This is a genomic window from Listeria rocourtiae subsp. hofi (assembly GCF_963575615.1).
In the GTDB taxonomy this organism is placed as follows: Bacteria; Bacillota; Bacilli; order Lactobacillales; family Listeriaceae; genus Listeria_A; species Listeria_A hofi.
The window spans coordinates 1-50984 of record NZ_CAUYTL010000025.1; the positions used below are offsets into that span (position 1 = coordinate 1).

A 50984-nucleotide genomic window follows, 5' to 3' on the forward strand; every position below is an offset into this window, starting at 1 on the left:
ACGGAAGTTAAGCTTTTCAGCGCCGATGGTAGTAGGGGGCTTCCCCCTGTGAGAGTAGGTCGTCGCCGGGCAATGTACATATTTTGAAAACACTAAACGATATAAGGTTTAGTGTTTTCTTTGTTTGAGAGCTAATTCTTTGCAATTAGGCTCTTTTTTTTAGTATAATTAAAGTCAAAAATAGTCAAAGTCAGTGTGGTGAAAGGAGTGCATCCTTATGAAGAATATATCGGATATTATTGAGGCTTATTTGAAGCAGGTTCTTGAGGCTAGTGAGGCTGTTGAGATTAAGCGAAGTGAGATGGCGGATCAGTTTCAGTGTGTGCCTTCTCAGATTAATTATGTGATTAATACGCGCTTTACGATGGAGCGTGGCTATTTGGTTGAGAGTAAGCGTGGTGGTGGTGGCTATATTAGAATTATTAAGGTTAAAATGAATGATAAATTGCAGTTGTTAGACGCCATTATTGTGATGGTGCATGAGAAGAAGGTGTCGCAAAACTTTGCGGAGGATGTCTTGCTCAGATTGTTGGAGGAAGAGGTTGTTTCTAAGAGAGAGGCGCGTTTGATGCTGGCTGCGATGGATCGGAATGTGATTGCTTTGCCTTTACCTGAGCGTGATATTGTTCGAAGTCGGATGCTTGAGGCGATGCTTGAGGCATTGAAATACGAGTAGGAGGCGTTTTATGATTTGTCAGAGTTGTGGGGAGAATGAGGCGAATATTGAAATTAGGCATGAGTTTAATGGACAGACGTTCTCGGTATTTTTGTGTAAGGGGTGTGCGGAGGCGCAGAGTATGGCTTATATGGAGGAGCAGGTGGCTGAGAATAGTGTAGACTTCTTGAGTTTATTGCAGAAGACGCCGGAAAAAGATGTCGAGATGCTGGAGTGTGAGTATTGTGGGATGTCTTTGCAGGCGGTGATGGATTCGTCTAAACTAGGCTGTGAGCATTGTTATGATAAGTTTGCAGAGAATGTGATGCAGATGGTAGAGCGGGCTCAAAATGGGAATAAGGCCCATGTTGGGAAGGTTCCGCTTGCTGAGAAGGAAGTTTTGGCGGTGGAGGAACAGTTGCAGGTTTTGCAGGATCGGATTGTTTTGCTGATTGCTGAGGAGTCTTTCGAGGAGGCGGCGGTGGTTCGGGATCAGATTAAGGCTTTGAAAGAGGATGGAGCTGGTTTGGGTGGGGAATGAGCATTTGTTTGAACCGGTGCTTAGTTCTTGGTTGAAGTCGGATGGGCCGGAGAATGATGTTGTGATTAGTTCGCGGGTGAGGTTGGCTCGAAACTTTAAGGAATGGAACTTTTCTGGCGCTGGTTTGGAGCTGTTGGAGCGCATTCGTGAGGTGTTTGGTGACGGTGAATTTCCAATTTTGGAGATGGGGGATTTGTCGTTGTTACAGCGCGGAATGCTTGTGGAGCGGCACTTGATTAGTCCAGAGCTGATGCGTCGGCATGAGTTTGGTGCGGTGATGATTAGTAAGGATGAAAAGGCGAGTGTGATGTTTAATGAGGAGGATCATATTCGGATTCAGTGTATGGCGCCTGGGCTTCAGTTGGAGCATGTGTTGGATGCGGCATTTAAGTTGGATGATGCATTTGAGAGGAAAATGCCGTATGCTTTTGATAAGCGGTTAGGGTATTTGACGACATGTGTGACGAATGTTGGAACGGGTCTTAGGGCTTCTGTGATGGTTCATTTGCCGGGATTAGTTGCAACAAAACAGTTACAAAAAACGATAGAAGCGATTAGAAGGTACGGTTTTGTGGTAAGAGGAATGTATGGGGAAGGAAGTCGGCCTGCAAGCAATATTTTTCAGATTTCAAATCAAGTGACATTGGGGAAGACGGAGCTTGAGATTGTGCAAAATTTGTCTGATGTGATGGAGCAGCTTATTATGCAGGAACGGGTTTGCCGAACCAAATTGAAACAAAAGTTCCATATTGTGATGGAGGACAGAATTTTCAGAGCATATGGGATGTTGAAACATAGTCGGATATTGGCACAGAAAGAAGCAGCGGACGCTATTTCTGACTTGCGATTAGGAGTGCAGATGGGATATATTGAGCATATACCTAGTCAAAAGGTCAATGAACTGATATTATTTTCGCAACCAGCTTTTTTACGAAAGTTTGCGCAGCGGGATATGAATGAATTGGAAGAAAAAGTGATTCGGGCTGCAGCTATCCGGGATATTTTGGATACATACTAGGCTTCGAAAATTGGAGGAGGAAACTACCATGATGTTTGGAAGATTTACACAGAGAGCGCAGAAAGTATTGGCTTTGTCACAGGAAGAAGCTATGAGATTAAAACATAGTAATTTGGGAACGGAACATATTTTGTTAGGGCTAGTTCGTGAGGGCGAGGGTATCGCTGCGAAGGCGTTATATGAGCTTGGAATTAGTTCAGACAAAGTGCAAAAGGAAGTAGAGAGTTTGATCGGTGAGGGTGAGACTGCCGTGCAAACGATTCAATATACGCCACGTGCGAAAAAAGTGATTGAGTTGTCGATGGATGAGGCGCGTAAACTTGGTCATACGTATGTCGGCACGGAGCATATTTTGCTCGGTCTGATTCGAGAAGGTGAGGGAATTGCGGCTCGTGTGCTTGGAAATCTTGGTGTTAGCTTGAACAAGGCGCGCCAACAAGTATTGCAATTGCTTGGTGGCGGGGATGGGGCGGCTTCTGGCCGTTCTACTAATACACAGGCGACACCGACATTGGATAGCTTAGCGCGGGACTTGACGGTGATTGCTCGGGAAGAGAATTTGGATCCTGTGATTGGCCGTTCGAAGGAAATTCAGCGTGTGATTGAAGTGCTTAGTCGCCGTACAAAGAATAATCCTGTCTTAATCGGAGAGCCTGGGGTTGGTAAAACCGCAATTGCAGAAGGTTTGGCGCAACAGATTGTGCATAATGAGGTTCCGGAGACGCTTCGGGGAAAACGCGTGATGACGCTCGATATGGGGACAGTTGTTGCGGGCACGAAATATCGTGGAGAATTTGAGGATCGCTTGAAAAAAGTGATGGACGAGATTCGCCAGGCTGGAAATGTGATTTTGTTTATCGATGAATTGCATACGTTGATTGGTGCTGGTGGCGCGGAAGGTGCAATTGATGCATCGAACATTTTGAAACCTTCGCTTGCTCGTGGTGAGTTGCAATGTATTGGTGCGACAACGCTTGATGAATACCGGAAATATATTGAAAAGGATGCAGCGCTTGAAAGACGTTTTCAACCGATTCGTGTAGAGGAACCGACTGTGGAGGAATCTATTCAAATCTTGCGGGGGCTTCGAGATCGTTATGAGGCGCATCACCGTGTTGCAATTACAGATGGCGCGCTTGATGCGGCTGTGAGGCTGTCGGATCGTTATATTTCGGATCGTTTTTTGCCAGATAAAGCAATCGATGTGATTGATGAGGCAGGATCTAAGGTTCGTTTGAAGGCTTATACGACGCCTGCGAATGTGAAGGAAATGGAATCCAACTTGGCCGAACTGAAAAAAGAGAAAGATGCTGCGGTACAAGGTCAAGAGTTTGAGAAAGCGGCTTCGTTGCGCGATAAGGAACAACGGTTAAGACGTGAACTTACGGAGAAGAAGAAGGATTGGCATGAGAAGCAAGGCCAGGATAATAGTGAGGTAACGGAGGAGGTTGTTGCAGAGGTTGTTGCAAGCTGGACTGGTATTCCGGTTACGAAGCTAGGAGAGACGGAAACGGATAAATTGCTAAATATGGAGTCGTTGCTTCATAAACGTGTGATTGGTCAAGATGAGGCAGTTAAGGCGGTTTCATTGGCAGTAAGACGTGCACGGGCAGGGCTTAAAGATCCGAAGCGTCCGATTGGGTCGTTTATCTTCTTAGGACCTACTGGTGTTGGTAAAACTGAATTGGCGCGAGCGGTTGCTGAATCGATGTTTGGCGATGAAGAAGCAATGATTCGCATTGATATGTCAGAGTATATGGAGAAATTCTCGACGGCGCGTCTTGTTGGGGCTCCTCCAGGTTATGTCGGTTATGAAGAAGGTGGGCAATTAACGGAAAAAATTCGCCAAAAACCTTATTCTGTTGTCCTATTAGATGAGATTGAAAAAGCGCATCCTGATGTATTTAATATGTTGTTGCAAGTGCTAGATGATGGACGTTTGACCGATTCTAAAGGTCGGGTTGTTGATTTCCGAAATACGGTTATTATCATGACGTCAAATATTGGAGCACAGGAGCTGAAGGATGATAAATCAGTTGGCTTCAATGTTTCTGATATGACGAAGGACCATAAGGCAATGCAACACCGGATGTTGCAGGAACTAAAAAAAGCGTTTCGGCCTGAGTTTATTAACCGGATTGATGAATCGATTGTTTTCCATTCATTGGATGATAAGGAATTGAAGCAAATCGTGACATTGCTTACAGAGCAGTTGACGAAGCGTCTGGGTGAGCGCAATATTCATGTTAGCTTGACAGAGAGTGCGAAGGCTAAAATTGCGAAAGATGGCTATGATCCAGAGTATGGAGCTCGTCCGCTGAAACGGGCGATTCAGAAAAATATCGAGGATCGTTTGTCGGAGGAGCTATTGCGTGGAACGGTCAAAGTTGGCGATACGGTTGTTATTGGGACTAAAGCTGGTGAGTTGACGGTTCAGGTGAAGGAGAAGAAGAAAGTCGCTCCTAAGAAGAAAACCACAACGACTGCTACGAAGACAAAAGCAAAGGCGAAACCGAAAACAAAGACGGCTAAGCCTAAGAAATCGGAATAAGTGATTTAAAAAGTGATGGGAATCTGAAATTGGATTTTCATCACTTTTTTGTTATCGCTTGTGTTGGAGTGGACTTCAAGGATTATACTACTGTGGAAGGCATAATTGTTAGGAGGATAAATAGATGGAATATATGAAATTTGGGAACACGGGCATGGATGTTTCGCGGATTTGTTTGGGAGCAATGGGATTTGGTGATGCAGAGAAGTGGACGCATAAGTGGGTTTTGGATGAGGAGCACAGTCGGCCGGTAATTAAGAGAGCGCTTGAATTAGGGATTAATTTTTTTGATACGGCAAATATTTATTCGTTGGGCGAGAGTGAGAAAATTCTTGGGAAAGCGCTGAAAGATTGGGGGAACAGGGAGGATATTGTTTTGGCAACGAAAGTACATCAGATTATGCGCCCCGGTAAGCCGAATGGTGGCGGGCTTTCGCGCAAGGCGATTTTAAGTGAGATTAACCATAGTTTGGAACGGTTAGGAACAGACTATGTAGATTTGTATATTATTCATCGATGGGATTATGAGACCCCCATTGAAGAGACGATGGAGGCGTTGCATGATGTGGTGAAGTCTGGGAAAGCGCGTTATATTGGAGCGAGTGCGATGTATGCGTGGCAGTTCCAGAAGGCTCAGCGTGTGGCAGAGCGCAATGGTTGGACGAAATTTATTTCGATGCAAAATCATTATAATATGATTTATCGGGAGGAAGAGCGTGAGATGGTGCCATTTTGCCGGGATGAAAAAATTGCTTTGATGCCGTACAGTCCGCTTGCTTCTGGTCGCTTAACGCGTGATTGGTCGGAAACTAGTTTGCGTTCAGAGACGGATCATGTGCAACACTCGAAATATGATGGAATGATGGAATCGGATCGCGGGATTGTGGAGCGAATAGCGGAAGTTGCGACAAATCGTGGCGTGACGCGTGATAAGATTGCGCTTGCTTGGTTGCTAAATAAGGATCAAGTGGTTTCTCCGATTGTGGGTGCACAAAAAGAAAGCCATCTCGAGAGTGCGGTGGCTGCGCTTGATATTAAGTTGACCGCGGATGAGATGAGCTATTTGGAGGAATTGTATGTACCACATCCATTAGTTGGACTGATTCCAGATCCTCGTAATGCATAATGTGGAGCTCTCCCTACTCTAACTATACCATTTAAAATTGCTAAAATATAGACTTTTATTATTTTTTGTAACTGGTAAAATGGGGTAGTATATGAATAGTTGGGAGAGATGTTGAATGAGCTCATTTGTTCTAGATTTTCAGGAAATGACGGATAGGGAACTGCTACTTGTTGGCGGGAAAGGACTAAACCTTGGCAAATTGTCAAAAATTCAAGGGGTTCGTGTGCCAACAGGTTTTTGCGTGACGACAGAAGGATTTCGATTGGCAGTGGAAAAGAACGATTCGTATCAAGCTTTGTTGGCCGAACTTGCCGATTTGAGTGTCGAGGATTTAGAGCGAGTTGCCGAAATTAGTAGTAAAATCCGGGAGCTTATTGAAGGGATAGTAATGCCTTCTGAGATTGGGCGTGAGGTGGCGCGTTACCTTTCTCGATTTGGTGAAGAGGACGCTTATGCAGTTCGTTCTAGTGCAACCGCAGAGGATTTACCACAGGCGTCTTTTGCTGGGCAGCAGGATACGTATTTGAATGTCATTGGGGTAGAGTCGATTTTGCAACATATTAGCAAGTGTTGGGCATCATTGTTTACTAATCGTGCGGTGATTTACAGGATGCAAAATGGATTCGATCATCGCCAAGTTTATTTAGCGGTTGTGATTCAAAAAATGGTTTTTCCAGATGCTTCGGGGATTTTGTTTACGGCTGACCCGGTGACGGCAAACCGAAAAATGGTGTCGATTGACGCGAGTTTTGGACTGGGTGAGGCGCTCGTTTCGGGGATTGTTTCGGCGGATTCATACAGGATTCGGGATGGCGTAATTGTGGATACAATGGTTGCTACTAAAAAATTGGCGATTTATGGAGATCAAACTGGGGGAACATTGACGCGGGAGCTCGATGTGACGCAGCAAACAGAACAGGTTTTGACGGCGGAGCAGATTTTAGAGTTGGCGCGGATTGGTAGGCTACTTGAAGGATATTTTGGTGGGCCTCAAGATGTGGAGTGGTGTTTAGCAGAGGGGCTTTTTTATATTGTGCAAAGCCGGGCGATTACAACGCTTTATCCGATTCCAGTGGCGGATGATGATGCGAACCGGGTGTATGTGTCTGTGGGGCATCAGCAAATGATGACGGATGCGATGAAGCCGTTAGGATCTGATTTTTATTTGATGACAACACCGGCTCCGATGCGAGTCGCTGGTAGTCGGCTGTTTGTTGATATTACGGGGATGTTGGCGAGTTCGGCTGGGCGAGATAACTTAGTGAATAATTTGGGGCAGTCGGATCCTTTGATGAAAGACGCTTTTGAGACGATTATTGCACGGGAGTTTGTGAAGGCTGTGCCAAATGATGAGAAAGTGCTAAACGTTGCGCCGACGGAGGAGAACTCAGATATTTTTCGGGCGCGGATTGAAAATGATCCAGAGATTCCAGTGGCATTGATAAGTGATAGCCAGGCTTCACTTGAGGTGTCGAAGCTTGAAATGGAGCGGAAGTCTGGGACGGATGTTTTTGATTTTATTGTGGAGGATTTTCAAGTTTTGAAGAAGTATTTGATGAATCCACAGAGTAGTGCGGTATTTTTGACGGCTATGGAGGCGTCTACGTGGTTGAATAATAAGATAGAGGTTTGGCTGGGGGAGAAGAATGTCGCGGATGTTCTGTCTCAGTCGGTGCCGAACAATATTACATCGGAAATGGGGTTGGCATTGCTGGATGTAGCGGATAGGATTCGGCCGTATCCTGAAATTGTGTCGTATTTGGAGCATGCGAATGAGGAAGATTTTTTGTCCGAGCTGAGCCGGTTTGATGGGGGTGAGGCGTCTGCGCATGCGATTCGGGATTATCTTGCCAAATATGGTATGCGTTGTGCAGGGGAGATTGATGTTACGAAGGCGCGTTGGGTGGAGAACCCCGCGATTCTAATTCCGATGATACTAAGCAATATTAAGAATTTTGATGCTGGTGCCAGTGCGATGAAATTTGAGCAAGGACGACATGAGGCTTTGGAAAAAGAGCAGGAAATTTTGGCACGATTGAAGTTGTTGCCGGGCGGTGAGTCGAAAGCGCTGGAGGCGGAGCGTGTGATTCGCTTGATTCGAAATTTTATGGGGTACCGGGAATATCCGAAATATGCGATGATTAGTCGCTATTTTATCTATAAGGAAGCTTTGATGCGCGAGGCTAGGAAGCTAGTTGAACTGGGTATTATTCATGAAAGTGGGGATGTACATTATCTTCATTTTACGGAATTTCGCGATGTGGTTGAGACCGGAGAAGTGGATTATCGGGTTATTGATGCGCGCAAACAGGCATACGAATTGGATAAGAAATTGACGCCGCCGCGTATTATCACTTCGGATGGAGAAGTTATTTCTGGGAGCTATGTTCGAGAGGAGATTCCAGATGGCGCACTGGTTGGTTTGCCGGTTTCAGCTGGAACAATCGAGGGACGTGCGCGAGTTATCTTGAAAATGGAAGATGCCGATTTGGAACCAGGGGATATTTTGGTTACGGCTTTTACGGATCCGAGCTGGACACCGCTTTTTGTATCAATCAAGGGTTTGGTTACAGAAGTTGGTGGTGTCATGACGCACGGTGCGGTGATTGCTCGCGAGTACGGATTGCCAGCAGTGGTAGGCGTTGAAGGGGCCACGAAGCTGATTTCAGATGGGCAACGGATTCGAGTGCATGGAACGGAAGGGTATATTGAATTACTGTAAGAAGAGAGGGCGTGATTGCCTTCTTTTTTTACGTGAAAAAGTGAGAATCTGGTTTGAAAATGGAATTTTGATGTTGGGTGATTTTTAGTGTGAAAAGTGTGGTAGAATAGGGACAGATATGAAATTTGGAAGGTGATTTAAAAATGGCGAAAGCTAAGCGCAGTGTGAAATTTATGTGTCAGGAATGTGGTTATGAGTCACCGAAATGGATGGGTAAATGTCCGAATTGTGGGGCTTGGAATCAGATGGTAGAAATGCTTGAGCCAACGAAAAAAGGGCGGTCATCGTTTACGCATACGGATGAAGTATCTGCTGCTGTGCCTATTACGAAAATTACGAGTGATAATGAGCCACGTTTTTTGACGCAGATGCCGGAGCTTAACCGGGTACTTGGCGGCGGGGTTGTGCAAGGCTCGATGGTGCTCGTTGGTGGGGATCCAGGAATCGGAAAATCAACGTTGCTGTTGCAGGTTTCAGCGCAGCTTACGACAACTGGGAAACGGGTGCTTTATATTTCTGGTGAGGAATCGGTGAAACAGACGAAGCTACGAGCAGAGCGATTGGCTGTGACGGGGGACAATTTGTATGTATATGCGGAGACGAACTTGGAGGCGATTCAGCAGACGATTCAGCACGTGAAGCCTGATTTCGTGATTATTGATTCAATTCAGACGATATATCATCCGGATGTGACGAGCGCAGCGGGTAGTGTATCGCAAGTTCGGGAATGTACAGCGGAGTTGATGCGGATTGCCAAAGGTGGAAATATTGCGGTGTTTATCGTAGGGCATGTGACGAAGGAAGGCGCGATTGCTGGACCGAGGTTACTGGAACATATGGTAGATACGGTACTTTATTTTGAAGGGGAGCGACATCATGCTTACCGAATATTGCGGGCAGTGAAGAATCGGTTTGGATCGACGAATGAAATTGGAATTTTTGAGATGCGCGATATTGGGCTGGTGGAAGTCGCGAACCCGTCTGAGGTATTCTTGGAAGAAAGGTTAGACGGTGCTTCGGGTTCAACGGTTGTTGTTTCGATGGAGGGAACGCGGCCGATTTTGGTAGAAATCCAGGCGCTTATTTCGCCGACGATGTTTGGGAATGCGAAACGGATGGCGACCGGGATGGATCACAACAAGGTATCACTAATTATGGCGGTGCTTGAGAAGCGAGTTGGACTATTATTGCAAAATCAGGACGCTTATTTGAAGGCGGCTGGTGGTGTGAAACTGGATGAGCCTGCGATTGATTTGGCAGTGGCAGTGAGTATCGCGTCAAGCTACAATGATAAGCCTACAAAAAATACGGATTGTTTTATCGGCGAAATTGGTTTGACAGGTGAAATTAGAAGGGTTTCGAGGATTGAGCAGCGTGTACAAGAGGCTGCAAAACTGGGCTTTAAGCGAATTTTCATTCCAGCAAATAATCAAGGGGAGTGGAAGCTTCCGAAAGATGTTAGTATTATTGGGGTTACGACGCTTGGTGATGCGTTAAGTAAGGCGTTACCGAAATAATCTATATGCGGGGCTGTTATTTAGTTGAAACAGTCTCGTTTTAATTGCGATATAGGCTTTTTATAGTGTAGAATGAAGAAGTGTAGACATATTTAAAAAGTAGAGAAGGGAGGAGAAATAATGCTGAAATGGGTAATTAGAATTTGTTTTATGATTCTTGGTGGTACGATTGGCGTGATTAATTTGCCGGGGCTTTGGGAAGCTTTTGGCGTTGATCATATTTTTGTCATTAATAATCCCTATACAGACGCTTTGGTTGGTGCACTTATATTTTATCTTATTACTTTTTGGGCGGTGAAGTATGTTGTAGCTGCTCTGAACTGGTTGGAAAATGGGCTTACGAGCACTTCTAACACAGTGATTATTTATGGCGGTCTGGGGCTTATGATTGGCTTAGTGCTTGCTTTTTTTGCAGGAAATGCATTAACGCAGACGAAAATTCCAATTTTGAATTCAGTTGTGCCGATTATTCTGACTTTGGTGCTTGGTTATTTAGGCTTCCGGGTTGGGATTAGTAGACGCGCAGAATGGGGTAATTTATTTGCGAACCGTGGCGTTAAAAAGAAGACTCCTGAGGAAGTGAAGGAGGAGGCTACAGCGGCACGTGAGTACAAGATTCTGGATACGAGTGTTATTATTGATGGCCGGATTGCGGATATTTTGGCGACGGGATTCCTTGATGGTACGATTGTGATTCCTTTATTTGTATTGGCAGAGTTGCAACATATTGCAGATTCGTCGGACACGCTTAAGCGAACACGTGGTCGGCGTGGTTTGGATATTTTGAACCGACTGCAAAAAGAGGAGTCAATTAAGGTCGAGATGTACGAGGGAGATTTTGAGGAAATTTCAGAAGTAGATAGTAAACTTGTGAAACTGGCAAAAGTGATGCAGGGGAAAGTTGTGACGAATGATTATAACTTGAACAAGGTTTGTGAGTTTCAAAATGTCGCGGTTTTGAATATTAATGACTTGGCAAATGCGGTAAAACCTGTTGTGTTGCCAGGTGAGAAGATGACAGTCCTTGTTGTGAAGGATGGTAAGGAGCACAATCAAGGTGTGGCGTATCTAGACGATGGGACGATGATTGTTGTTGAGGATGGTCGCAAGTTTATTAATGAGACGATTCAGGTAGAGGTAACGAGCGTTTTACAAACTTCTGCTGGTCGGATGATTTTTGCGAAACCGGCTTAATTTGTACTTATAGGAGTAATTCTTGATGAAATATGAATTGATTCTTTTGGCCGCGGGTCAGGGAAAACGGATGGAATTAGGACGGAATAAAATGTGGCTGGAGCTTTCGGGTAATGTTTTATTTTTGCATACGATTCGGACGTTTTTAGAAGATGATGCTTGTTGTCGGATTGTGGTTGTGGTCAAGGAAGATGAGTTGGAGTATGTGCGAGCGATGGTTGATGCGCTTCATGTGCAAAAGGAAATTTTGATTGTGATGGGAGGTTCGGAGCGACAGTATAGTGTGGCAAAGGGGCTAGCAGAATGTGGTCAAATCGCGGATGTTGTGTTAGTGCATGACGGGGCGCGACCTTTTGTAGATCAGGCAATGATTGATCGGTTGTTATCGGGAGTTGCTACGCATGGCGCAACAATTTGTGGGATGCCGGTGAAGGATACGATGAAGCGAGTGCATGATGGCATGGTAGAAGAGACGATTGATCGCTCGGTGTTATGGCAAGTGCAGACGCCACAGGCTTTCCGAACGGAGATTTTGAAGCAAGCGCATGAAATTGCAGCAGCTGCAGAATTTTTAGGAACGGATGAGGCGAGTTTAGTGGAGCGGCTTGGCATGACGGTTCATATGGTTGAGGGCAGTTACAATAATATAAAGGTGACAACGCCAGAGGATATTGCTTTTGCGGAAGCGATTTTGCAGGAGAAATGGAGGAATCGGGTATGATTCGAGTGGGGCAAGGATATGACGTGCACCAGTTAGTTGCAGGAAGAAAGTTGATTATTGGTGGGATTGAGATTCCGTATGAGTTAGGTTTACTTGGACATAGTGATGCGGATGTGCTACTGCATACGGTGACTGATGCGGTGATTGGAGCGGTTGGCAAGCGTGATATTGGTCATTTTTTTCCTGATACGGATATGACTTATAAGGATGCCGATTCGGCGGAGTTGCTGACGAAGGTTTGGACGGAAATCGAGGCGGATGGTTATAAGTTGGGCAATATTGATTGTACGATTATAGCGGAGAAACCGAAGATGGCACCTTATGTGGACGCGATGAAAGTTCGGATTGCTGAGCTTTTGCATGCAACGCCAGAACAAGTAAATGTGAAGGCAACGACATCTGAAAAATTAGGATTTACAGGTCGTGGCGAGGGAATTGCAAGCCTTGCTGTTGTACTTTTAGAAAAATAAAGGAGTGGAAAATATGGGTGAAACTAAAAAAGTTCGTGTTCGTTATGCGCCGAGTCCAACTGGGCATTTGCATATTGGCAATGCGCGTACGGCATTATTTAATTATTTGTTTGCAAGACATAATGGTGGGGATTTTGTGATTCGTATTGAGGATACGGATTTGAAAAGAAACATCGAGAATGGTGAGTCGAGTCAGTTGGAGAACTTGGCGTGGCTTGGTATGGATTGGGATGAGGGCGTGGATAAGGGTGGTGAGTACGGACCTTATCGTCAAAGTGAGCGTCAAGAGTTGTACAATCCGCTGATTGAGCAAATTTTAGAAGAAGGTAAGGCGTATAAGTGCTATTGTACGGCTGAGGAGCTGGAAGCAGAACGTGAGGAACAAAAAGCGAACAGCATGATGCCACGTTATAGTGGGAAATGTCGCCATTTGACAGCGGAACAACGTGCGGAAAAAGAAGCGCAAGGCTTAGAGCCAAGTATTCGTTATGCGGTACAGCCGGGCAAGACGTATACGTTCAATGACATGGTAAAAGGTGATGTGTCGTTTGAATCGGACGGTATTGGTGATTTTGTTATCGTGAAAAAAGACGGTATTCCGACGTATAATTTTGCTGTGGCAATTGATGATTATTTAATGGATATGACGCATGTCTTACGTGGCGATGATCATATTTCGAATACACCGAAGCAGTTGATGATTTATGAAGCATTTGGCTGGGAACCGCCTGTTTTTGGTCATATGACGTTGATTGTGAACGAAAGTAAGCGTAAATTGAGTAAGCGTGATGAGTCGATTATTCAGTTTATCGAGCAGTATAAAGATTTGGGTTATTTACCGGACGCGTTGTTTAACTTTGTGGCGATGCTTGGTTGGTCTCCTGAGGGCGAAGAGGAGATTTTCACGAAAGACGAGTTTATCAAAATTTTCGATCCGAAGCGACTGTCAAAATCACCGGCATTGTTTGATACGCATAAATTGACGTGGGTTAACAATCAATATGTGAAGAAATTGGATCTGGATCAAGTTGTGAATTTGAGTTTGCCACATTTGGTGAAGGCGGGGGTTGTTTCGGCGACTGCTGATGCGGATGAGTTGGCTTGGGTTCGTAAACTTGTATCGCTTTACCATGAACAAATGAGTTATGGTGCCGAGATTGTGGAGCTTTCGGCGATGTTCTTTACGGATGACGTGACGTTTGACTTAGAAGAGAAGGAAGTTCTTTCGGGAGAGCAGGTTCCTGATGTTTTGGCTGCTTTTAAAGATGAGATGGCAACGATTGAGCCGTTTGTTGCAGATGAAGTGAAGGCAGCGATTAAACGTGTGCAAAAAGCGACTGGCGCGAAAGGGAAAGGTTTATTCATGCCAATTCGAATCGCAGTTACAGGCGAAATGCACGGACCGGAGTTACCACAGTCAATTGAGGTTTTAGGACGTGAAAAAGTGGTAAATCGCTTGGAAAATCGTTTGAATGAAGCGAAATAATATTTTTGAAGGAGACTTATCTATTTTTATGGATAGGTCTTTTTTTAGGATTTGCTGAAAATAGTGTATAATCAGATTGTTAGGAAATCAGCTTTGGGGGTATGGCAAATGACAGAGAAATCATTAGAATTTAGATATGCGGTGGAGCAGGACGTGCCGCTTATTTTGGAGTTTATTCGAGAGTTAGCAGATTATGAGAAGATGTTGGACCAGGTTGTAGCGACTGAGGAAATGCTCATGGAATGGCTTTTTGTTAAGGAGAAGGCGGAAGTGATTATCGGAGAATATGATGGGGAAACGGTTGGATTTGCGCTTTTTTTCCATAATTTTTCGACGTTTCTTGGGAGAGCAGGGATTTATTTGGAAGACTTGTATGTTCGCCCGACTGCGCGTGGGAAGGGTTTTGGGAAAGCATTTTTGAAGCAGCTGGCGAAGATTGCAGTGGAGCGTGGCTGTGGCAGATTAGAATGGTGGTGCTTGGACTGGAATCAGCCGAGTATTAATTTTTATTTGACGATGGGTGCGGAGCCGATGGAGGATTGGACGGTTTATCGGATTGCTGGAGATACGTTAGTGGACTTGGCACAGTGATACTCGTTTTTAAAAGTAATTTTTGGTGACGGTGTGTATGCTTCTATGGTACAATGATTTTTAATAAGTTAAAATGTTGATGAGAAGAAGTAGGAAATATGGCGGCTTAATAGAGAGAGCTACGATGGCTGGAAGTGGCTTAGCGCGCGTATTCTGAAATGCATCTCGGAATCTTTGCGGGAAAATTGGAGTATCGCAAAGCGGTGACTGACCGTTATTCAATTGAGATAGGTTTAGGGTATAAATTCTTAGTGTGGGACATGGATGGTGCGCGAAACTTCTTTAAAAGGAAGGGAGCACTGAACGGTGTTTTACGCAAATCGAGCGAAAGCGTTTGTAGTTCACCGAATTTGTGGAAGCCGGAAGCGGAGCATACTTTGGTATGTGAGCACTGGAAGTTCACAAGTTCGGTGAAATGCGAACGCTTGCCGCCGATCACTAAGAATGGACCGCTAAACTTGAATCAGAGTGGGACCGCGGATGCCTCTGTATCTAGGGGTCTTTTTTGCGTTTTAATTCGGGGTAGATAAGGAGGGATTACGATGGCTAGTCGCATGAAAGAGGATATGAAATCGGTGCTGGAAAATGATCCGGCGGCGCGCGGGTATGTGGATGCTTTTTTGAATTATCCGGGGTTGCACGCGATTTGGTGGCATAGGTTTGCGAACTTTTTTTATAGACGCGGAATGGTAGTGTTTTCAAAGTGGTTGTCGCAGGTTGCACGCTTTTTGACAAATGTGGAGATTCACCCAGGAGCAACAATTGGAAGGCGGTTATTTATCGATCATGGGGCTGGGATTGTAATCGGTGAAACGGCGGAGATTGGTGATGATGTGATACTTTTCCATGGCGTGACGCTGGGTGGTACGGGAAAACATCAGGGGAAACGCCACCCTACGGTGAAAAATGGAGTGTTAATTTCGGCGGGGGCTAAAATTCTTGGGCCAATCACGATATGTGAGAATGCTAAAGTGGGAGCTGGTGCGGTGGTTATCAAGGATGTACCGCTTGGTGCGACGGTTGTTGGGGTTCCGGCTAAAGTGGTGAGGCTAAATGGACGCGTGACGCAACATACGGAGCCGCAAGTCGCGGAATTGAAGCGCAGGCTTTCTGAAATAGAAGTGGCGTTTGAGGAATTGAAAAATAATACGCAAAAAGGAGAAGATGAACAATGACTTTGCAAATTTTTAATACATTGTCTCGTGAGAAGGAGGCGTTTGTGCCACTGGAGGATGGTAAGGTCAAGATGTATGTTTGTGGGCCGACTGTTTATAATTATATTCATATTGGGAATGCGCGACCGATTATTGTGTTTGATACAGTGCGCCGTTATTTGACGTATCGCGGTTTTGATGTGAATTTTGTGTCAAATTTTACGGATGTGGATGATAAATTAATTCGCGCAGCGCATGAGTTGGAACTTACAGTGCCTGAGGTTGCGGAGCGTTTTATTGGAGCTTACTTTGAGGATGTACATCAGCTGAATGTGCGCGATGCGAATGTACATCCGCGTGTGACACAGGATATGGATGATATTATTGCTTTTATTAATGCGTTGATTGAGAAGGGATATGCATATGAATCGGCGGGTGATGTGTATTTTCGGACGAAGCAATTTAAGGAATATGGCAAATTGTCGCAGCAACCATTAGATGAGTTACAGCACGGTGCTCGTGTGGAGGCTAATGATCGTAAGGAGGATCAGCTTGATTTTACGTTGTGGAAGGCAGCAAAACCTGGTGAGATTTCATGGGAAAGTCCTTGGGGTGATGGGCGTCCAGGATGGCATATTGAATGCTCGGCGATGGCTCGGAAATATCTCGGGGACACGATTGATATTCATGCAGGTGGACAAGATTTGATTTTCCCACATCATGAGGATGAGATTGCGCAGTCGGAGGCGTTGACGGGGAAACAGTTCGCAAAATACTGGATGCATAATGGTTACATGAACATTGATGGAGAAAAAATGTCGAAGTCGCTGGGGAATTTTATTACGTTGCATGAGGTTTTGGAAAAGCATAATGCAAATGTGGTGCGATTTTTCATGCTGTCTGTGCATTATCGGCGACCAATTTCTTACAGTGAGGCATTGCTTGCAGATGCGGAAAACGGATTGGATCGTTTGCGGACGGCGTATCAGAATGTGGACCATCGGATTCAGGTGGCGGATGAGGATTATTCTGGGACACCAGAAGAGGATGACTGGTTGGAGCAGTTGACGGAGTTGATGCATCAATTTGAAGATGAGATGGATGATGATTTTAATACGGCAAATGCGATTTCGGTCTTTTTCGAATTGGCGAAACGGGCCAATATTTATTTGACGAATGAGCGGATTTCGATTACGGTTTTGCGTGAATTTTTAGGGATGATGACATTGTTTGCGGATGTGCTTGGATTTAAGCTGGACGTGGATGCCGGGGAACATGATTTGAGTGATGCGGAGATTGAGGATTTAATTGAAGAGAGGATTCAGGCGCGGAATGAGCGTGATTTCGCGAGATCGGATGAGATTCGTGATATGTTGAAAGAAAAGCAGATTATTTTGGAAGATACGGCTCAAGGTACGCGCTGGAAAAGGGGTTAATGAATGGCGATTGTGAAGGATTATAAACAATTAAATGGTTTGGCGCTGGCTTATATGGGTGACTCGATATATGAACGTCATATTCGTGAATTATTGTTAGCGGAAGGAAAAACAAAACCAAATCATTTGCATAAAACGGCGACGCAATACGTTTCGGCGAAGGCTCAGGCTTATATTTTACAGACGATGTATGCTGCTGGATTTTTGACGGAGGAAGAAGATCGAATTGCAAAACGTGGGCGTAATGCGAAGTCGAATAGTGTGCCGAAAAACACGGATTTGCAGACGTACAATTTGTCATCGGCTTTTGAAGCGGTGATTGGGTATTTATATTTAGGTGGCGAATCGGAGCGCTTAGACGAGTGGTTAGATTTGGCAACGGAAATTATAAAGGCGAAATAAGGAGGCAATGGCAAAATGGAGCAAGGTCAAGAGTGGATTGCTGGGCGGAATCCGGTAAGTGAAGTTTTAAAATCAGAGCGTGATATCCATAAAATTCTCATTGCGGAAGGCTCGCAAAAGGGAAGCATGCAACAGATTATTGGCGCGGCAAAGGAGCGCAAAATTCAAGTACAAATCGTGCCAAAATCGAAAATCGATAAATTAGTGGACGGTTCGCATCAAGGTGTGGTGGCACAAGTGGCGGCTTATCAGTATGCAGAATTAGACGATCTTTTTGCAAAGGCGGAAGAACGAGGAGAAATGCCGTTTTTCATGATTTTGGATGAGTTGGAGGATCCGCATAACTTGGGATCGATTATGCGGACGGCGGATGCTGTTGGTGCGCACGGGATTATTATTCCGAAGCGCCGATCAGTTGGCTTGACTCAAACGGTTGCCAAGGCTTCAACGGGAGCAATTGAGCATATTCCAGTGGTGCGTGTGACGAATATTAGCCGTACAATGGAAGATTTGCAGAAGCGAGGCTTGTGGATTTTTGGTACGGATGCAAGTGGGAGCAGTGATTACCGGACGATGGATGCGAATATGCCACTGGCGCTTGTGATTGGTAGCGAGGGCTTTGGAATGAGTCGCCTTGTTCGAGAAAAATGTGATTTCCTTGTACATTTACCGATGCGTGGTGCGGTGACCTCATTGAATGCCTCGGTTGCTGCGAGTATTTTGATGTATGAGATATATCGTAAGCGTCTACCGCTCGGTGAATAAAGATGAATCGCGTTATGCTGGTGGATGGCTATAATGTTATTGGAGCATGGCCTGAATTAGCGCGCTTGAAAGCCGGAGATTTAGAGTCGGCACGCAATCAACTAGTGGAGTGGATGGCGGAATACCAGAGTTACACTGGCTACCGAGTGATTGTTGTGTTTGACGCTCAATACGTTCGTGCTAGAGAGCGGAAATATAAGAAAAATAAAGTTGAAATTGTATTTACAAAAGAAGATGAGACGGCAGATGAATACATTGAACAAAAAGCAATCGAATATAAAAATGTTAAAACGCAAGTCATGGTTGCAACGAGTGATTATACGGAACAGTGGGCGATTTTTGGTCAAGGAGCATTGCGGGTCTCTGCACGTGAATTAGTCTTTGAAATTAAGGAAATGGCGCATCAAATCAGTCGTAAAGTAAAGAAAATACAGGAAAATCAGCCTAAAACGGGCTTAAATATCGATTTTGAAACAATTCAGGCTTTGGAAAAGTTACGAAGAGGACGAAAATAGTCATTGACGAGTGCTGGAAAACCCTTGTATAATGAGGTTTACAAAGAAAATACGGAGCGCGATAAAAGGAGGCTTTCTGAAGGTTCCATTGAAAACAAATGACAGTAAACAAGCAGAGATGAGAATGTTGCAGCTCGCGAGATCAGGCGATACATTGGCTATGGAGCATTTTTTCAAGGCATATCAGTCTATCATTTATTGGAAAGCCACACAGTATTTTTTACAAGGTGCGGAGCGCGATGATTTGATTCAAGAAGGTATGATTGGATTGTTCAAAGCGATTCGAGATTACAAGGAAGACAGAGAGGCATCGTTTCGGTCATTTGCGGAGATTTGTATCAATCGGCAAATATTATCGGCTGTCAAGCGTTCAATGCGTCAGAAGAATTATGCGCTGAATAGTTCGGTTTCGATAGATACACCAGTAGAAGATGGCGATGAGATCGACTGGACGCTACTCGATGTGATTTCAGAAAAAGAAGCGATGACCCCTGAAGATTTTCTTATTCAAAATGAGAAATTAGAAGGCATCGCGCAGAAATTAAAAGAAGTGACAAGTGATTTTGAGCGCGAAGTCCTATATCAATATTTAGAAGGAAAAAGCTATCAAGAAATGGCGACATATTTCAATAAAAAAGAAAAAGCGATTGATAATGCGATTCAGCGGGTAAAGAAAAAGATGATGAAACAAGTCGATGAATCGCTCTAATGAATTATTTAGGGGTGCTGCATTTCTAGTTGTCTAGTTCCGCGCGCCAGCTTTTCGGAATTTGTTGTGGGTCTTAGGAAGCGTTCTGAGATTCCTTACCCTAACAAATTCTGTCAAAGCTAACGGGCACGCTCCGCATTTCTATCTTGACTCAAAAGACCATCTAATGGTATATTATTATAGATGTAAAGTGTTGAATGGAGATTTCGACGCTAAAAGCATAGAAATAAGCGGAGTTGATTGTGATTATGAAGAAGAAAACATCACTTGCCTGTTCAGAGTGTGGATCACGAAACTATTCCATCGGTGTCGGCGGTACAGCGCGAACAGAACGGTTAGAAGTGAAGAAATTTTGCAGACACTGTAATAAGCATACACTTCATCGTGAAACAAAATAGTGGATTTGGAGGGGTATAACATGTCAGCAGTTTCAAAATTTTTCCGTAATGTGAAGTCTGAAATGGGCAAGGTTACTTGGCCGACTGGGAAAGAGCTAAGAACTTATACGATTACTGTAATCATTGCCGTAGCTTGTATGGCTGTGTTCTTTATGGTTGTGGACTTTTTAATCGAGATGCTTATTCAGTTTATGCTATAATACTAGGCTTTTTTTACAAAGAATGTTATAATACAATTATTGAGATAGAACCCGGGACGCTTTTCGGGTTTTTTATTTTGGGTTGTTTTTGAACCTGAAATTAAATATCAAAAGGAGGATGACCCCAATTTGGTGGCGGTCAAATGAGACTAATGGAAAAAAGTTGGTATGTTGTACACACCTATTCTGGCTATGAAAATAAAGTCAAAGCAAACCTTGAAAAACGTGTGGAATCAATGGGTATGTCGGATAAAATTTTCCGTGTCATGGTTCCCGAAGAAGAAGAAACAGAAGTGAAAAATGGTAAAACAAAGACGTTGAAGCGTAAAGTGTTCCCAGGTTATGTACTTGTTGAGATTATTATGACCGATGATTCGTGGTATGTCGTCCGTAATACACCTGGCGTAACGGGCTTCGTTGGCTCAGCAGGTGCAGGTTCGAAACCTACTGCGTTACTACCAGAAGAAGCGGATCGCATTCTGAAGAGCATGGGCATGAATGAACGCCGTCAAGAAGCGGATTTCGAGCTTGGTGAGACAGTGATGGTCAAAGAAGGGCCGTTTGCTGAGTTCTCTGGTAAAGTAGAAGAAATCGACAATGACAAGGCAAAAGCGAAAGTTATGGTAAACATGTTTGGTCGCGAAACACCAGTTGAAGTGGATTTCGATCAAATCGAAAGACTGTAAGACGCATGAGTTTTGGTCTAACTGCAGCCATCGTCTCAGCCTTAATAGTAGTCATAGGAGTTATTGCGATGTTTATCTGCGGCTCGATAATATGGCGCGCACTAAAAAAATAAGAGAGGCTTGGATGCGTGTGTATCCGGTTTTCAGCGTGTCGACAAACACTCATTTTCGTCGTTAAAAACTCCATTCCAGTGCTCACGTACTCCAGTACGCTCCGCGCCGGTACTCGCTTTTGCCTAGAAACTAAGCATTTGTCAACACGCTGAAGTTTGGCGACAAATTTATATGAGTTAGTTTTTCTACAGTCTGAGGCTTGGATGCGTGTGTATCCGAGTCTTTCTTTATTCTAAAGGAGGTATTTTGTGAATGGTGTCTAGTGGAGAATACGCCAAGTCGATTTATCTGCAACTAAAAAGTATTGCATCGCTTTATGACATTGACTTTCATCTCTATTTCAAAAACTCTGGCGGATTTGGTGAGCTCTGCATGGATTGGAATGAGGAGGAGGGGTATCTTTTATACGGTGATGAACGTGGCGAAATGGTAAGCTTATTCAAAACACAGGATTTCAACATTTTCAAATATGAAGTTTTTCTCCACCTAGCTTTTCGAATGGGGCTAGAATACGAGCTGAAACATCGCGATCTTACTTAATATTCGCAAAAATGAGGATGATTTATACGGCGATACAAGAAAACGCGCTTTTGAAGAGACGATTAGACTCTTAAGGGCAATAGACGATGGTTGGGCCAAAAATGCAGCCACTCATTACACCGAATACCTCAATATGTGGCGAACTAAGAAAAATGTTCGATATGATTTTGACACCGCGACATTTATATGTAGATAAATTTTAAAACGTAAAAAAATCTTGCAATACAGCGAGCTTAATGTTATTCTATATGAGGTACAATTTGTGCTGTTTTAACGTGGGAGGGGAAATGATTAACCCCATTAAACCACATCACGGACTTAAGGAGGTGTGTCTCGTGGCTAAAAAAGTAATCAAAGAGGTAAAATTGCAAATTCCAGCAGGTAAAGCTAATCCAGCTCCACCAGTTGGTCCAGCACTAGGTCAAGCGGGTGTAAACATTATGGGATTCTGTAAGGAGTTCAATGCGCGCACAAGCGATCAAGCTGGTCTAATTATTCCTGTTGTGATTTCTGTGTATGAAGATCGTTCTTTCACATTCATCACTAAAACTCCGCCAGCAGCAGTCTTGCTTAAAAAAGCAGCTAAAGTTGAAAAAGGATCAGGTGAACCAAACCGTAATAAAGTTGCGGTTGTGAAACGTGCTCAAGTACAAGAAATCGCTGAATTAAAAATGCCGGATCTAAACGCTGCAAATGTTGAATCTGCAATGCGTATGGTTGAAGGTACTGCGCGCAGCATGGGTATTACAATCGAAGACTAATACCAATCATGTATTACGCGTATCAGGAATAAGAAAAAGAACAACTGAACGAAGCGGGTCGAACCGTTTATCATATTTAGAATAATACGTTCATCTTTTCTTATTTCAAATCAGGTCTCGCATCTGATTTACGTGGGAGGAAATTCCGATATAACCACAGAATAGGAGGAAAAAAGAATGGCTAAGAAAGGTAAAAAGTATCAAGACGCTGTCAAGCTAATCGATACTGACAAAGCTTATTCCGTTGAAGAAGCTGTCGAACTTGCTCAAAAAGCAGACTTCGCTAAATTCGATGCAACTGTTGAAGTAGCATTTCGTTTAGGCGTTGACCCTAAAAAAGCAGATCAACAAATCCGCGGCGCTGTTGTACTTCCGAATGGAACAGGTAAAACACAACGCGTATTAGTATTTGCAAAAGGCGAAAAAGCAAAAGAAGCTGAGGCTGCTGGCGCTGATTACGTTGGAGAAGGCGATTACGTAACTAAAATTAACCAAGGTTGGTTTGAATTTGACGTTATCGTAGCAACACCTGATATGATGGGTGAAGTTGGTAAATTAGGCCGTGTCTTAGGACCAAAAGGTTTAATGCCAAACCCTAAAACAGGAACAGTAACAATGGACGTAACAAAAGCAGTGAACGAAATCAAAGCTGGTAAAGTAGAATACCGCGTTGACAAGTCTGGTAATGTCCACACTGCGATTGGTAAAGTATCATTTGATGCTGCTAAGCTTGTTGAGAACTTCCGTACAATTAACGATGTTCTTCAAAAAGCAAAACCTGCTGCGGCTAAGGGAGTATATGTAAAAAACGTAACCGTTACAACTACATTTGGTCCTGGTGTTAAAGTAGATCCATCTTCATTCTAAGTTTTTCTTAGGATTGAGCTTGACGGCGTGATTCTATTTTGGTAGAATAGCAAAGTCGAAACAAAACAGAATATCCTAACCGTAGACAGCAGGCGCGTCTTGTACGCTTAATTTTGCCCGCCGAGGATTTTGAAAGTTAGATTCATTGTGAACTTAACTTGTGAACCCCTCACGTCTACGGTGTGAGGGGTTTCTTATATGCTTTAGGGTCGTTTTTACGGCTTTAGAACAATCACGATGGAGGTGGAAAACAAAGATGAGTAAAATTTTAGAATTGAAACAAGGTGCTGTTAATGAAATCACTACGAAATTCAAAGACAGTGCTTCTACAGTAATCGTTGACTATCGCGGTTTAACAGTTGCTGAAATCACCGAATTACGTAAACAATTACGTGAAGCTGGTATTGATTTTAAAGTATACAAGAACTCGTTAATGCGTCGTGCTGCTGAGGCTGCGGGCTTAGAAGGTTTAAACGAAGTATTGACAGGTCCTAGCGCGATCGCTTTCAGTAATGAAGACGTTGTTGCTCCTGCTAAAATTATTCATGAATTTGCGGAGAAACATGAAGCACTAGAAATTAAAGCTGGTATCATCGAAGGTAAAGTATCTTCAGTTGAAGATGTTAAAGCACTTGCTTCTCTACCATCACGCGAAGGTTTACTATCTATGCTGCTTAGCGTACTTCAAGCTCCAGTTCGTAACTTGGCACTTGCAACAAAAGCTGTTGCAACCCAAAAAGAAGAACAAGGCGCTTAATTTTCAAACCGGTGACTCTTCACCAACAACCAAATCGGCATAGACCGAAAATTATATTATAATGGAGGAATTTCAAAATGGCTTTAAACATTGAAGAAATCATTGCTTCCGTAAAAGAAGCAACTGTACTAGAATTAAACGATTTAGTAAAAGCAATCGAAGAAGAATTTGGCGTAACTGCTGCTGCTCCTGTAGCTGCTGGTGCTGCTGCTGGTGGCGCTGCTGCCGCTGAACAAACTGAATTTACAGTAGAACTAGCTTCTGCTGGAGATCAAAAAATCAAAGTTATCAAAGTGGTTCGTGAAATCACTGGTCTTGGCTTGAAAGAAGCTAAAGAAGTTGTAGATAACGCTCCTAAAGCTCTTAAAGAAGGCGTTTCTAAAGAAGAAGCAGACGAAATCGTTGCTAAACTTGAAGAAGTTGGCGCTAACGTAGCTGTTAAGTAATAAAAGTTGAACGTGCCCGTCAGCTTCGACAGAAATTGTTAGGGGCGAATGAATGTTCATTTCATTCACAACTCATATTGTGGTTCTAAGGAATCATAAAACGCTTCCTAAGAACCACAACAAATTTCCAAGAAGCTGGCACGCGAAACTAGAGATGAAGAGCACCAAATTAGCCTTACGCTGATCTGGCGCTCTTCTTTTTTTATACATAGAAAGGTGGCGAAAAAACATGAGCAATAAACATTACTATACGAAAAATAGCGATTTGGATCATAGCCGCAAAACATGGGCTTTCGAATTGCGTGGAAACTCGATTAAATTCATCAGTGACGCTGGTGTTTTCTCTAAAACGACGGTTGATTTCGGATCGCGCCTTTTGATTGAGAGTTTTGAAGCGAGTGATGCGGCAGGGAAGATGCTAGATGTCGGTTGTGGATATGGTCCGATTGGCTTAGCTTTTGCGAAAAGTTATCCTGATGCGCAAGTCGATATGATTGATGTGAACGACCGTGCGCTGGAATTATCTGCGGAAAACGCGGCGAATAATGGGCTGACGAATGTCCGTGTGTTCGAGAGTTCGGTATATGACGGTGTGAAAGATGCTGATTATACGGATATTATTAGTAATCCTCCAATTCGAGCGGGTAAAAAAATTGTGCATGAGATTTTGGCTGGGAGTTTTGAGCGACTAAAAACAGGTGGTAGCTTGTGGATCGTCATTCAGAAAAAACAAGGTGGGCCTTCTGCGATGGCGAAAATGGAAGAGGTTTTCGGAAATGTGGAAGTAGTTGCAAAGGATAAAGGTTATTTTATTTATCGGAGTATGAAAGAATGATTATCGCTTCTATAATAAATGAAAAGTTATTATCTAGCTCAATGGATAATAGCTTTTTAATTTTCTAAAAAATAATAGTGTAACAGAATTAACGGCTCAAAGCGGTGAAATCAAAAAAGGATATCTTGTGTTTCTGGTGTGTATAGATAAATATATAGCAGAATTTGATTATTTCAACAGGAAGATAAACGCAACTAGGCTCTAATCATTGACGCCATCTTTTCATTATGATATTATAGTAAGATGCCAAAAGAATCGATATCACCATATTTGTTGGTGCGTACGCGAGGAATTGCAGTTTTAGCCTGTTTGGTTCACATAGCAAGAAAATAGTGGTTTTCTTTGAGGAGCCCACTTTCTTTTTGTCTTTTTTAGGTATTTTTGCCAAGTTCCATTGTACTATTTTTGTTGCAATGTGCTTAATAAATTTAGTTTATTTGAGAGGGTGAATGAGTTGTCAGGTCAACTAGTTCAGTACGGAAGACATCGCCAACGTAGAAGTTTCGCTCGTATTAGTGAAGTGTTGGAGTTGCCAAACTTAATCGAGATTCAATCGAAGTCCTACCAGTGGTTTTTGGATGAGGGATTACGTGAAATGTTCCGCGATATTTCTCCAATTGAGGATTTTGCTGGGAATTTGTCACTAGAATTTATCGACTACAATTTGGGAGATCCGAAATATTCAGTAGAAGAGTCGAAAAATCGTGATGCGAATTATGCAGCGCCATTGCGTGTAAAGTTACGTCTTATCAATAAAGAGACGGGCGAAGTGAAAGATCAGGAAGTATTCATGGGCGATTTCCCGCTTATGACCGAGATGGGTACATTTGTTATTAATGGTGCCGAGCGTGTTATTGTATCGCAATTAGTACGTTCTCCGGGTGTTTATTTTAACGGGAAACTCGACAAAAATGGTAAAAAAGGTTTTGGTTCTACTGTCATCCCTAACCGTGGAGCGTGGCTTGAGTATGAAACAGACGCCAAAGATGTTGTTCATGTGAGAATCGATCGGACGCGTAAATTACCAGTTACTGTTCTTTTACGTGCGCTAGGATTCGGTTCCGATAGCGAAATTCTGGAATTAATCGGGGAGAATGACTACTTACGCAACACACTTGAGAAAGATAATACCGATAATGCGGACAAAGCATTGCTTGAAATTTACGAGCGCTTACGTCCTGGTGAACCACCAACAGTTGAAAATGCGAAGAGCTTGCTCGTATCCCGCTTTTTTGATCCAAAACGTTATGATTTAGCGAATGTTGGTCGTTACAAAATCAACAAAAAAGTGCATTTGAAGAATCGACTATTTAACCAAACGCTTGCTGAAACGTTAGTTGATCCAGAGACTGGTGAAATTATCGCGTCTAAAGGTGAAATTTTAGATCGTCGTAAATTAGATGCTATTATTGATAATCTTGAAAATGGCGTTGGGTTCCGTACACTTCGTCCAACTGGTGGTGTGATGGAAGATAGCGTGGTTGTTCAATCTATCAAAATTTATGCACCGAACAGTGAAGAAGAAAAAATTATCAATGTGATTGGTAATGCCTACATCGATGAGAGCGTAAAACACATTACGCCAGCCGATATTATTTCTTCTATCAGTTATTTCTTCAACTTACTTCACGGAGTAGGGGACACAGATGATATTGACCATCTTGGTAACCGTCGTTTGCGTTCAGTTGGGGAACTTTTACAAAATCAGTTCCGTATTGGTTTATCACGTATGGAACGTGTTGTTCGTGAGCGTATGTCGATTCAAGACATGAGTACGGTAACACCTCAACAATTAATTAATATTCGTCCAGTAGTGGCGTCCATTAAAGAATTCTTTGGTAGCTCGCAGTTATCACAATTCATGGACCAAACGAATCCATTGGCCGAATTGACGCATAAACGTCGTCTTTCAGCGCTTGGCCCCGGTGGTTTGACGCGTGAACGTGCTGGTTATGAAGTACGTGACGTGCATTATTCTCACTATGGTCGTATGTGTCCGATTGAAACGCCTGAGGGCCCGAATATTGGACTGATTAACTCCTTGTCATCATTTGCAAAAGTGAACAAGTTTGGTTTTATTGAAACACCATATCGTCGTGTTGATCCAGAAACGAACCGTGTAACAGATACGATTGACTATCTGACTGCAGACGAAGAAGATAACTACGTAGTGGCGCAAGCGAACTCCAAATTGGATGAGCTTGGTACTTTTACAGAAGAAGAAGTTATGGCACGTTTCCGTTCTGCCAATTTAGCTGTTGAAAAAGAGCGTATCGATTACATGGATGTATCGCCAAAACAAGTAGTTTCGGTTGCGACGGCATGTATTCCGTTCCTTGAAAATGATGACTCCAACCGTGCGCTAATGGGAGCCAACATGCAACGTCAAGCTGTACCGCTTCTTAATCCGGAAGCGCCAATCATCGGAACAGGTATGGAACACGTTTCTGCCCGCGATTCTGGTGCTGCTGTCGTTTGTAAACATGATGGTCTTGTAGAACACGTAGAAGCTAGAGAAATCTGGGTTCGTCGTATTTCCGAAGTGGATGGCAAAGAAGTTAGCGGGGGCATTGATAAATATACGCTGCGCAAATTTGTTCGTTCGAATCATGGTACGTGTTACAACCAATCTCCAAACGTTGCAGAAGGAGACCGCGTAACAAAAGGTGAAATCCTTGGTAACGGTCCTTCAATGGATTCCGGAGAGCTTGCTTTAGGTCGTAATGTTCTTGTAGCATTCATGACTTGGGATGGTTACAACTATGAGGATGCAATCATTATGAGTGAACGTCTTGTAAAAGATGATGTCTACACGTCGATTCATATTGAAGAATTTGAATCAGAAGCGCGTGATACAAAACTCGGACCTGAGGAAATGACGCGTGATATTCCAAACGTTGGGGAAGACGCATTGCGTGACCTTGATGAACGCGGTGTTATCCGTGTCGGAGCAGAAGTAAAAGACGGCGACTTGCTCGTTGGTAAAGTAACACCAAAAGGGGTTACAGAATTAACAGCAGAAGAACGTCTACTACACGCTATATTCGGTGAAAAAGCGCGTGAAGTTCGCGATACATCATTGCGCGTACCACATGGCGGTGACGGTATTGTCCTTGACGTGAAAATCTTTACACGTGAAGCAGGCGATGAGTTACCACCAGGTGTAAACCAACTCGTTCGTGTTTATATCGTTCAAAAACGTAAAATTCATGAAGGCGATAAAATGGCCGGACGTCATGGAAATAAAGGGGTTATCTCTCGTATTTTACCAGAAGAAGATATGCCATTTATGCCAGACGGAACGCCAGTAGATATCATGCTTAACCCGCTAGGTGTACCATCACGGATGAATATTGGACAAGTACTTGAGCTTCATTTAGGTATGGCAGCTCGTTACCTCGGCATTCACATCGCGACACCAGTATTTGACGGCGCGAATGATGAAGATGTATGGAGTACAGTTGCCGAATCCGGTATGGCACCAGATGCGAAAACAACGCTTTATGATGGACGTACAGGTGAACCATTCGATAATCGTATTTCTGTCGGTATTATGTACATGATTAAACTTGCCCACATGGTTGATGATAAATTACATGCTCGTTCAACTGGGCCTTACTCACTAGTAACACAACAACCACTAGGCGGTAAAGCACAGTTCGGTGGACAACGTTTCGGAGAGATGGAAGTTTGGGCACTAGAAGCATATGGTGCCGCTTATACACTTCAAGAAATCCTAACGATTAAATCTGATGACGTGGTTGGACGTGTGAAAACATACGAAGCCATTGTTAAAGGAGAAAGCATTCCAGAACCAGGCGTACCAGAATCCTTCAAGGTATTAATTAAAGAGCTTCAAAGTCTAGGAATGGACGTAAAAATCCTCTCCGCTGACAAAGAAGAAATTGAATTACGCGACCTAGAAGACGAAGAATTCGGCGCTCAAAACGACGCTTTCAACATCGTATCCGAGCCAGCAAAACCAGCAGGAATAATAGACTCGAATCAATAATAAAAAGCTGAAAGAGCCCGTTAGCCTCGACAGAAATTGTTAGAGGGCGGAGTTGAAACCCGCATTTGGTTTTTGCGGAGGCCACGAAATTTCCGAGAGGCTGGATCTTGAAGCTGGATTCAGAGATAAAAAGCTGAACGCACTGTTTTCTTATAGGAAACAGTGCCAGATGCTGAATATAGAACATGAATAACAAAAACGCTAGACGAGTAGAATGCCAAACCTGTTTTTGCACTTTCGGGTAAGATGTAGATTCTGCTTCACGCAAATCGAGCGAAAGCGGTTGTATTTCGTCAATTTTGTGGAAGCCGGAAGCGGAGTGTACTCGTGTACATGAGAACCGGAAGTCTGCAAAATTGGCGGAATGCGATCGCTTGCCGCCGATTTATTTGGAATAGGCTACTCGCTAGAATTTAGGAGGTAGACCAGTGTTAGATGTGAAAAATTTTGAGTATATGAAAATAGGTCTTGCGTCTCCAGATAAAATTCGTTCATGGTCACACGGAGAAGTTAAAAAACCAGAAACAATCAACTATCGTACGCTGAAACCTGAGCGCGATGGTTTGTTCTGTGAAAGAATCTTCGGACCAATGAAAGACTGGGAATGTTCTTGTGGGAAATACAAACGTGTTCGCTATAAAGGCGTTGTTTGTGACCGTTGTGGCGTTGAAGTTACGAAGTCCAAAGTTCGTCGTGAGCGTATGGGACACATCGAACTAGCTGCACCGGTAACACATATTTGGTACTTTAAAGGTATTCCGAGCCGTATGGGACTTGCGCTTGATATGTCACCGCGAGCATTGGAGGAAGTTATCTATTTTGCTTCCTATGTTGTAACAGAACCAGGCGATACACCGCTTGAAAAGAAACAATTGCTTTCTGAAAAAGAGTATCGCGTTTACCGTGAGAAATATAGCCAATCATTCCAAGCCGGAATGGGCGCAGAAGCAATCAAAAAACTTCTATCAGACATTCAGCTTGAAAAAGAAGTTGATGGCTTGAAAGAAGAATTGAAATCGGCACAAGGGCAACGTAGAACTCGCGCAATCCGCCGTTTAGAAGTTCTAGAAGCGTTTCGTCATTCTGGCAATGATCCAAGTTGGATGGTTCTTGACGTGCTTCCAGTTATCCCACCAGAAATCCGCCCAATGGTTCAACTTGAAGGTGGACGTTTTGCGACAAGTGATTTGAATGACCTTTATCGCCGCGTAATTAACCGGAATAATCGTCTGAAACGCTTACTTGATTTAGGTGCGCCTAACATCATCGTGCAGAATGAAAAACGGATGCTCCAAGAAGCAGTGGATGCTTTGATTGATAATGGTCGTCGTGGTCGTCCTGTAACAGGGCCGGGTAATCGTCCGTTGAAATCACTATCTCACATGCTTAAAGGGAAGCAAGGTCGTTTCCGTCAAAACTTGCTAGGTAAACGTGTCGATTATTCTGGTCGTTCCGTTATCGTCGTAGGTCCTAACCTGAAAATGTACCAATGTGGGCTTCCAAAAGAGATGGCTCTTGAACTATTCAAGCCTTTCGTTATGAAAGAATTGGTAGGTCGTGGTCTTGCTCATAACATTAAGAGTGCAAAACGCAAAATCGAACGCTCTTCTCCTGAAATTTGGGATGTATTAGAAGAAGTTATTCGTGAGCATCCAGTGTTACTTAACCGTGCCCCTACTTTGCATAGACTAGGTATCCAAGCTTTCGAACCAACACTTGTTGAAGGACGTGCAATTCGTCTGCATCCGCTAGTATGTACAGCTTATAACGCCGATTTTGATGGTGACCAAATGGCTGTCCATGTTCCACTATCTGCGGAAGCGCAAGCAGAAGCGCGTATTTTGATGCTCGCTGCTCAAAACATTTTGAACCCGAAAGATGGTAAACCAGTTGTAACGCCTTCTCAAGATATGGTACTAGGTAACTACTACTTGACGCTTGAACGTGAAGGTACGGTTGGTGAAGGTACAGTATTCACAGATATTAACGAAGCGCAATTAGCATACCAAAACGGCTATGTTCATTTGCACTCACGTATTGCGGTTGTTGCAGGCTCGATTGACAACGAAAGATTTACTGACGAACAACGTAAGCAATTACTAATCACAACAGTTGGTAAGCTGATTTTCAATACCATTTTGCCGACTACATTCCCATATATTAACGAACCTACAAATTATAATCTAGAAGTTGAAACACCTAAGAAATATTTCGTAGATACAGGCGTTGATGTGAAAAAACATATTCAAGAACAAGAAATTGTCGACCCGTTCAAGAAAAAAATCTTAGGAAACATCATCGCGGAAGTCTTCAAAAAGTTCCATATCACAGAAACATCTCGCATGCTTGACCGCATGAAAGATTTAGGTTTCAAAATCTCTACAAAAGCTGGTATGACAGTTGGTATTGCGGATATTTTGACGCTTGAAGAAAAGCATGACATTCTTGATGAAGCGCATGATAAAGTGGAGAAAATTACGAAAACATTCCGCCGTGGTCTGATTACAGATGACGAAAGATATGAACGTGTTATCGGTGTTTGGAATGAAGCGAAAGATGTTATTCAAGGAAAACTAATCTTGAGTTTGGATCGCTTAAATCCAATTTTCATGATGCAAGATTCCGGAGCTCGTGGTAATATTTCCAACTTTACACAGCTTGCGGGAATGCGTGGTCTGATGGCAGATCCATCTGGACGTATCGTAGAACTTCCAATCACATCGAATTTCCGTGAAGGATTGACAGTTTTGGAATACTTTATCTCGACGCATGGTGCGCGTAAAGGTCTTACTGATACAGCCCTTAAAACAGCCGATTCAGGTTATCTTACTCGTCGTCTCGTTGATGTGGCGCAAGATGTTATCATTCGTGAATACGATTGTGGCACTGACCGTGGTCTTGAAATCCAAGCTATCCGTGAAGGTACAGAAATCATCGAAGCATTGGAAGAACGTTTGGAAGGTCGCTATGCTCGTAAATCAATTAGACATCCAGAAACTGGCGAAGTGATTGTTGCTGAAAATGACTTGATAACAGAAGAGAAATCGCGTCGTGTTGTAGAAGCTGGAATTGAGCAAGTAACGATCCGTTCCGCGTTTACATGTAATACAAAACACGGAGTATGTAAAAAATGTTACGGTAAAAACTTGGCAACAGGAACAGAAGTCGAAGTTGGGGAAGCAGTTGGTATTATCGCTGCACAATCTATCGGGGAACCAGGTACACAGCTTACTATGCGTACGTTCCATACAGGTGGGGTAGCCGGAGATGATATCACGCAAGGTCTTCCACGTATCCAAGAGATTTTTGAAGCACGTAATCCTAAAGGTCAAGCGATTATTACCGAAGTTGAAGGTGAAGTTGTTTCTATTGAAGAAGCACGCGATCGTCAACAAGAAATCGTGATACAAGGTAAAGATGAAGACCGTCGTAGCTACAGTATTCCTTATACTGCACGCCTTCGTGTCAAAGTTGGAGACATTGTTGATCGTGGAGAAGCGTTGACAGAAGGTTCAATTGATCCGAAAGCATTGATTCGCGTTCGTGACGTTCTTTCCGTACAAGAATACCTACTTGCTGAGGTACAAAAAGTTTACCGGATGCAAGGGGTTGAAATCGGCGATAAACACGTTGAGGTTATGGTTCGTCAAATGCTACGTAAAATCCGTGTGATGGATACTGGTGATACAAACATCTTACCAGGTACATTAATGGATGTGCATACATTTACTGAGTCAAACCGTGACGCATTACTTGCCGGTAAACAACCAGCAACTGGACGCCCAGTATTGCTAGGTATTACAAAAGCATCCCTTGAAACAGACTCCTTCTTGTCTGCCGCATCATTCCAAGAAACAACACGAGTTCTTACAGATGCAGCGATCAAAGGTAAAACCGATGAACTACTCGGCTTGAAAGAAAATGTTATCCTAGGTAAACTGATTCCAGCCGGTACAGGTATTCACCACTACCGCAAACTGAAATCATCCGTACTAGGAAAAGAGCAAGAAGTTGCTGAACTAGAGGAATCGAAACACTTATAATTAGATGCTGACCGCGCCGGTTCAGACCTGAAAGAACTTGCAGCCGCCGAAATGAAAATCCGCTTTTGATTTTTGCGTAGGTGGAGAAAGTTCCGAAGGTTTGGCGCGAGAAGCTCGATAACCCAAGATGCTAAGTGTGCCCGTTAGGCCTGAAAAAGTTTGGAACCGCCGAAGTAAAAGTCCGCATTTGACTTTTGCGTAGGTGGAGAAAACTTCGAAGGGCTGGCACGAGAAGCTTGATAAAACGACAAAGAACCACCTCCGAATTATTGTTATTTCGCAGGTGGTTCTTTAATTTATGCTCCACATTTCATACTTAGCTTTTTCATTCTAGCTACATAGTGTACAATAGAAAACGATAGAAAAAAGAGGTGAAAGACGTTGAAAATAGGATTACGTACAATAAAGACTGCTTTTGGGGCCACGATTGCCATCTTAATCGCTGAATGGTTGGGCCTTGAATATGCCGTCTCAGCAGGCCTAATTACAGTTCTAAGTATTCAAAATACCAAAAAAGGCTCCATTCAACTCGCGCTACAGCGTATATACTCGACGGTGATCGCACTAACAATATCTGCAATTTTCTTCATGCTACTAGGTTTCAACGCGATTGCATTCGGCCTTTATTTACTCGTTTTCATCCCAATCGCAGCACGTCTTAAAGTAACGGATGGCATCGTTGTAAGTTCGGTACTTGTGACGCATATCTTAGTTGAGCAATCGCTCTCGCTATTCTGGTTTACAAATGAGATGCTACTCATGGCGGTCGGTGCTGGAATTGGCATATTGCTGAACTTATACATGCCTAAAATGGACGGCGAAATGAAGCAACAACGACAAAAAATTGAGTCCGTGATGCGGCAAATTTTCTTTTGTTTTGCACAGGATTTGAAACGGGAACCGCTTTATTTAGATGAAAAAAAGCTGATTAAGCAGTTGGCGCAGTACTTAACAGAAGCTAATGAACAGTCACGTCGCCATTTGGATAATCAGCTATTTGCGGATTCGCGATATTATATTAAATATATCGATATGCGAACAGTGCAATTGCGCGTGATGAGGCAGATGAGTCAGTCGGTACGTGAAATTAGTATTTTGACGGAGCATGCAGAAAAAATGGCTAGCTTGGTTGAGAAAACCGCACTATCACTCTCAGAGCAGAATCCGGCGGAGGATCTGGTTACAGATGTGAATCAGATGCTTACTGATTTTCGTGAAAGTGAGTTACCAAAGACGAGAGAAGAATTTGAAGGGCGCGCATTGTTGTTCCAATTTCTCAATGACTTGCGTTATTTATTAGAGTTGAAACGCGATTTTACGAAGCAATCGAGAGAAGAGAAAGAATTTTTAAAGATTAGTGCTGATTGAGCAATCCTTTGCTATAATAAAGAAGCAGTCAAAACAAGCTACAAATGGAGGGAACAAGGTGCGTAGACAAAAAAAGAGTAATAAGAAAGTAGTCTGGATAAGTCTCATCGTTGTTTTAGTGCTTGCTATTGGAGGGGCCGCGACTTACTATTTCATGAATAGCAGTGCGAAGAATGAGAAAATGGCAAACGAAGCCGCGGAGAATTTTACAACAAATATTAAAAAGCAGAATTTCACAAAACTCTCGGATGATGTGACGAAAGAATCACTGAAAAAGAGCGGTTTTACGGCGAAGGAAATGGAAGCGAAATATAAAACGGTTTACACAGGTATCGACGCGCGTGACATCAAGGTTTCTGACTTGAAAGTGGCACATGACGATGCAAAAAATAATTATAAATTGACATATAGTTTGAAAATGACAACGACGCTTGGTGAGATGGCGGAGCAGAAATATAGTGCTACGATTTCAAGTGAGGATGATAATTGGAAAGTAGATTGGCAACCGAATTTAATTTTTCCAGGAATGGTGAAATCGGATAAAGTACGCCTGACGACAGATGAGGCGAAACGTGGTCAGATCCAGGATGTGAATGGTAAAGGGCTCGCGATTAATAAAAATGTTAGCGAGGTTGGAATTGTTCCGAATGATCTTGGTGAAGGTGATGCCAAAGCGAAAAATTTGGAAGCGATTAGTAAAAAATTCGATATTCCTGTTGCTGATTTAGAAAAGAAGCTATCACAAAGCTGGGTACATCCGGATACGTTTGTGCCGATTAAGGTCCTAACAACCGGATCTCCTGTACAAATGACTGGTGTGAGCTACGCAACGATTGAATCGCGTTATTATCCGCTAAGCCAAGCAGCTGCACATTTGATTGGCTATGTTGGTGAAGTGAGCGCCGAAGATATCGAAAAGAATAAATTGCTAAACGCTGGCGATATAATCGGAAAAGCTGGCTTGGAGCGTTATTATGACAAGGCGTTGCGCGGTGTGAATGGCGGGCGCATCTTGATTGTAAATGATGACACAAAAGAGGAAACTGTTCTGCAACAAAATGAGAAAAAAGATGGCGATACGATTAAATTGACAATCGATAGTCAGATTCAGCAAAATGCTTTTAACGCGCTAAAAGGTGAGGTTGGTTCTGCGACAGTGATCAATCCTACAAACGGTAATCTCGCGGCGCTTGTGAGTTCTCCATCTTATGATACGAATCAGATGGTAGCAGGAATTTCAAGTGAAGACTACAAAAAATACACAGACGACAAAAAACTACCATTCCTAGCTCGTTATGCTACACGCTATGCACCAGGATCAACTTTTAAAACAATTACAGCAGCAGTAGGACTTGAAAATGGAACAACAAAACCCGACAAAGTGCGCGAAATTTCTGGTTTGCAGTGGCAAAAAGACAAATCGTGGGGTAAATATTTCGTGACGCGCGTCCATGATGTCCCGAAAGTGAACATGGTTGATGCACTAGTGAATTCAGATAATATTTATTTTGCACAAGAAGGTTTGGCAATGGGCGAAACTAAATTCCAAGATGGCCTGAAAAAATTCGATTTTGGTGAAGAATTTGATCTACCATTTAACATGGAGCCAGCGCAAATTTCCAACGATGGTATTAAATCAGATATTTTGCTAGCTGATACGGCTTATGGTCAAGGTGAATTATTGATGTCACCTATCCAACAAGCAGTAGCATACACACCATTCGCCAATAATGGGAAGATGGTCTATCCGAAGTTGAACACAACAGAGGAGACGAAAGCAGCAAAAGAACCGATGAGTGCAGAAACAGCGAACACTGTCAAAGCAGCTCTCGTTCAAGCTGTTTCCAAACCAGAAGGAACGGCGCATAAACTCCAAATCGCGGGGCACAACATTGCCGCGAAAACCGGAACTGCCGAACTAAAACAAAAACAAGGCGAAAGTGGTCTTGAAAATGGCTTCTTACTCGCGTTTGATAGTGATCAGCCAAACTACCTCATGTTAGCTATGATTGAGGATGTGAACGGTCGTGGCGGTAGTGGGCTCGTGATTGATAAGATGAAGCCGGTTATTGAATCGTTTTATAAGTAAATGGGAAAGCTTGAGAGGTCTGTATGACTTTTCAGGCTTTTTTGTGTAATCACTTTACTTTCTGTTTTAGGCAAGGTATAATAGAAAAAAATTAATTCCGAGTAAATGAATGCGAATTAAAAAGGAGGGCGAAGTTGATGACTGCAATCATTGGCATTTCGGCGGCACAGTTAACGGTTCAAGTTCCAAATACGATTTCACGCAATGGCACTTATGTTGGCGGAGATTATGTATCGGTTGTTGCAGACAATGGTGCGGCACCGCTAGTCATTCCTATCACAGATACACGCCTTGTGAAGACTTTTGTAGACCAACTTGATGGACTTATCCTGTCTGGTGGGCAAGATATCTCACCCAAATTTTATGGTGCAGAGGCAGAGGCAGAACTTGGTGTCACGTGCGAGATACGAGATGCCTTCGAACTGGCCCTCCTTAAAGAAACTTTAGCGCAAAAGAAACCAATACTCGCGATTTGCCGAGGTGCTCAATTACTAAATGTTGCGCTTGGTGGAACATTATATCAAGATACAAACAGTATTGAACACGCCAATTTGCCGCACATGCAACAAGAACAAGCTACTCAACCAACGCACCCTGTCAAATTTGAAAAGTTATCCCGACTTCATCGTATTTTTGGAAGCTCAGCACAGGTAAATTCATTCCATCACCAAGCTATAGAAACTCTTGGCACCGGCTTGAAAATAACTGCGATTGCCCCGGATGGAATTGTAGAAGCTATCGAAAAACAAGGCGTTCCATTTGTTGTAGGCGTCCAGTGGCATCCAGAACTAATCGCGAATGAGGATGCATCCATGAATCGGCTTTTTCAGGAATTCGTCATAAACGCCGAACTTGGCTCGCTAAAACAGCTATACAATCTGCCATCTAACTTAAAAAAGAGTGTTATAGCCCGCTGATTGTATTAAATAAATAATCGCGAAAGATGCTTGAAGGCGTTGATATAATCGGCAGCTTCTAAGTATCTTTTTTTGGTGGAAGAAACGTGGTCGAAATCCTTGACAATACCCTACTAAGAATGGTACTATATCCAAGGTGCCTCTTCCTTCGTGACGAGGTATAGAAAATAGAAGCTGTTGTTAGGGATTCCCTATCAGCAATTTTATTTTAAAGAAAAAATGAACCACCTGGATGTGTGGCTCTAGAAATATCGGAAGGAGGAAACCAAAAAATGCCTACAATTAATCAATTAGTTCGCAAACCGCGTCAATCTAAAACTCAGAAATCTGATTCTCCAGCACTTAACAAAGGCCTAAATACTTTCAGAAGATCATTAACAGACGTATCATCTCCACAGAAACGTGGTGTATGTACTCGTGTTGGTACAATGACTCCGAAGAAACCTAACTCGGCTCTTCGTAAGTATGCTCGTGTACGTTTGACTAACGGACTTGAAGTAACTGCTTATATCCCAGGTATCGGACACAACTTACAAGAACATAGTGTTGTACTTATTCGTGGTGGACGTGTTAAAGATTTACCAGGGGTACGTTATCATATCGTACGTGGTGCTCTAGATACAGCTGGTGTTGAAAATAGAGGACAAAGCCGTTCTAAATACGGAACGAAAAAACCTAAAAAATAAACTAAATTTATATGAAAGGAGGATATCCAATGCCTCGTAAAGGTCCTGTTGCTAAACGTGACGTATTACCAGATCCGATGTATAATTCGAAATTGGTAACACGTCTAATCAATAAACTTATGATTGATGGTAAGCGTGGAAAAGCGCAAACTATCATTTATTCTGCTTTTGATATCATCGCGCAAGAAAGTGGAAAAGATCCTATGGAAGTATTTGACGAAGCAATCAAAAACATCATGCCAGTTCTTGAAGTAAAAGCTCGCCGTGTTGGTGGTGCTAACTATCAAGTGCCGATTGAAGTTCGTGCTGATCGTCGTACAACACTAGGTCTACGTTGGTTAGTTAACTATTCACGTCTTCGTGGAGAGAAAACTATGGTAGAACGTCTTGCACACGAAATTCTTGATGCATCTAACAATGCTGGAGCTTCCGTTAAGAAACGTGAAGATACACATAAAATGGCAGATGCGAACAGAGCATTCGCTCACTATCGCTGGTAAGATTCGTCTTATCCGCGCGACTAGGTCAACACTTGTTGCCTAACTAAATCGTTAATAATGGAAGGAGAAATACCCATGGCTAGAGAGTTCTCCTTAGAAAAGACGCGTAATATTGGTATTATGGCTCATATCGATGCTGGTAAAACCACTACTACAGAGCGTATCCTTTTCTATACAGGGCGTATTCATAAAATTGGTGAAACACATGAAGGTGCATCCCAAATGGACTGGATGGAACAAGAACAAGAACGTGGTATTACGATCACATCCGCTGCGACAACTGCGCAATGGAAAGGTCACCGCGTAAACATTATCGATACTCCAGGACACGTAGATTTCACGGTTGAAGTTGAACGTTCCCTTCGTGTATTAGATGGTGCTGTTGCCGTTCTAGATGCACAATCAGGTGTTGAGCCACAAACCGAAACAGTTTGGCGCCAAGCAACTACTTACGGGGTTCCTCGTGTAGTATTTGTCAACAAAATGGATAAAATCGGTGCTGACTTCTTGTATTCAGTAGGTACATTACATGACCGTCTGGATGCAAACGCACACCCAATCCAATTACCAATCGGTGCGGAAGATACTTTTGAAGGTATTATTGACTTAGTTGAGATGAACGCTTTGTATTATCTTGATGATGTAGGAAATGATCCTGAAATTCGTGAAATCCCAGCTGATCTTAAAGAGCTTGCTGACGAATACCGTGGCAAACTTATCGAAGCTGTTGCTGATTTAGATGAAGAATTAATGATGAAATACCTTGAAGGTGAAGAGCCTACAAAAGAAGAATTGAAAGCTGCAATCCGTAAAGGTACGCTAGCTGTAGATTTCTACCCTGTTGTATGTGGTACAGCATTCAAAAACAAAGGTGTTCAACCGATGCTTGATGCAGTACTAGATTACCTTCCAGCACCAACTGATGTTGCTGCTATTAAAGGTGTTTTACCAGATTCAGAAGAAGAAGCAGAACGTCACCCAAGTGATGACGAGCCGTTCTCTTCTCTAGCGTTTAAAGTTATGACTGACCCGTATGTTGGTCGTCTTACTTTCTTCCGCGTTTACTCAGGTACTTTGAACTCAGGTTCTTACGTTCAAAACTCATCTAAAGGTAAACGTGAACGTGTTGGACGTATCCTTCAAATGCACGCAAATCACCGTGAAGAGATTTCAATCGTATATTGTGGTGATATCGCTGCTGCTGTTGGTTTGAAAGACACAACTACTGGGGACACTCTATGTGATGAAAAGAATCAAATTATCTTAGAATCTATGGAATTCCCAGAACCAGTTATCTCGGTTGCTATTGAGCCTAAATCAAAAGCTGATCAAGATAAAATGGGTCAAGCTCTTGCAAAACTTGCAGAAGAAGATCCAACATTCCGTACAGAGACTGATCAAGAAACTGGTCAAACAATTATCTCTGGTATGGGTGAGCTTCACCTAGACATCCTTGTAGACCGTATGAAACGTGAATTCAAGGTAGAAGCTAACGTAGGTGATCCACAAGTTTCTTATCGTGAAACATTCCGTACAACTGCCGAAGTCGAAGGTAAGTTTGTTCGTCAATCCGGTGGTCGTGGACAATATGGTCATGTTTGGATCGAATTCGGTCCTAACGAAGAAGGAAAAGGCTTTGAGTTCGAGAATGCTATCGTTGGTGGTGTTGTTCCACGTGAATACATCCCAGCAGTACAAGCAGGTCTTGAAGGCGCACTAGGAAATGGTGTACTTGCAGGATACCCGCTAATCGATATTAAAGCGAAATTATATGACGGTTCTTACCATGATGTCGATTCCAATGAGATGGCCTTTAAAGTGGCTGCTTCTATGGCTCTTCGTAACGCGGCTAAGAAATGTAATCCTGTCATCTTGGAACCAATGATGCAAGTTGAAGTAATCGTTCCTGAGGATTACCTTGGAGACATTATGGGTAACATTACATCTCGTCGTGGTCGTGTAGATGGTATGGAAGCGCGCGGTAACGCTCAAGTTGTCCGTGCATTCGTTCCACTTGCAAACATGTTTGGTTATGCTACGTACCTACGTTCAAGTACGCAAGGTCGCGGAGTTTATACTATGCAGTTTGACCACTATGAAGAAGTTCCAAAATCCGTTGGTGAAGAAATTATTAAAGCCAATGGCGGCAACAACAAAGAAGACTAGTCAGCGTGCCGACGAACGCTCATCTTTGTTGGAGCACTTTGAAGCGAAGCGAATTAGAGCTCCAATATGCAGAGGAACGAAGTGAGTCTGTAGTCCTTTCAAAAACTGTTGCCTAGAATCTGAGCATTTGTCGATCCGCTCTACAGGCAAGTTTTGCGTATGAAATGAACGGTTAGCGATTGGATTGATTGCAAACTTTTGTTGTATCCTGTATAACTAATAGTAACGAGATTCGCGCGGAGTTACTTTCCGCGTGTTATCAATAATTTTTTTAAACATTAAGGAGGAAATTATAAAATGGCTAAAGAAAAATTTGACCGCTCAAAACCCCATGTTAACGTTGGTACTATCGGACACGTCGATCATGGTAAAACTACTTTAACAGCTGCAATCACTACTGTATTATCTAAAAAAGGTTTTGCAGAAGCTTCTGCATATGACCAAATCGATGGTGCTCCAGAAGAAAGAGAACGTGGAATCACAATCTCTACTGCACACGTTGAGTACGAAACTGATACTCGTCACTACGCGCACGTAGATTGCCCAGGACATGCCGATTATGTTAAAAACATGATCACTGGTGCTGCGCAAATGGATGGTGGTATCTTAGTAGTATCTGCTGCTGATGGCCCAATGCCACAAACTCGTGAGCACATCTTACTTTCACGTCAAGTAGGTGTTCCTTACCTTGTTGTCTTCATGAACAAATGTGACATGGTTGATGACGAAGAATTGCTAGAATTAGTTGAAATGGAAATCCGTGATCTATTAACTGAATACGAATTCCCAGGCGACGACATTCCTGTAATTAAAGGTTCTGCTCTTAAAGCTCTTCAAGGTGAGCCAGAGTGGGAAGAAAAAGTTAACGAACTTATGGACGCTGTGGATAGCTATATCCCAACTCCAACTCGTGACACTGACAAACCATTCATGATGCCAGTTGAGGATGTATTCTCAATCACTGGTCGTGGAACAGTTGCTACAGGTCGTGTTGAGCGTGGCCAAGTTAAAGTTGGTGACGAAGTTGAAGTTATCGGTTTAGTTGAAGAAACTAAGAAAATCGTTGTAACTGGAGTAGAAATGTTCCGTAAGTTACTTGATTATGCTGAAGCTGGCGACAACATCGGTGCACTTTTACGTGGTGTTGCTCGTGAAGAAATCCAACGTGGCCAAGTATTAGCTAAGCCAGGTTCGATCACTCCTCATACAGTTTTCAAAGCTGAAACTTATGTTTTATCAAAAGAAGAGGGTGGACGTCACACTCCATTCTTCAATAACTACCGTCCGCAATTCTATTTCCGTACTACTGACGTAACAGGTGTTGTTACACTTCCAGAAGGTACTGAAATGGTTATGCCTGGCGATAACGTTGAAATTTCAGTAGAACTAATTGCACCAGTTGCGATTGAAGAAGGTACTAAATTCTCTATCCGTGAGGGTGGACGTACTGTAGGCGCTGGAGTAGTAGCGACTATCTCTAAATAATTTCAAATTAAAATCCGATTCCTCATTTTGGGGAGTCGGATTTTTTGTTTGTCGCTTTATTCTAGAAAAAAAGAAACACATAGTCAGCACGAGACTAAATGTTTCTTTTTAAAATAGAAGATGTTAGGTCGTACATTTGATCACGGTAAGCACCAGCTGGTAGTTTTGTGATCTCGCGCAGTGCCTTTTTAGTATATTTATCAGCTAACGTGAAAGCTTGTTCTACGCCTTTGTATTTTGCTATGAGGTCAAGAAGTTTTTCAAGATCAGCATCAGACATATCGAGTTGCTTTTCTAGTAGTGGTTGAAATTCAGGTTGGTGTTTTTGCATGGCATAAATGAGTGGGAGAGTGTAAACGCCTTGTTTGACATCGTTTAGAACTGGCTTTCCAAGGCCGTCATTGGAGCTCGTGTAGTCAAGCACGTCATCGATGATTTGGAAGGCCATCCCAAGATAGTGTCCGATATTCCAAGCGTTGCGGGTCTGCAAACGAGTTGCCTTACTCTGTGATGCTCCTGAAAAAGTGCTTAAAGCAAAGAGTTGGGCGGTTTTTCCTGATATGCGCGACAAATATTGGCGAACGCTCACGTTAATATCGTAGCGCATCCGCATCTGATCTAACTCTCCCATTAGAATTTTTTCGATGTTCTTGCTGTTAAATTCGATATTCTCAACAGAGCTAGCATGACTCGATAAGATTTTGAAGCAAATACAAAACAAATAATCGCCGGTGTAAACGGCATAGTTACGACCGTATTTTGAGTGAATCGTTGGAATGCCGCGCCTTGTTGGAGCGTCATCCACGACATCGTCATGAATTAGCGTTGCCATATGTAATACTTCTAGGGCTCCGGCAACAGCGATTGCGCGATCTCGATTCCATTCTGGTCCAATCTGTGCTGCGAGCATAGCGTAAGCGGGGCGCAATAATTTACCACCAGCATGAATCAAGTCTTTCACATTCTTCTCAACTTGCTTATCTCTGATTTGAATACTTTTTTCGATAGTCGTGAGTACGTCCTTCAAATCCGTTTGCAGATTTGGATAGGCATCCCACATCGGGTGAAGTTGCATAATTCATCCTCTTTTCGCTTAGTTTTGAATAGGTTCCTTGGTTTTATTAAAGGTACGTAGCGTTTGTACATTTTTAATTAAATAATTGGCTGCAATTCCAACTGCGATTCCTGATAATATTCCGATAAACGAAAGGACAGGTAGATACAGCATAACACTCCAACTGCCAGCAATCCAGCTTGCAATCACGAGTTGACCGACGTTATGAAGAATCCCGCCAGTTGTGCTGACGCCGATAATACTAACGCGTTTAGGTCCTAATTTTTTCACCAACCACATACCGCCAAAGCTTAAAATAGCCCCGGCTGCGCTATACATAAATGTCGAAATCGTTCCTCCGAGCAGTGTTGCGAGCACAAGTCTGATACAGACAATCATAAAAGCATCTTTTGTGGATAGCGTGTACAAGGAAATACACGTAATAATATTTGCTAAACCAAGCTTGGCACCAGGCGCAAAAGCGAACGGGAATGGTATCGCGCGTTCAAGCAAGCTAATGACAACAGCCTGAGCTGCCAGTAAAGCAATATAAACAAGGCGCTTATTTTTAGTCATGTACACACCTCCTTTTTTTCGAAATAATCTTATGAAGGAATAACGATCCCGTCGTCCGGCTCTGTTTCACCAGTGGATGATTGAACTTCGATTACGACCTTATGCGGCAAACAAACAATTGTTTGGCCGAGCTTCCCGATCGCGCCGACTCGGACACAAACCTGATCATTACAATTCGCAGCACTAATCCGGATTCGCTCATCCTTCACTTCAATCTCGTTATAATCCCCGTCATCAGCCATTACTTTAAACGTATCCACGCCCGTATGACCAGTCAAGTCCACACGCTTATACTCCTTACCATCGACTTTAATCACAGCAACTAGCTTCGACTCTGATCCAGCAGGTGAGGCAGGTTCTTGTGATTTCGCATAAGTAAAAATAGCTAGAGGCAAAAAAGAAAGCAGGGTCAAAAGTACAACAATAATAACATCCCAACGCTTGACCATATGTAAGTATTCCTTCACATTCTTTTCCCCCTCTAACTAGCTTTATGTTCATTGTAATATACTCCGGCAAAAATATATAGCGAAAGGCAGTTTGTTGGCAGCCTTTCGCTATGTTTAAATCGTATACAGTTACTTATCGCGATAAATGGAACTTTCCTTACCGTACCACCAACGCCCGAGATGTTTTTGGAACCAAGGCATAGCCCAATAATCTAAACCGAATGTACGTCCAGCACCATTTAGTAAAGCGATTGAAGCCGGTAATGCCCAGAATTTATCCCAACCAAGCATAGCGCAAAGCGTGAACATTACTAGGAATCCCGCGCTTCCAATGCTAGCTAACCAAGTGAATAGACCAACGACAAGCGCAAGACCAATGGCAAGCTCTACAAAAGGAACGACTTTTTGCATGAAGAGAGCAACGTCGAGATTTGGCATAATAAGTTTCATAATCCATTCAAACCAACCCGGCATATGACTAAAGATTGGCGTTGTTACGTTTGTTGCAGCTGCACCGGCCGCGTCACCAGCTGCCTGAGATGCACCAGATGTGGCGTCTGTTTGTAACCATTCAAATGGCATTTTTGAAGTTGTAGCAGTTAACCATGAATCAGGTCCAAGTCCTTGGAATAACGGTTTCAAGTTCGTCAGGCTAACTTTATCCCACGTCGTTTCACCGTAAATCTTAGATAGAGCCTCATCAACCCAGAACCAGCCGAGATAAATACGAAGTGGCAATGTCCAAAGCACGTTACCATAGCGAGAAGTCCAACCTCGGAAAATATTCCGGTTATCCCTAATATGGAAAAATTCATGTGAAACGTATTGCGCCATATAATAACCACTACGGATTCCGAAGAAGTAATAAAGGTTAACCATGTGCTTCATGAAAATCGCGAACCAACCATGTAAGCGTAATCCGCCTAGATTAGCAACACCATATTTGGAGCCAATCGAAACCATGACACCGTGATATTTTCCTTTATAAGCTTCTTTTTCTGTTCCGCTGATTTCCGCAATAATGCTTTTTGCAGCGGTCATACCAGTTTGCTCAGCAGCTTCTACGATTTGAGGTGTCGGTTTTCCTTCTTCCTCTTCATAATAAGCCAAGTCGCCGATAACGTATGTGTTTTCGAACTTCTCAGCTTCCATGTATTCATTGACTTTCAAACGACCAGCACGCGCAGTTTCCATACCATAATCTTTCGTATCAGAATTCGCACGAACGCCGGCAGTCCAAATCAATGTGTGTGTTGGAATTTCATCGCCGGATTTCAATACAATGCTTTCCGCTTTAACTTCAACGATTGCGGCATCTTTCATAATCTTGATGCCTTTTTTCAGCATGAAGTCTTCCGCTTTTTGGGCATCTTTCCGGTCTAACATGTTCAGAATCGTTGGTGCCGCTTCGACAACAATCAATTCAATTTCAGAAACATCAACCTTGTTATCTTTAGCAAGACGTGTTTTCCAGTCAAGCAATTCCCCAACCATCTCGATCCCAGTAAAACCTGAACCACAAATGGCAAAAGTAAGCATGGCTTTGCGTTTTGCTACATCCTGTTCCTCGGAAGCATCATGAACGACTGTTTCAATATGTTCACGCAATTTAACCGCGTTTTCCCACGACCAAAGTGTGAAGCCGTGTTCGCTAACGCCTGGTGTCCCGAAATCATTAGGCTCGCCACCCATACCAAGAACAAGGTAATCAAACGGATAGCTACCATGTTCTGTCGTCACTGTTTTCGTTTCGTGATCCACATGCGTTACGTTATCTGTCACTAATTTCACTTTCGTACGATTAAACAAATGGCGTAAATCATACTGTATCGCTGTCGGTTCAACGCGACCACCAGCTACTTCGTGTAATTCAGTCATCATCGTATGATAAGAATGTCTATCAATTAACGTGATGGTTACTGATTCGTCTCTTTTGTACTTTTTCGCTAATTTCTTAGCTGCATGTACACCTGCATATCCCGCCCCTATTAACACAATATTTTTTTCAGGCATATGCTTTCTCAACTCCTTGTAAGTATATTCACAAAAATTATAAGTCCTACGTCTAAAACTCTTAACTAGTAATAACATCACCCAGTTTAACAGATAGTAGAAATGCTGTCTAGAGTCTTTACCCTCAAAAATTAGGAAACAAACGCGATATTATAGGTGAAAACCTTCACAGGGCAACAAACACCATTTGAGTGGTAAAAATTTTAAAGAAGTATTGTAAATGAAGAAAGGACCGACTTTCTGAAAATTCTTGGTTTTTAAATCATGCATACTGTGTGTAGACAAATTGAGACAATAATGTTATATTTAAGTGGAATTAAGGTGAGCTTGTGTTTTCGTGCACTTTTCATTGTTCATGTCATCACAAGGAATATTTTAAAAGGTGGGAGCAAATTTATGAAGAAGAAAAAGTTGGTAATGGCCCTGACGGCAGTAATGGCTTCAAGTATGTTATTGGTAGCATGTGGTAATGACAATAGCAACGACAGTAAGTCTAGTGACAGCAAACAGTCAGATACACAGAAATCAGATACAACAAAAACAGCAGGTAAAACAGACGGTACAATGACAGACGGTACTTATAAATTACAAGAAAAGAACTTTGATGATAAAGGTTGGAAAGGATTTATGACAATTACCGTCAAAGATAATGCAATCACAAAATCTGATTATAACTATGAAAATAAAGATGGCAAACTAAAAACAGATGATGCTGATTACGAGAAAAATATGAAAGCTAAAGTTGGTACAGGTCCACAAGAATACATCCCAGCATTGAATGATTCTCTAGTTGCTAAACAATCAGCGGCAGACGTTGAAGTAGTAACAGGCGCGACTCATTCATCCGATTCTTTCATCAATTACTCTAACCAATTAATCCAAGCGGCGCAACGTGCAGACACAGCAACAATTGAAATCAACAATGGTGCTGCACTACAAGACGGTAAATACTCATTAGAAGAACAAAATTACGCACATAACTATCGTGCAGTGTTCAACATGGAAGTGAAAGATGGAAAAATTACGACATCTGACTTCAACTATGTAGATAAAGATGGTAAGAAGAAAACAGACGATGCTGACTACGAGAAAAACATGAAAGCTAAAACTGGCGTAGGTCCGCAAGAATACATTCCAGATCTAAACAAAGCTCTTGTTGACAAACAAACTCCATCAGATGTTGCAGTAGTAACAGGTGCGACAGAATCATCAAACACATTCAGAATCTATGCAGCACAACTTTACAACGCAGCACAATCTGGTAATACAGATATGATTAAAGTGTACAATAAAGTAGAAGCTGAATAAGAAGATAGCAATAAAAATGAAGGGCTTCAGGGCGAAAACTCTGGAGCCTTTTTGTCCGCATAGCACACGGTTTTCTTGACAATGCTCTCAATCACCGATACGCTAAAATAGCGATAAAAACAGATTATATTCATTCCAAAAACGGAAAGGTGCCATCTATAATGAAGAAATTGTATATGTTAATAACGCTCGTACTTTTAGCGGCTATTGTGACTGCTTGTGGTAGTAATGATACGAAGAAAAGTGATGCATCCGAAGATAAGAGCCCAGAAATACTTCCCCAACCATACACAAAAACAGATTTTCTTATGGGAACAATTAACGTAGTAAAAATTTATGATAAAGGAAAAGAGGATGTTCTTCTACAAGCCTTTGACCGAATTAAAGAGCTTGACAAGCAAATTACAACGAGCGACAGTGCTAAAAAATCAGAAGTAGACAAAGTGAATTTGGCTGCTGGGAAAAATCCAGTGAAAGTGAACGATGATGTTTATTATCTTATTAAGGAAGGCTTAAAATACAGTGCCAGTTCAAGTGGTAGCTTCGATATCACGGTTGGCCCGCTGACCTCTCTATGGCATATCGGTTTTGATGATGCTAGGAAACCGAGCCAAGCAGAAATTGACGCGGCTTTACCATTAATCGACTATAAAAAAGTGAAGTTAGATGACGCTAAAAAAACCGTATACTTAGAAGAAAAAGGCATGGAGCTAGACTTAGGAGCAATCGCCAAAGGTTATATCGCGGATGAAGTGGCTAAAGTTTTAGATGAGAATAAAGTAACAACTGCTATTATCGATCTTGGAGGAAATATTATTGTCAAAGGTGACAGTCCTAAAGGCGGTGATTGGGTTGTAGGTATTCAAGATCCATTCGAGTCTCGTGGTACGATCATTGGTACTATTCCAGAAGCAGATAAATCGATTGTTACATCTGGGATTTATGAGCGTTACTTGGAAGTAGATGGCGTAAAATATCATCATTTATTAGATCCGAAAACTGGCTATCCTTTCGATAATGACATTGCAGGCGTATCAATTGTTTCTAAAAAATCGATTGACGGTGACGGCTTATCAACAGCAACGTTCTCAAAAGGCATTCAAGGCGGTCTTGATTTTATCGAAACATACAAAGGTGTCGAAGCAATTTTTGTAAGTAAAGAGAAGAAGGTCTATATAACATCCGGCTTGAAAGGGAAGTTTAAGTTAACGGATAAGAACTTCCAAATGGCTAATTAAAAAGGAGTGTAGGGCGTGTCAATACCAGCTTTTTTGAAATTGGTAGAAATTCAGACGAAAATTGCGAGTGTTTTTCCTTTTGTTATAGGCACTTTATTCGCAGTATATCAATACAGCATATTCAATTGGAAGAACACACTTATTTTCTTTAGTTCCATGTTGATTTTTGATTTAACAACAACGGCGATTAATAATTATATGGACTATCGAAAAGCAACGAATAATCATGATTACGACTATCGCACGATGAGCAATGTTATCGGACAGGAGAGAATATCAGAGAAGACGGTAATTAGCACGATTTTTGCGATGTTTTTCATAGCGAGTGGGCTGGGAGTTTGGCTTGTTATCGAAACTGATTTGCTCGTTTTACTAGTTGGCTTTATCTGTTTTTGCATTGGTATTTTATACACATTTGGCCCAGTTCCGTTGTCACGTATGCCACTAGGTGAAATCTTTTCAGGTGTGACGATGGGGTTTGGCATTGTATTTCTTGCGATTTATGTGAATGCATATGATGCTGGCATTGCGAATTTAATTTGGTCAGGAGAATGGGTTACAGTGAAGGTGAATCTGGTTGAAATCATCCGAATTGCTATTGTATCCTTACCGTGCATCTTCACGATTGCGAACATCATGTTAGCTAACAATATTTGTGATTTGGACGAAGATATTCGCAATCATCGCTATACGCTACCATACTATATTAGCAAAAAATATGCGGTAATCCTTTTTAACGCCCTATATTACGCTTCATTTGTAGCTATTATGGTTTCCGTAATCATCGGTTTCCTAAGTCCAATTATGCTCATAACACTTCTCGCCATTATTCCGGTATTTAAAAATTTAAAGAAATTCAACATCGAGCAAGTCAAAGCCAAAACATTCGTTATTTCTATCAAAAATTTCGTTATCACAAACAGTGCAATTGTCGTTTGTCTAGTTGCAAGTTTAATCTTTCAATACTATATATAATGAGAAAAGAGGGATTTCCAATGCTTGATAAATTAATATTTGGGCGCTTCATACCTGGGGAATCCCTTATTCATCATCTAGACGCAAGAACAAAATTAATCGCAGGTTTTTATTTCATTGGTATCCTATTTTTAGCGAATAACTGGCAAACTTATGCGCTGCTAACGCTATTCACATTTTTGGTTATCTTGATGACAGGTATCTCTTATCGCTTCTTCATAAAGGGAGTCAAGCCGTTAATCTGGCTCATTCTATTCACTGTGTTGCTACAAATGCTATTTACAAGTGGCGGAACCATCTACTTTAACTGGGGACCATTTGCAATCTCCTCATTTGGCATTATTAATGGAGTATACGTGTTTATTAGATTTGTACTGATTATCTTCATCTCAACGGTAATCACGCTGACAACAACGCCTATGGATTTGACGGATGCAATCGCCTACATACTACGGCCGTTCAAAATTTTTAAAATGCCTGTTCAAGATATAGCGCTGATGATTTCCGTAGCATTGCGATTTATCCCTATATTAATGGAAGAAACCGATAAAATTATGAAAGCCCAGCGCGCTCGAGGTGTAGATTTTGGCGAGGGAAATTTATTCGAACAAATGAAAGTAGTTGTGCCAATATTTATCCCGCTGTTCGTCAGTTCCTTCAACAGGGCTGAGGAGCTAGCAAACGCAATGGAAGCAAGAGGCTATCAAGGCGATAAAGAACGAACTAGATTTCGTATTTTGCAATGGCACTTGGGCGATGTAATAGCCGCTCTCACACTAGTTGCATTAACTACGGCATTAATTACATTAAGAATCTCCTAAAAAGCCACGAATCGGCCGACTGATTTGTGGTTTTTTGTGCGCCCAGCATGCGCAAATGCTAGGTGGTGAAAGTCCACTACAGGCTTGGCAGTAGGAACTGTTAGCTC

General features: G+C 42.6%; 44 protein-coding genes, 1 rRNA gene and 1 other annotated feature. Of the genes, 41 read left to right on the forward strand and 4 right to left on the reverse strand.

Annotation, left to right across the window (positions count from 1 at the left end; translation table 11 throughout):
- The 37 genes from rrf to tuf form a co-directional block, all read left to right on the forward strand.
- Window positions 1-71: ribosomal RNA gene (rrf, locus tag R8925_RS10865) — 5S ribosomal RNA — on the forward strand; the annotation flags it as partial.
- A gap of 146 nt (window positions 72-217) precedes the next feature.
- Window positions 218-676, forward strand: coding sequence for a CtsR family transcriptional regulator (locus tag R8925_RS10870; protein WP_430535888.1), 459 nt, complete (start codon window positions 218-220; stop codon window positions 674-676).
- A 10-nt stretch (window positions 677-686) separates the two neighbouring features.
- A complete protein-coding gene (locus tag R8925_RS10875) occupies window positions 687-1196 on the forward strand; it encodes a UvrB/UvrC motif-containing protein (protein ID WP_430535889.1) in 510 nt (169 codons plus the stop codon).
- Window positions 1186-2214, forward strand: coding sequence for a protein arginine kinase (locus R8925_RS10880; RefSeq protein ID WP_430535890.1), 1029 nt, complete (start codon window positions 1186-1188; stop codon window positions 2212-2214). The genes R8925_RS10875 and R8925_RS10880 overlap by 11 nt, the downstream gene beginning before the upstream one ends.
- 28 nt (window positions 2215-2242) lie before the next feature.
- The gene (locus R8925_RS10885) at window positions 2243-4765 is read left to right on the forward strand and encodes an ATP-dependent Clp protease ATP-binding subunit (RefSeq protein WP_430535891.1); all 2523 of its coding nucleotides are present in this window, start codon (window positions 2243-2245) and stop codon (window positions 4763-4765) included.
- A gap of 124 nt (window positions 4766-4889) precedes the next feature.
- The gene (locus R8925_RS10890) at window positions 4890-5891 is read left to right on the forward strand and encodes an aldo/keto reductase (RefSeq protein WP_430535892.1); all 1002 of its coding nucleotides are present in this window, start codon (window positions 4890-4892) and stop codon (window positions 5889-5891) included.
- 115 nt (window positions 5892-6006) lie between these two features.
- A complete protein-coding gene (gene ppsA, locus R8925_RS10895; RefSeq protein ID WP_430535893.1) occupies window positions 6007-8613 on the forward strand; it encodes a phosphoenolpyruvate synthase in 2607 nt (868 codons plus the stop codon).
- A gap of 143 nt (window positions 8614-8756) precedes the next feature.
- On the forward strand, window positions 8757-10130 hold the full coding sequence (gene radA, locus R8925_RS10900) for a DNA repair protein RadA (RefSeq protein WP_430535894.1): 1374 nt from the start codon (window positions 8757-8759) through the stop codon (window positions 10128-10130).
- 120 nt (window positions 10131-10250) lie between these two features.
- Window positions 10251-11324, forward strand: coding sequence for a PIN/TRAM domain-containing protein (locus R8925_RS10905; RefSeq protein ID WP_430535895.1), 1074 nt, complete (start codon window positions 10251-10253; stop codon window positions 11322-11324).
- Between the two features lie 25 nt (window positions 11325-11349).
- Window positions 11350-12045, forward strand: a complete 696-nt coding sequence (gene ispD / locus R8925_RS10910) for a 2-C-methyl-D-erythritol 4-phosphate cytidylyltransferase (protein ID WP_430539438.1) — start codon at window positions 11350-11352, stop codon at window positions 12043-12045.
- On the forward strand, window positions 12042-12515 hold the full coding sequence (gene ispF, locus R8925_RS10915) for a 2-C-methyl-D-erythritol 2,4-cyclodiphosphate synthase (protein WP_430535896.1): 474 nt from the start codon (window positions 12042-12044) through the stop codon (window positions 12513-12515). The genes ispD and ispF overlap by 4 nt, the downstream gene beginning before the upstream one ends.
- A 13-nt stretch (window positions 12516-12528) precedes the next feature.
- Window positions 12529-14001 carry a glutamate--tRNA ligase gene (gene gltX, locus R8925_RS10920; protein WP_430535897.1) on the forward strand — a complete coding sequence of 491 codons (1473 nt, stop codon included), beginning with the start codon at window positions 12529-12531 and terminating at the stop codon, window positions 13999-14001.
- A 108-nt stretch (window positions 14002-14109) separates the two neighbouring features.
- Window positions 14110-14592, forward strand: coding sequence for a GNAT family N-acetyltransferase (locus R8925_RS10925; protein WP_430535898.1), 483 nt, complete (start codon window positions 14110-14112; stop codon window positions 14590-14592).
- A gap of 542 nt (window positions 14593-15134) precedes the next feature.
- Window positions 15135-15767 carry a serine O-acetyltransferase gene (cysE, locus tag R8925_RS10930; RefSeq protein ID WP_430539439.1) on the forward strand — a complete coding sequence of 211 codons (633 nt, stop codon included), beginning with the start codon at window positions 15135-15137 and terminating at the stop codon, window positions 15765-15767.
- Window positions 15764-17182, forward strand: a complete 1419-nt coding sequence (gene cysS / locus R8925_RS10935) for a cysteine--tRNA ligase (RefSeq protein ID WP_430535899.1) — start codon at window positions 15764-15766, stop codon at window positions 17180-17182. Before cysE ends, cysS begins: the two co-directional genes overlap by 4 nt.
- Before the next feature lie 3 nt (window positions 17183-17185).
- On the forward strand, window positions 17186-17584 hold the full coding sequence (locus R8925_RS10940; protein ID WP_430535900.1) for a Mini-ribonuclease 3: 399 nt from the start codon (window positions 17186-17188) through the stop codon (window positions 17582-17584).
- A gap of 15 nt (window positions 17585-17599) precedes the next feature.
- The gene (rlmB, locus tag R8925_RS10945; RefSeq protein WP_430535901.1) at window positions 17600-18349 is read left to right on the forward strand and encodes a 23S rRNA (guanosine(2251)-2'-O)-methyltransferase RlmB; all 750 of its coding nucleotides are present in this window, start codon (window positions 17600-17602) and stop codon (window positions 18347-18349) included.
- Window positions 18350-18351: 2 nt separating this feature from the next.
- Window positions 18352-18864, forward strand: coding sequence for an NYN domain-containing protein (locus R8925_RS10950; RefSeq protein WP_036071364.1), 513 nt, complete (start codon window positions 18352-18354; stop codon window positions 18862-18864).
- Between the two features lie 88 nt (window positions 18865-18952).
- Window positions 18953-19573, forward strand: coding sequence for an RNA polymerase factor sigma-70 (locus R8925_RS10955; RefSeq protein ID WP_430535902.1), 621 nt, complete (start codon window positions 18953-18955; stop codon window positions 19571-19573).
- Between the two features lie 248 nt (window positions 19574-19821).
- On the forward strand, window positions 19822-19971 hold the full coding sequence (rpmG, locus tag R8925_RS10960; protein ID WP_077912489.1) for a 50S ribosomal protein L33: 150 nt from the start codon (window positions 19822-19824) through the stop codon (window positions 19969-19971).
- Window positions 19972-19991: 20 nt separating this feature from the next.
- Complete coding sequence (secE, locus tag R8925_RS10965; RefSeq protein WP_036060214.1) at window positions 19992-20171, forward strand: preprotein translocase subunit SecE; 180 nt, start codon at window positions 19992-19994, stop codon at window positions 20169-20171.
- A 152-nt stretch (window positions 20172-20323) separates the two neighbouring features.
- Window positions 20324-20857, forward strand: coding sequence for a transcription termination/antitermination protein NusG (gene nusG / locus R8925_RS10970; protein ID WP_036060216.1), 534 nt, complete (start codon window positions 20324-20326; stop codon window positions 20855-20857).
- 366 nt (window positions 20858-21223) lie between these two features.
- Complete coding sequence (locus R8925_RS10975) at window positions 21224-21511, forward strand: Imm63 family immunity protein (protein WP_430535903.1); 288 nt, start codon at window positions 21224-21226, stop codon at window positions 21509-21511.
- Window positions 21512-21846: 335 nt separating this feature from the next.
- Window positions 21847-22272 (forward strand): 50S ribosomal protein L11, encoded by a 426-nt coding sequence (rplK, locus tag R8925_RS10980; protein WP_036071367.1) that lies wholly within the window; start codon window positions 21847-21849, stop codon window positions 22270-22272.
- Window positions 22273-22449: 177 nt separating this feature from the next.
- Window positions 22450-23139, forward strand: a complete 690-nt coding sequence (gene rplA / locus R8925_RS10985) for a 50S ribosomal protein L1 (RefSeq protein WP_036071368.1) — start codon at window positions 22450-22452, stop codon at window positions 23137-23139.
- 61 nt (window positions 23140-23200) lie between these two features.
- Window positions 23201-23344 (forward strand) — a sequence feature (ribosomal protein L10 leader region).
- Between the two features lie 51 nt (window positions 23345-23395).
- A complete protein-coding gene (rplJ, locus tag R8925_RS10990) occupies window positions 23396-23896 on the forward strand; it encodes a 50S ribosomal protein L10 (RefSeq protein ID WP_036071369.1) in 501 nt (166 codons plus the stop codon).
- Between the two features lie 77 nt (window positions 23897-23973).
- Window positions 23974-24342: a 50S ribosomal protein L7/L12 gene (gene rplL / locus R8925_RS10995; protein WP_430535904.1), complete on the forward strand. Its 369-nt coding sequence runs from the start codon at window positions 23974-23976 to the stop codon at window positions 24340-24342.
- A gap of 229 nt (window positions 24343-24571) precedes the next feature.
- Window positions 24572-25177 carry a class I SAM-dependent methyltransferase gene (locus tag R8925_RS11000; protein ID WP_430535905.1) on the forward strand — a complete coding sequence of 202 codons (606 nt, stop codon included), beginning with the start codon at window positions 24572-24574 and terminating at the stop codon, window positions 25175-25177.
- 454 nt (window positions 25178-25631) lie between these two features.
- A complete protein-coding gene (rpoB, locus tag R8925_RS11005) occupies window positions 25632-29189 on the forward strand; it encodes a DNA-directed RNA polymerase subunit beta (protein WP_430539440.1) in 3558 nt (1185 codons plus the stop codon).
- A 428-nt stretch (window positions 29190-29617) separates the two neighbouring features.
- Window positions 29618-33232 carry a DNA-directed RNA polymerase subunit beta' gene (rpoC, locus tag R8925_RS11010; RefSeq protein WP_185460583.1) on the forward strand — a complete coding sequence of 1205 codons (3615 nt, stop codon included), beginning with the start codon at window positions 29618-29620 and terminating at the stop codon, window positions 33230-33232.
- A 381-nt stretch (window positions 33233-33613) separates the two neighbouring features.
- Window positions 33614-34600, forward strand: coding sequence for an aromatic acid exporter family protein (locus tag R8925_RS11015; RefSeq protein ID WP_430535907.1), 987 nt, complete (start codon window positions 33614-33616; stop codon window positions 34598-34600).
- Window positions 34601-34658: 58 nt separating this feature from the next.
- Window positions 34659-36689, forward strand: coding sequence for a penicillin-binding protein PBP4(5) (gene pbp4 / locus R8925_RS11020; RefSeq protein ID WP_430535908.1), 2031 nt, complete (start codon window positions 34659-34661; stop codon window positions 36687-36689).
- A gap of 137 nt (window positions 36690-36826) precedes the next feature.
- Entirely contained in the window at window positions 36827-37606 is a 780-nt protein-coding gene (locus tag R8925_RS11025) for a gamma-glutamyl-gamma-aminobutyrate hydrolase family protein (protein ID WP_430535909.1), read from the forward strand.
- Between the two features lie 272 nt (window positions 37607-37878).
- Complete coding sequence (gene rpsL, locus R8925_RS11030) at window positions 37879-38292, forward strand: 30S ribosomal protein S12 (protein ID WP_430535910.1); 414 nt, start codon at window positions 37879-37881, stop codon at window positions 38290-38292.
- Window positions 38293-38321: 29 nt separating this feature from the next.
- Window positions 38322-38792: a 30S ribosomal protein S7 gene (gene rpsG, locus R8925_RS11035; RefSeq protein WP_036065477.1), complete on the forward strand. Its 471-nt coding sequence runs from the start codon at window positions 38322-38324 to the stop codon at window positions 38790-38792.
- A 75-nt stretch (window positions 38793-38867) separates the two neighbouring features.
- Entirely contained in the window at window positions 38868-40958 is a 2091-nt protein-coding gene (gene fusA, locus R8925_RS11040; RefSeq protein ID WP_185342088.1) for an elongation factor G, read from the forward strand.
- Window positions 40959-41255: 297 nt separating this feature from the next.
- On the forward strand, window positions 41256-42443 hold the full coding sequence (gene tuf / locus R8925_RS11045; RefSeq protein WP_036071376.1) for an elongation factor Tu: 1188 nt from the start codon (window positions 41256-41258) through the stop codon (window positions 42441-42443).
- 94 nt (window positions 42444-42537) lie between these two features.
- Here the strand turns inward: tuf and R8925_RS11050 are convergent, their stop codons facing one another.
- From R8925_RS11050 to R8925_RS11065, 4 genes are all read right to left on the reverse strand, one after another.
- The gene (locus tag R8925_RS11050; protein ID WP_430535911.1) at window positions 42538-43518 is read right to left on the reverse strand and encodes a polyprenyl synthetase family protein; all 981 of its coding nucleotides are present in this window, start codon (window positions 43516-43518) and stop codon (window positions 42538-42540) included.
- A gap of 18 nt (window positions 43519-43536) precedes the next feature.
- Window positions 43537-44073, reverse strand: coding sequence for a flavinylation system FAD exporter subunit EetB (eetB, locus tag R8925_RS11055; RefSeq protein WP_430535912.1), 537 nt, complete (start codon window positions 44071-44073; stop codon window positions 43537-43539).
- Between the two features lie 29 nt (window positions 44074-44102).
- The gene (locus R8925_RS11060; protein ID WP_430535913.1) at window positions 44103-44540 is read right to left on the reverse strand and encodes a NusG domain II-containing protein; all 438 of its coding nucleotides are present in this window, start codon (window positions 44538-44540) and stop codon (window positions 44103-44105) included.
- A gap of 111 nt (window positions 44541-44651) precedes the next feature.
- Window positions 44652-46535 (reverse strand): FAD-dependent oxidoreductase, encoded by a 1884-nt coding sequence (locus tag R8925_RS11065; protein WP_430535914.1) that lies wholly within the window; start codon window positions 46533-46535, stop codon window positions 44652-44654.
- Between the two features lie 396 nt (window positions 46536-46931).
- Here R8925_RS11065 and pplA point away from each other — a divergent pair, with 396 nt between their 5' ends.
- From pplA to fmnA, 4 genes are all read left to right on the forward strand, one after another.
- Window positions 46932-47843: an extracellular electron transfer flavoprotein PplA gene (pplA, locus tag R8925_RS11070; RefSeq protein ID WP_430535915.1), complete on the forward strand. Its 912-nt coding sequence runs from the start codon at window positions 46932-46934 to the stop codon at window positions 47841-47843.
- A 161-nt stretch (window positions 47844-48004) separates the two neighbouring features.
- Window positions 48005-49081: an FAD:protein FMN transferase gene (locus R8925_RS11075; RefSeq protein WP_430535916.1), complete on the forward strand. Its 1077-nt coding sequence runs from the start codon at window positions 48005-48007 to the stop codon at window positions 49079-49081.
- 15 nt (window positions 49082-49096) lie between these two features.
- Complete coding sequence (gene menA / locus R8925_RS11080) at window positions 49097-50056, forward strand: 1,4-dihydroxy-2-naphthoate polyprenyltransferase (RefSeq protein WP_430535917.1); 960 nt, start codon at window positions 49097-49099, stop codon at window positions 50054-50056.
- 20 nt (window positions 50057-50076) lie between these two features.
- Complete coding sequence (gene fmnA, locus R8925_RS11085) at window positions 50077-50877, forward strand: FAD export ECF transporter transmembrane subunit FmnA (protein ID WP_430535918.1); 801 nt, start codon at window positions 50077-50079, stop codon at window positions 50875-50877.
- Window positions 50878-50984 lie beyond the last annotated feature (107 nt).

Excerpts from the sequence above, each read along its gene's own strand:
- R8925_RS10870 (WP_430535888.1), top strand. The coding sequence starts at position 218 with ATGAAGAATATATCGGATATTATTGAGGCTTATTTGAAGCAGGTTCTT.
- R8925_RS10875 (WP_430535889.1), top strand. The coding sequence starts at position 687 with ATGATTTGTCAGAGTTGTGGGGAGAATGAGGCGAATATTGAAATTAGG.
- R8925_RS10885 (WP_430535891.1), top strand. The coding sequence starts at position 2,243 with ATGATGTTTGGAAGATTTACACAGAGAGCGCAGAAAGTATTGGCTTTG.
- R8925_RS10890 (WP_430535892.1), top strand. The coding sequence starts at position 4,890 with ATGGAATATATGAAATTTGGGAACACGGGCATGGATGTTTCGCGGATT.
- ppsA (WP_430535893.1), top strand. The coding sequence starts at position 6,007 with ATGAGCTCATTTGTTCTAGATTTTCAGGAAATGACGGATAGGGAACTG.
- radA (WP_430535894.1), top strand. The coding sequence starts at position 8,757 with ATGGCGAAAGCTAAGCGCAGTGTGAAATTTATGTGTCAGGAATGTGGT.
- R8925_RS10905 (WP_430535895.1), top strand. The coding sequence starts at position 10,251 with ATGCTGAAATGGGTAATTAGAATTTGTTTTATGATTCTTGGTGGTACG.
- ispD (WP_430539438.1), top strand. The coding sequence starts at position 11,350 with ATGAAATATGAATTGATTCTTTTGGCCGCGGGTCAGGGAAAACGGATG.
- ispF (WP_430535896.1), top strand. The coding sequence starts at position 12,042 with ATGATTCGAGTGGGGCAAGGATATGACGTGCACCAGTTAGTTGCAGGA.
- gltX (WP_430535897.1), top strand. The coding sequence starts at position 12,529 with ATGGGTGAAACTAAAAAAGTTCGTGTTCGTTATGCGCCGAGTCCAACT.
- R8925_RS10925 (WP_430535898.1), top strand. The coding sequence starts at position 14,110 with ATGACAGAGAAATCATTAGAATTTAGATATGCGGTGGAGCAGGACGTG.
- cysE (WP_430539439.1), top strand. The coding sequence starts at position 15,135 with ATGGCTAGTCGCATGAAAGAGGATATGAAATCGGTGCTGGAAAATGAT.
- cysS (WP_430535899.1), top strand. The coding sequence starts at position 15,764 with ATGACTTTGCAAATTTTTAATACATTGTCTCGTGAGAAGGAGGCGTTT.
- R8925_RS10940 (WP_430535900.1), top strand. The coding sequence starts at position 17,186 with ATGGCGATTGTGAAGGATTATAAACAATTAAATGGTTTGGCGCTGGCT.
- rlmB (WP_430535901.1), top strand. The coding sequence starts at position 17,600 with ATGGAGCAAGGTCAAGAGTGGATTGCTGGGCGGAATCCGGTAAGTGAA.
- R8925_RS10950 (WP_036071364.1), top strand. The coding sequence starts at position 18,352 with ATGAATCGCGTTATGCTGGTGGATGGCTATAATGTTATTGGAGCATGG.
- rpmG (WP_077912489.1), top strand. The coding sequence starts at position 19,822 with ATGAAGAAGAAAACATCACTTGCCTGTTCAGAGTGTGGATCACGAAAC.
- secE (WP_036060214.1), top strand. The coding sequence starts at position 19,992 with ATGTCAGCAGTTTCAAAATTTTTCCGTAATGTGAAGTCTGAAATGGGC.
- nusG (WP_036060216.1), top strand. The coding sequence starts at position 20,324 with ATGGAAAAAAGTTGGTATGTTGTACACACCTATTCTGGCTATGAAAAT.
- R8925_RS10975 (WP_430535903.1), top strand. The coding sequence starts at position 21,224 with ATGGTGTCTAGTGGAGAATACGCCAAGTCGATTTATCTGCAACTAAAA.
- rplA (WP_036071368.1), top strand. The coding sequence starts at position 22,450 with ATGGCTAAGAAAGGTAAAAAGTATCAAGACGCTGTCAAGCTAATCGAT.
- rplJ (WP_036071369.1), top strand. The coding sequence starts at position 23,396 with ATGAGTAAAATTTTAGAATTGAAACAAGGTGCTGTTAATGAAATCACT.
- rplL (WP_430535904.1), top strand. The coding sequence starts at position 23,974 with ATGGCTTTAAACATTGAAGAAATCATTGCTTCCGTAAAAGAAGCAACT.
- R8925_RS11000 (WP_430535905.1), top strand. The coding sequence starts at position 24,572 with ATGAGCAATAAACATTACTATACGAAAAATAGCGATTTGGATCATAGC.
- R8925_RS11025 (WP_430535909.1), top strand. The coding sequence starts at position 36,827 with ATGACTGCAATCATTGGCATTTCGGCGGCACAGTTAACGGTTCAAGTT.
- rpsL (WP_430535910.1), top strand. The coding sequence starts at position 37,879 with ATGCCTACAATTAATCAATTAGTTCGCAAACCGCGTCAATCTAAAACT.
- rpsG (WP_036065477.1), top strand. The coding sequence starts at position 38,322 with ATGCCTCGTAAAGGTCCTGTTGCTAAACGTGACGTATTACCAGATCCG.
- fusA (WP_185342088.1), top strand. The coding sequence starts at position 38,868 with ATGGCTAGAGAGTTCTCCTTAGAAAAGACGCGTAATATTGGTATTATG.
- tuf (WP_036071376.1), top strand. The coding sequence starts at position 41,256 with ATGGCTAAAGAAAAATTTGACCGCTCAAAACCCCATGTTAACGTTGGT.
- R8925_RS11050 (WP_430535911.1), bottom strand. The coding sequence starts at position 43,518 with ATGCAACTTCACCCGATGTGGGATGCCTATCCAAATCTGCAAACGGAT.
- eetB (WP_430535912.1), bottom strand. The coding sequence starts at position 44,073 with ATGACTAAAAATAAGCGCCTTGTTTATATTGCTTTACTGGCAGCTCAG.
- R8925_RS11065 (WP_430535914.1), bottom strand. The coding sequence starts at position 46,535 with ATGCCTGAAAAAAATATTGTGTTAATAGGGGCGGGATATGCAGGTGTA.
- pplA (WP_430535915.1), top strand. The coding sequence starts at position 46,932 with ATGAAGAAGAAAAAGTTGGTAATGGCCCTGACGGCAGTAATGGCTTCA.
- R8925_RS11075 (WP_430535916.1), top strand. The coding sequence starts at position 48,005 with ATGAAGAAATTGTATATGTTAATAACGCTCGTACTTTTAGCGGCTATT.
- fmnA (WP_430535918.1), top strand. The coding sequence starts at position 50,077 with ATGCTTGATAAATTAATATTTGGGCGCTTCATACCTGGGGAATCCCTT.